The organism is Rathayibacter sp. AC182 (genome assembly GCF_979253875.1).
Map to the genome: position 1 here is coordinate 1 of NZ_CEEDEK010000003.1, position 57,671 is coordinate 57,671.

Sequence of the window (57,671 nt, forward strand, 5' to 3'; positions counted from 1 at the left end):
CTCGGCACCGCGATCCGGCAGGCGCTGGGCGACAAGAGCGGCATCTCCCGGTTCGGCGACGCCCTGGTCCCGCTCGACGAAGCCCTCGTCCAGGCGGTCGTGGACATCTCCGGCCGCCCCTACCTCGTGCACACGGGGAGGCCGAGGGCTTCGCCCTGTTCCCCATCGGCGGGCACTTCACCGGCTCGATGGTCCGCCACGTCTTCGAGGCCATCGCCTTCAACGCGGGCCTCACCGTGCACGTGACCGTGCTCGGCGTGCGCCGGGTCGCGATCCGCACCATCGCCGAAGCGGAGTTCAAGGCGTTCGCCCGCGCCTTCCGCCAGGCCAAGGCGTTCGACCCGCTCGTCGCGGGGGTCCTCCACGAAGGGCGCGCTGTGAGCGCCCGCCTGTCCGTCGTCGTCTACGACTACGGATCCGGCAACGTCCACTCCGCCGTCAAGGCGCTCGAGCTCGCCGGGGCCGATGTCGAGCCTACCTCCGACCGCAAGAAGGCGCTGGAGGCCGACGGGCTGCTCGTCCCGGAGTCGGCGCCTTCAGCGCGGTCATGGACGCTCACGAAGGCGCGGGCGAGATCATCGACAAGCGGCTCTCGGGGGCCGCCCGGTCCTGGGGATCTGCGTCGGCATGCAGGTGCTCTTCGAGCGCGGCGTCGAGCGCGGCGTCGAGAGCGAGGGACTGGGCGAGTGGCCCGGCACGGTCGACCTCCTCCCCGCCGAGGTGGTCCCGCACATGGGCTGGAACACCGTTCAGGCGCCCGCGGGCTCGGTCCTCTTCGACGGCATCGCCGACGAGCGCTTCTACTTCGTGCACTCGTACGGGGCCCGGGGAGTACGCCTGACGTCATCCCTCAATTCCCGGCTCCCGCGGTCACCTGGTCCGATCACGGCGGGCCCTTCATCGCGGCGGTCGAGAACGGTCCTCTCTCGGCGACCCAGTTCCACCCCGAGAAGTCGGGCGCGGCGGGCCTGCGGCTCCTCTCCAATTGGCTGGGCGGGCTCCGCACGAACTAGGATCGGCCGGTGGCCGGCGCCGCTCCCGGCGAGCGCCGCCTCTGCACCAGGGCTCCTGAGACTGAGGATGACGATGAGCGAGTTCACCGGGCCCCGGGCCTTGTCCTTCTCCCCGCGATCGACGTGGCCGGCGGCAAGGCCGTCCGCCTGACGCAGGGCGATATGACCGAGACCAACTACGGTGACCTGATCGACGCGGCCGGCGACTGGGCCGACCAGGGCGCGGAGTGGATCCAATTCGCCGACCTCGACGCCGCCTTCGGCCGGGGCGACAACCACGGGATCATGAAGAAGGTGATCCGCCAGGTGAAGGGCGTCAACGTCGAGCTCTCGGGCGGCATCCGCGACGACCGGTCCCGAGTCGGCGCTCAGCGCCGTGAGCGAAGCGCATCAACCTCGGCACCGCCGCTCTCGAGAAATCCCCGAGTGGGCTTCAGCGTCATCGCGCAGCAGGGCGACCAGATCGCCGTCGGGCGCGGCACCACGCTCGCCGCCCGAGGCTGGACGAAGGAGGGCGGCGACCTCTGGCATCGACCGCCTCGAGGAGGCCGGCTGGCCCGCTACGTCGTCACCGATGTGACCAAGGACGGGACGCTGAAGGCCGAACTCGAGCTGCTCGAGCAGGTCATGGCCCGGACCTGCCGTTCGGTCATTGCCTCCGGCGGCATCTCGAACCTCGACGACATCGCCGCCCTGCGCGATCTCGTCCCGCAGGGGCCCGAGGGAGCGATCGTCGGCAAGGCCCTGGCCGCCAGAGCGTTCACGCTCGCGGAGGCGCTGGATGTCGCGTCCGAGTGACGGACGCCCGCTCCCCTCGCATCTGACGGACTCCGCCGGGACCCCCGGGCCGGCCGGCACTTCGCGCCGAGCACGGGGAACGAGGACGACGGCCGTGCGCCGGAGCCCTGGCGCGCGCCTTCGCCGACTTCGGCGCCGGCTCGCGCGGTCCGGAGGCCGCGGTCGACGCCCTGCGCGAGTCCCGGCCGTGACTGTCGCGCACCTCGGAGAGGAGGGCGACGAGGTCGGCGGCCTGCGCACCGACAAGACGCAGAGCGGTCGATCGTCACCGTCGCGGGGCCGGGACGGCCGCAGCGTCCTCCCTGTCTTCAGCAGTGTCGACAATTTCATGCGGCGCTGGGGACGCCTCTGCGCGCCCGGGTTCCCGTCGACGGCCGTCGAGCGGGCGCTGGCCGCGGTGGCGGAGTCGACGGAGGTCCTGGTGCTCGACGCCGCCTCGGACCACGAGTTCGCGTCCGCCGTCCCGCCGTTCGGGCGATCGCCGAGGGCGCGCCGTGGCGTCCGAGCGCCGAGGATCGTGGAGGTGCTCGCCGCTCTCCGGCGGCGGCCCGGGACGAGGCGAGCGTCGTCTCGGTCGACGTCCGGCCCGGCGACCCGCGTCAGCGGCTCCAGGCTCTGAGATCGTCGTGGTGCTGGCTCTCGTCCCCGGCCTCGACCGCGAGGCGCTCGGCGCACTCGTGGCGCGGCTGGGGGAGAGGTGGCGCCGAGCCGACGAGGTCATCGCCTCGCGGGTCGACTCGCTCGGCGGTTTCGACTCCCGCCCGCTGACTCAGTTGACCGGGCCCGTCCACTTCTCGCCCGGGCCCTTGCCGATCGGATCGGGGAGGGGGGACGCCTCGCGGAACGCGAGCTGGAGGTGCAGCCCGTCGCGCAGGCTCCGGGCGTGCATGTCGCTGATGTCGAGCCCTGCGGTCACGAGCCCGGCCAGCGCGTTGATCAGCTTGCGCGCCTCGTCGAGGTCGACCTGGGTGCCCGGCTCGTCGGCGAGGCTGGACTTCGACCGCGGCGGCGCTCATCAGGTGCACGGCGGCGGTGGTGATGATCTCCACCGCGGGACCTCCGCGATGTCGCGGGCGGCCTCCACGTCGGAGGAGTCGTCGGCATCGCCGTGAAGCGGCGGACGTGGGTCGTCGTCGTACTGGGCCATGGGTCCTTCGTTCGGTGGATCGGGCCCGTGCCGGGGCCCGCGGAGGGCTCCGGGAGGCGAGCGCATCCGCTCTGTCGCTCCGGCCGGATTCTGCTAAGGTGGATGCGGGCTCCGAGGCATGTCCTCGGTTCGAAAGTGGAGATTCTCCACCCGCGCTTGACCGCTTCACTAGGTTATACCGGGTCTGAGCACTCCGCCCTCGGTGACGAGGGTGAGGACTGCGGCACCTGAGCGAAACCTCGGAGGCCGGGTCGCAGGAAAGCACGTGCACGAGCACGTCAGGAATCTCCTCTCTCGGGATGCGCCGGATCAGAATCCGGCAGCAGAGCAGCTACTCACCGAGATCAGAGGAGAAACGCAATCAGCGATCCCCGTACCAACGACCGAATCCGCGTCCCCGAGGTCCGCCTCGTGGGTCCCGCCGGAGAACAGGTCGGCGTCGTGGAAATCGAGGTCGCCCTGCGACTCGCGCAGGACGCAGACCTGGATCTGGTCGAGGTTGCTCCCAACTCCAAGCCTCCCGTCGCCAAGATCAGGACTACGGAAGTTCAAGTACGAGCAGGCCCAGAAGCTCAAGGAAGCCCAGCCGTATCCAGGCGAACACGATCCTCAAGGAGGTCCGTTTCCGCCTGAAGACCACAAGCACGACTACGAGACCAAGCGCAAGCGCGCCGAGGGCTTCCTCAAGGCCGGCGACAAGGTCAAGGCCATGATCCTGTTCCGCGGTCGCGAGCAGTTCCGCCCCGAGATGGGCGTCCGACTCCTGCAGCGCTTCGCGGAGGACGTGTCCGAGTTCGGCCAGGTCGAGTCCACCCCGACCATCGACGGTCGCAACATGGTGATGGTCATCGGCCCTGAAGAACAAGTCCGAGGCCAAGGCCGAGGCTAATGGTCCGCGCCGGCTCGCCGCGAGGCCAACACCCCTGAGGAATCGGCCGAGGCCGAATCCGTCTGATACCGCCGCCCCGGTCTCGGGGCCGGTGGACGCCCTGCTCGCGTGGGCACCGGTTTCGCCCAGCTGGACGCGGGTGCGACGACAAGGAGGAGAACATGCCCAAGATGAAGACCCACTCGGGCCAAGAAGCGCTTCAAGGTGACCGGCTCCGGCAAGGTCATGAAGCAGCAGGCCGGTATGCGCCACAACCTGGAGTCCAAGTCCAGCGTCCGCACCCGCCGTGCCTTGAACCAGGACCAGGTCCTCGCCCCGCAGGATGCCAAGGTCGCCAAGAAGCCGGTCTGGGGCTCATGCCGCCGCAGGCAGCTGCGCCGGTAACCTCCACCGCCGTCGCAGCCCGCTGCGCCGCGTGGTCATTACCCACCGACACGGATCGATAGGAAGAAAAAGAAATGGCAAGAGTCAAGAGGGCGGTCAACGCCCACAAGAAGCGTCGCGTCATCCTCGAGCGCGCGTCGGGCTACCGCGGCCAGCGTCTGCGCCTGTACCGCAAGGCCAAGGAGCAGGTCAACTTCGTCTACCCGTACCGCGACCGCCGCGCGAAGAAGGGCGAGTTCCGCCGCCTCTGGATCCAGCGCATCAACGCCGCCTCGCGTGCGAACGGCCTGACCTACAACCGCTTCGTCCAGGGCCTCGCCCTGGCCGGCGTCCAGGTCGACCGCATCCTCGCGGACCTCGCGATCACCGAGCCCGCGACCTTCGCCGCCCTCGGCGACCGCGAAGAACGCGCGCTGCCCGCCGACACGTCGGCCTTCAAGGCCGCCGCGTAGTCCGCATCGGGATGCTCCCGGAGGGGTCCCACCACTGGTCGGGGCCCCCTCCGTCGTTCCCGGCCGCGGTTTCCGGGGACGGCGACGTCGCCGGGGGCTGCCGTCGGCGCCGCCGATAGGCCTGCCGCATGCTCGACAACCCCCGTCTCCCCGCGTCCGCTCCGTGGCGAAGTCACCCGGCGCCCCGCGCGGCAGGAGACGGGGCTCTTCCTCCTCGAGGGTCCGCAGGCCATCGCGGAGGCGCGCTACCGCCCCGAGCTGCTCGTCGAGTCGTTCATGACTCCGACCGCTCTGGAGCGGCACCCCGAGATCGTCGCGGCCGCCGAGGAGGCGGACGTCGAGATCGAGTACGTGACCGAGGACGTGCTCGACGCCATGGCCGACACGGTCGCCAGTGCGGGGCTTCGTCTCCGTCTGCCGCCAGTTCCCCGTGTCGCTGAAGGACGTCGCCTCCGAGCCTCGACTGGTCGCGGTCCTTCGAGGAGGTGCGCGACCCCGGCAACCTCGGCACCATCGTCCGGGCCGCCGACGCCGCGGGTGCCGACGCCGTCGTCCTGACCGGCCGCTCCGTCGACCTGTACAACCCCAAGGTCGTCCGCTCGACGACCGGGTCCCTCTTCCACCTCCCCGGTCGCCGTCGACGCCGAGCTCGCGGACGCTGCGCGCCTGCGGGCCGTCGGTCTGCGCTCGGTCGCGGCGGACGTGAAGGGGAGGACCTGCTCGAGGTCCGGCCCGCGGCGATCTCGCCCAGCCGACCGTCTGGGTGTTCGGCAACGAGGCTCGCGGTCCGAGACGCCGCCTCCGAGCTCGTCGACGGTGTGGTCGCGGTGCCCATCTACGGCGCGGCGGAGCCTGCTCAACCTCGCGACGGCCGCGTCCGTCTGCCCGTACGAGAGCGCCTTTGCGCTCCGTTCCTGAGAGCGCGTCCACCTGCCGGGTCGGAGCGCGCGCACAGAGGGCTTGTTTAACCTCTGATTAAGAAAACGCTCATGATTTGACCCACCCATTCCCGTGTGATTCTCTGGCCGAATGGAAGCAGCTGTGCAGGACGATCGCTCGTCCGCTCCCGTCGGAGCACCCCTCGTCGTCCTGGACGGTGCGCAGAAGCACTACGGGGAGTTCCAGGCCCTGAAGGACATCGACCTCTCCGTGCACCGCGGTGAGGTCGTCGTGGTCCTCGGCCCGTCCGGTTCCGGCAAGTCGACCCTCTGCCGCACGATCAACAGGTCGAGACGATCTCGGGCGGGACGATCTCGATCGACGGCCAGAAGCTGCCGGAGGGCAAGGGCCTCGCGGCGCTCCGTGCCGACGTCGGCATGGTGTTCCAGTCCTTCAACCTCTTCGCGCACAAGACGATCCTCGAGAACGTGACGCTCGGACCGATCAAGGTCCGCAAGCTCTCGCGCAAGGGCCGCGAGGCGGAGGCGCAGGCGCTGCTCGACCGGGTCGGCGTCGGCCATCAGGCGGGAAAGACCTCGGCTCAGCTCTCGGGCGGGCAGCAGCAGCGCGTCGCCATCGCCCGAGCGCTGGCGATGAAGCCCAAGGTCATGCTCTTCGACGAGCCGACCTCGGCGCTCGACCCCGAGATGATCAACGAGGTGCTCGACGTGATGGTCGGCCTCGCCAAGGACGGCATGACCATGATCGTCGTCACCCACGAGATGTACCGCCTGAAGCGTCGCCGACCGGGTCGTCTTCATGGCCGACGGTGAGATCCTCGAGGACACCGATCCCGAGTCGTTCTTCACCGCGCCGCGCACCGACCGCGCCAAGGACTCTCTCGAAGCTCATCACCCACTGACTCCTCCTGCACCAGGAGGTGCAGGCGTGCGTCCGCACAGCACGCAGGACGCACGCCCCGCACAGCATCCATCCGACGGATCCGACCCCACCATCCCGGGGAGCGATCGGACATCGCCCGCTCCGGCGGCCACACCCCAGGAAGGACGACCATGCGCACCAAGCTCATGTTCATGACCGCCGGGATCGCAGTGCGACCTCGCTAGGCTCGCCGGCTGCTCCGGCGGCGACTCCGGAACGGCGACGCCGGAGCCGGCTCCGAGGGAAGCGGAGCGGCCTACGAGGTCGCGACCGACGTCACCCTCGAGGGCAGCCCCACCTTCGACGCCATGACCTCGGACGACACGGTCACCATCGGCGTCAAGGAGGACCAGCCCGGACTCGGCTACCTCGACGCAGCGACCGGCGAGCGCTTCGGCTTCGACATCGAGATCGTGCCAAGTGGATCGCCGCCTCGCTCGGCTTCTCCGAGGACCAGATCGAGTACACCGCGATCCTGCTGGCCAACCGCGAGGCGTCGATCGTGAACGGCGACATCGAGCTACTACGTCGGCACCTACTCGATCACCGACAAGCGCAAGGAGCAGGTCGGCTTCGCCGGACCCTACTTCGAGACGGGCCAGCAGCTGCTGGTCGCCGCGGACAACGACACGATCGAGGGTCCGGACGACCTCACCGCCGACACCACCGTGTGCTCGGCGACCGGGTCCACCTGATCCAGAACATCCGCACCAACTACCCCGGAGGTGAAGACCGAGGAGTTCGACACGTACTCGCAGTGGTCGACGCCCTGAACGACGGACAGGTCGACGCGGTCACCACCGACGGCGCGATCCTCATCGGCTATGCGGCGCAGAGCCCCGACGAGCTCGGCGTCGTCGGCGAGCCCTTCAGCACCGAGTACGGCGTCGGCCTGGCCAAGGACGACACCGCGCTGCGCGGCTTCATCACCATGTTCACCGAGGGCGGTGACACCCTGAGCGCGATCTACGACGAGACCCTCGGCGAGTCCGGCACCGAGGTCGAGCAGCCCGCGGTCGACGCGTACTGGCAGGCCCGGCGCGCCGCCCGGGATTCCCGCTCCTCCTCCCACCTCCCGATGAAGGGCTCGCCGCATGGATGTTCTCCTGAACAACCTCGACGTGTTCGTCCCGGCGTTCGGCAACACGCTGCTGCTCTTCGCCGTCTCGCTCGTCTTCGCCCTCCTCATCGGCACCGTGGTGGGCGCCATGTGCGTCTCGCCCGTCCTGATCGCCCGCGCGGTCGGCACCGTCTACGTGGTGAACACCGTCAGGAACACTCCGCTCACGCTCCTGATGTTCTTCTTCGCCTTCGGGTACCCGAAGCTCGACCTGCCGGATCTCGACTACACGACGCTCGCGATCTGCGCCCTGAGCCTCTACACGGCCACCTACGTCGCCGGCGTGCTGCGCTCGGGCATCACCACCGTGCCGATCGCCGTGCCGAGGCGGCCCGCGCGGTCGGGCTCGACTTCGGCCTGACCATGACGCAGGTCGTCCTCCCGCAGGCCTTCCGCTCGGTGATCCCGCCGCTGATGAGCGTCCTCATCGCACTGCTGAAGAACACGACCGTCGCCGCCGGCTTCGGTCGCCGAGGCCGGCACGATCGTCCGCGAGCTCAACGAGCGCGGCGAGAACAGCCTGATCGTCGTGCTGTGGGTCGCCCTCGGTGTTCGTCGTGCTTCGTCACCGGCCTCTCGCTCGTCCAACGTCAGCTCGAGGAAGAAGTGGAGGGTCGCCCGATGAGTTCCGTCCTCTTCGACAACTCCGGCCCGCTGCGCCAGGGCGCGCAACCGCGCGATCGGGGCCGTCGTGATCCTGCTGATCGCCGCCTTCCTCGCCTTCGTCCTCTGGCGCTTCGCCGAGTCCGGCCAGGCCTCGGCCGATGCAGGCCGGGCGCGCTTCTTCCAGTACCCGCTCGTCTGGCAGAGCATCGGAGCGGCGCTGGGCCAGACCCTCGCCGCCTTCGCGACCGCCGGAGTCGCGCGGAGCATCGTGCTCGGACTCGTCCCGCTGTCGGCCGACTCGACCGCCGGTGGATCAACGTCCCGGTCACGCTCTTCATCGAGCTGTTCCGCGCGATCCCGTGCTCATCCTGATGATGCTGATGTACTGGGCTCCCGTTCGCGGGTCAAGCCCAGCCCTACCTCGCCGTCGTCATCGCGCTGACGGCTTCCGCCAACGGCTCCGTCTTCTCCGAGATCTTCCTCGGCCGGCATTCGAGGCCTGCCTGCGGCCAGAAGGAGGGCCAAGGACGGCCTGCAAGGCGGGCGTCGGCCTGATCCGTCTCCGCAGGCCATCCGCCTGCAGATGTTCTCGGTCATCATCGCCCAGCCTGTCGACCTGAAGGACAACGCGCCTTCGGCCTGACGAATACCCCGCCAGCGAACTGCTGTACTACGCGGAAGTACCTCGGCAACCAGCTCGAGCCTGGACAGCCTGATCATCCCGGTACATCGTTATCGGCATCATCGGCATCTGCCCGCCCTCCGGCCCGCGAAGTGGGTCGAGATCCGCAACAGCGACAGCATCGCCGCGGCACGCAACTCCGCCGCCTGCGCCACCACCGACACCGCGCTGCTCGCGGCAGGACTGAGTCGATTGCCGCCCGCCCTCGGCGAGGTGGAGCCGCGCCGCGGCTTTCCGACGTGTTCCTGCAGCGGGGTGCGGGTTGGCGCGAACGCCTGTGCACGCGACGGTTCGCCTCGCCGTCGAGATCGAGCATGGTCGTCCGGCTTCCACCGCCTGCTGAGTGCGGTAGCCGCCCGGAGGCGACGTCCCGAGACACGGGTCCGCTCGCAGCCGACGTGACGCACCTGCTGGTCGAGCAGGTAGCCGCATGGGCGGCGTACCGAAGACCCGGATCCGCCGGCAGTCGTCGTGACGCCTCTGCTGCCCGAGTGGCCGCGAAGCGGCGTATCGAGGCCCGATCCGCCCGCAGTCGCCGTTGCGCGGTCTGCCGGGGTCGAGTTGACCGCACGCGGCGGGGGAGGGGCGGCGCGGGCCCTCGCCTACACTGGGGGATCGTGTCCGGACGGCAACCCGATCACCGACGAGGCCGGCTCCAGCGGTGCCGTCGCCGAGGCGCTCACCGCGATCAGCGCGGCCGGCGGCCTCCGGGCTGCGCTGAAAGCGGCCCGCTCCGCCCACCTCGGCGAAGGCTCCGCCCTCGCCCTGTCCCAACGCGCAGATGCGCCCGATGCCGCGCCGAGTTCAGGGCCGCACTCCGGCAAGCCTCGCCGGCTCGGCCCGCAAGCAGGTGGGCGACGCTGTTGCCGCGCGGGAGGGCGAGCCTCGTCGCCGCCGAGGACGCGGCCGCCCTCGACGCCGAGCGCGTGCAGGACGTCACCGCCGCGGCGCGAAGCTTCCGCCGCTGTCGGCGCCGCGCCACCCGCTCTCGCTCCATCCGGGGAGGCATCGCCGACGCCCTCGTCGGCATGGGCTGGGAGAGATCGCCGGAGGGACCCCGAGCCTCGGAGAACGAGTGGGTTCAACTTCGACGCCCTGAACTTCGACGAGGACCACCCGGCCCGGAAGGTGCGATGCAAGGACATGCACTTCTTCGTCGATCCGGTCGACTCCCACCTCGTCCTGCGCATCTCCACATCGTCGCCGGTGCAGATCCGCCTCGACGCTCGAGCGCGACCTGCGCCGTGTACGTCACCGCGCCCGGACGTGCACGCACCGACGAGCTCGACGCGGCCTGCACACCCGTCGTTCACCCAGTCTTCGAAGGACTCGCCGTCGACCGCGGTCTCGGTGGCGCGCCTGCAGCGCACCCTCGAGCACGGCCGCCCGGCTCCTCTTCGGCGACGAGGCGCGGATCCGCCTGCGTCCGAACCGCTGCCCCGTTACGGCACCGAGGCCCAGCGCCTGAAGCTCGACGGCCTGGCGCCTACGACCTTCGCCGGCGGCGCGCGATGGATCGAGGTGGGGCTGGCTGCGGGATGATCAGCCTGAACGTGCTCCGCGCGGCGGGCATCGACCCGGAGGAGTACCGGCATTCGCCTTCCAGGATGGGCATCGAGCGGACCGCTGATGTTCCGCAACGACGTGGAAGGACAAGGTGCGACGGCATGGTCGCAGGGCGACGTCCGCTTCAGCGAGCAAGTGCGCGGATGGTGATCTGATGCGCATCCTCGCCGAGCTGGCTGGGGGAGTACGTCGGCCTCGAGCAAGGGGACGAGCTACCCCGAGTCGGTGCACGCCGCCCTCGTCTCCGTGGGTCTCGAGGAGGAGGACGTCCGCCGCGGCGAGGTCTGCGACCCGTCCTGATCGTCGGCCAGGTCCTCGACCTGGTCCCGAGCCGCCTGGGCAAGGCAAGACGATCGGCTGGTGCACGTGCGCGTCGCCCTGGAGGGAAGACTGGCGGCGGGATCGAGCAGGGCGAGGACGTCCGCGGCATCATCACGCGGTGCCCAGGCCAACTTCACTGGCCGGGGACAAGGTGGTCGTGTCCCTCCCGGGCGCGGTCCTGCCCGGACCAGTTCCCCATCTCGGCGCGCAAGACCTACGCCGGACACGTGTCCGACGGCATGATCGCGAAGTCGAGCCGGCGAACTGGGCCTCGGCGACGACCACGACGGCATCCTCCGTCTCGGCGAGCCTCGGCATCGACCCCGAGGTGGGCACCGGACGCGATCGCGCTGCTCGGGGTCGACGACGCGGCCGTCGAGGTCGGCGTCACGCCCGACCGGGGCTTCGCGCTCGATCCGCGGCATCGCGCGCGAGTACGCCCACGGCAACAGGAGCCGCGTTCCGCGGCCCGGCGCTCTCCGTCGTCGACGCTACCGGACAGCCTGCAGGAGCGGCACCGGGTGTTCCCGGTCGAGATCGAGGACCGTGCTCCGATCCCGCGGCGGGCGAGGGCGCCTCCGGCGCCTTCGTCACCCTGCGTCGTGCGGGGCGCCGACACCGCCCGTCCCGCGCCTCGCCGTGGATGGTGGCGCGTCGCGGGCCTGGCGGGCGTCCGCTCGGTCTCGCTGGTCGTCGACATCACCAACTACGTCGCCATGCCCGAGCTCGGGCAGCCGCTGCATCGGCTACGACCTCGCCACCCTGGGCGAGGGCGGCATCCTCGTGCGCCGCGCGGAGCTCCGGAAACCCTCGAGACCCTCGACGGCCTGAACGAGGCGGCCCACCCCGAGGACCTGGTGATCGCCGACGACACGGCGGCGCCATCGGCCTCGCGGGCGTCATGGGCGGCGCTCGCACCGAGATCGGCGGATCCATCGGGCAGGACGTGCTGATCGAGGCGGCGAACTTCGATCCTGGGTCTCCATCGCGGGCGCACCGCTCGCCGGCGCAAGCTGCCTGAGCGAGGCCTCCCGCCGGTTCGAGCGCGGAGTCGGCCCGCTGGTCGCGCCGGTCGCCGCCGCCCGTGCGGTCCAGCTGCTCGCCGAGCCTCGCCGGCGGTACCGGCGGACGGCTGGGGCCGGTCGTCGCTGACCGCCTCCGCTTCGCGCGCACCAGTGATCGAGCTGCCCGACGGCCGGGACGCGGTCTCGCTGCTCATCGGAGTGGAGTACACGGCCCGAGGAGATCCGCGGCTCGCTCAGGTCGAGATCCGGTTGCGAGCGTCGAGGCCGGGCGGATCCGGGATCTCCTGGTCACTCCGCCGAGCTGGCGGCCGGAAACCTCACCGACAAGCGCGACGTGCTCGCCGAGGCAGGTCGCGCGCGATCACCGGGTACCGGTGACCGCATCCCGGCGATCCTGCCGGTCGCGCCGCCCGGACGCGGGCTTCACGTCCGGCCAGCGCCTGCGTCGCGTCATCGCGCAGACGCTCGCGGGCGGTCGGGGCTCGTCGAGGGCGTGCCTCCTACCCGTTCCTCCCGCGTGCTCTCAACGACCGGCTACGGCTCGCCCACCGGCGAGCCCGTGCAGCGGGTCACCCTGGCGGGACCCGCTCGACGCGACGGCCGCGCAGCTGCGCGTCACGGCTGCTCCGGGCCTCGTGCAGGTCGCCGCGCGCAACCGGTCGCGCGGTCTGACCGACCTTCGCGATCTACGAGACGGAGGCACGGTGTTCCTGCCCGACGCCTCGGCGCCGTTCGGCTCCGACGTGCTCCCCGCGAGGGCCGAGCGCCCGTCGGCCGAGGTCGAGCGCGCGCTGAACGCCCGGGCATCCCGCCCCAGCCGCTGCACGTCGCGGCTCTGCTCACGGGGGCCGCGGTCGAGCGCCAGCCCGAGGTCGCTCAGCGCGACGTCGACTGGCGCGACGCACTCGACGTCGTCCGGGCGGATCGGAGCCGCGGCCGGGGTCGACCTCGTCGTCCGCCAAGGCTCGCACGCCGCGCTGCACCTCGGGCCGCACCGCCGAGATCCTCACTGGGCGACTCCGTCGTCGGGTACGCGGGGCGAGCTGCTCCCCGCGCTGGCGGAGGAGCTCGACCTGCCCCGCCGGGTCGCCGTCGTCGAGCTCGGCCTCGATCCCGTCCTCGCCCGGGCCGGAGCCGCCGTCGTCGCGCGACCCGTCGGCGCCCTCCCCGCGCGACGCAGGACCTCTCGCTCGTCGTGCCCGTCGAGGTGGCGGCCGAGGACGTCCGGATCGGCCGTCGCCGACGGCGCCGGGATGTACCGCCGAGTCCTGATCCGCCTGGTCGACGACTACGCCGGCGCGGGCCTGGAGGAGGGGCTCTTCGCGCTCCGCCTGCGCGCCGCCGAATCGCACCCTCACCGCAGCCGAGGCGACCGCGTCGAAGGAGAGCGGAGTCGCGGTCGCGGCCGAGCGCTTCGGCGCGCGACTGCGCGACTGATCGCCGCGGTCGTCGGCCCGCGAGAGCCGGCGACCGCACCGATCGCGTCCTGCACGGACCAGGCTGTCGGGCATGACTTTTCCGTGGCGGTCGCCGGTGCGAGCGAGGGAAATACGCGGGCGGCGAGCCCCTGCGCCTGCTCGCCGAGCACCCCGGGTTCCGAGGTGCGCACCGTCGCGGCGCACGCCAACGCCGGGCAGCCACCTCATCGCCGTGCAGCCCCACCTCGGCGCGCTCGCTGCGCCACCTGACGCTCGTCGACACGACGACCGAAGAACCTGGCCGGCCACGACGTGGTCTTCCTCGCCCTCCCGCACGGCAGGCTATCCGGCGAGATCACGGCGACGCTCCCCGACGACGTCCTCGTCGCCGACCGCGGCGCCGACCACCGGCTGACCGACCGAGCAGGACTGGGCCAAGAGCTACTACGGCGGCGAGTTCGCCGGGGCGCGGCCCTACGGGCTCCCCGAGCTCCTCATCGGGGGCGGCCCGGACGCAAGCAGCGCGAGCGGCTCGAGGGCGTGCGGCGCATCGCCGTTCCGGGCTGCAACGTGACCGCGATCACGCTCCGGGCTCGCTCGGATACGCGGGGCCATCGCGGAAGCCGGGCGACCTCGTCTCGGTGCTGGCCGTCGGCCCTCCGGGGCGGGCAAGAGCCTGCGCACCGATCTGCTCGCGAGCGAGGCGAAGCTGCTCGGCTCCGCCCACCGCCTACGGGGCTGGGCGGCGCCCACCGGCACGACCCCGAGATCCGGCAGAACCTCGCGCTCGCGGGAGCGGGCCCTCGGTCTCGATCTCCTTCACGCCCGTCCTCGTGCCGATGTCGCGCGGCATCCTCGCCACGTCCACCGCGCGGCTCGCCCCCGGCGTGTCGGCGCACGACGCGCGCCGCCTGAAGGAGTCCGCGTACGGCGACGAGACCTTCGTGCAGCTGCTGCCCGAGGGCTCGTTCCCCCGGACGGCCGACGTGGTCGGGGCGAACACCGCCCTCGTGGGCGTCGGCGTCGACGAGCGCGCCCGCCGCGTCGTCGCGGTCACCGCGATCGACAACCTGGTCAAGGGCACCGCGGGCGCCGCGATCCAGTCCGCCAACATCGCCCTGGGCCTCGACGAGTCCCTCGGCCTGAGCGTGAACGGAGTCGCGCCGTGAGCATCACCGCAGCAACCCAGGATTCGAGGCGGCCGGCGTCGTCGCCGGCCTGAAGTCGACCGGCGCGCGCGACATCGCCCTGGTCAAGAATCTCGGCCCGCTGCAGAACGCCGCGGCCGTCTTCACCAGCAACCGCTGCAAGGCGAACCCGGTGCTCTGGAGCGAGCAGGTGATGCGCGACGGCGTCGTCTCGGCGATCGTCCTGAACTCCGGCGGAGCCAACCGCTACACCGGGGCGCAGGGGTTCCAGGTCACGCACCGCACGGCCGAGCTCGTCGGCGAGATGCTCGACGTCGCCGCCGGTGACGTGCTCGTGCGCTCCACGGGGCTGATCGGCGACCAGCTCGACCTCGCGAAGATCACGCGCGGAGTGACCGACGCGGCGGCCGCACTCCCCGGCGCCACCGGGACGGAGGCCGGCGAGGACGCCGCCCGGGCGATCATGACGACCGACACGGTCCCGAAGCAGGCGACGGTGCGCTCGGACGACGGCTGGAGCATCGGCGGCATGGCCAAGGGCGCGGGAATGCTCGCGCCGGGGCTGGCGACCATGCTCGTGGTGATCACGACCGATGCGGTCCTCGACTCCGCGGAGCTCGACACCGCGCTCCGGTCGGCGACCCGGGTGACCTTCGACCGACTCGACTCCGACGGCTGCATGTCGACGAACGACACCGTGGCGCTGCTCGCGAGCGGTGCGAGCGAGTGAGCCCCTCGGTCGACGCCTTCACCGCCGCGCTCACCGAGGTGTGCCGCGACCTCACCCTCCAGCTGCAGGCCGACGCCGAGGGGCGGCGCACGACGTCGCGATCCGCGTGCTGAACGCCGCGAGCGAGGACGAGGCCGTGGTCGTCGCCCGCGCCGTCTCGCGGAGCAACCTGTTCAAGGCCGCGATCTTCGGCAACGATCCCAACTGGGGCCGAGTCCTGGCCGCGGTCGGCACCACCGACGCCGAGTTCGACCCGTACGGCATCGACGTCGCCATCAACGGCGTGCAGGTCTGCCGCGCCGGCGAGCCGTTCGAGAGCCGGGACCTCGTCGACCTCGCGCCGAGGTCCGTCTCGGTCGACATCGACCTGCACGCGGGCCCCGCGACGGCGACCGTCTGGACGAACGACCTCACGCACGACTACGTGCACGAGAACTCGGCCTACTCGAGCTGAGGCGGACATGGACCACGACACCCACACCGAGGCCGAGGGCATCGCCCTGCGCGAGGAGGCCGGGCTCAAGGCGGGCACCCTGATCGAGGCGCTGCCCTGGCTCAAGCGCTTCCACGGGCGCACGATGGTGATCAAGTTCGGCGGCAACGCAATGGTGTCGGAGGAGCTGCAGCGCGCCTTCGCGCAGGACATCGTCTACCTGCGCTACGCCGGCATCCGGCCGGTCGTCGTGCACGGCGGCGGTCCGCAGATCTCCCGGATGCTCGACCGGCTCGGCATCACGAGCGAGTTCCGCGGCGGGTACCGCGTGACGAGTCCCGAGGCGATGGAGGTCGTCCGAATGGTGCTCACCGGGCAGATCAGCCGCGACATCGTCCGGCGCATCAACGAGCACGGACCGCTGGCCGCCGGCATCTCCGGGGAGGACGCCGGTCTGTTCCTCGGGCGTCGGCGCGGGGTCGTCCTCGACGGCGTCGAGCACGATCTGGGTCTCGTCGGCGACGTCGTCGCCGTCGACCCCGCTGCCGTCCTCGCGCAGCTCGAGGCCGGGCGCATCCCGGTGGTCTCCTCGATCGCCCCCGACTCCGACGATCCGACGCAGTCGCTCAACGTCAACGCCGATGCGGCCGCGGCTGCGCTCGCCGTCGCGCTCGGGGCCGAGAAGCTCGTCATCCTGACCGACGTCGCGGGCCTCTACTCCGACTGGCCGGATCGCGACTCGCTGGTCTCGCAGATCTCCTCCGACGAGCTCATCGACCTGCTCCCTCCCTCGAGTCCGGCATGATCCCGAAGATGACGGCGTGCCTCGACGCCGTGCAGGGCGGTGTGCCCAAGGCCGCGATCATCGACGGGCGGCTCGCGCACTCCGTCCTCCTCGAGGTGTTCACCAGCGAGGGCATCGGCACCGAGGTCGTCGCCTCGCCCCGACCGGACGACCGGGAGCGAACGTCGGGCCGCTGACCCTCAGCGGCCCCGGCCCGAGCGCGCGCCCTCCCGGGTCCGTGCACCGACGGCCGCCCCGGCCGGTCCGCTCGTTCAGAAAGGTCCGTCATGCCCTCCGACACCCCCGGCTCCACCGCGGTCGACTCCCGCGCGGACGAGGCGCAGCAGCGCTACGCGTCCGCGATGATGCGGACGTTCGCCCCTCCGCTCGCCGTCCTCGAGCGCGGAGAGGGCTGCCGCGTCTGGGACGTCGACGGTCGGGAGTACCTCGACTTCCTCGGCGGCATCGCCGTCAACTCGCTCGGGCACGCCCATCCGGTCTTCGTGGAGGCGGTCAGCCGTCAATCGGCGTCGCTCGCCCACGTGTCGAACTACTTCGCCACCGCGCCGCAGATCGCGCTCGCCGAGAAGCTCCGCGAGCTCACCGGCGCGGGGGAGGAGGGGCGCGTCTACTTCGCGAACTCCGGCACCGAGGCGAACGAGGCCGCGTTCAAGCTGGCGCGCCTGAACGTCGAGGGCGGGGCCCGCCCTCGGATCCTCGCACTCCGCAACGCCTTCCACGGGCGCACCATGGGCGCCCTGGCGCTGACGGGCAAGGCCGCGATGCGGGCGCCGTTCGAGCCGATGCCGGCAGGCGTGGAGCACATCGACGCGAGCATCGAGGCCCTCGAGTCCGCGCTCGACACCTCGGTCGCGGCTCTCGTCGTCGAGCCGATCCAGGGGGAGGCGGGGGTGATCCCGCTGCCCGACGGCTTCCTCGAGCGCGCACGGGAGCTGACCCGCGAGCACGGCGTCCTCCTGATCGTCGACGAGATCCAGACCGGCGTCGGCCGCACGGGCCACTGGTTCGCCTACCAGCGCGCCGGCATCGTCCCGGATGCGATCACGCTCGCCAAGGGTCTGGGCGGCGGGTTCCCCGTCGGCGCGCTCGTGACCTTCGGCCGGGCTTCGGAGCTGTTCCAGAAGGGGCACCACGGCAGCACGTTCGGCGGCAACCCGCTGGCGACCGCTGTCGCGGGAGCAGTCCTGGGCGAGATCGAACGGGCCGGACTGCTCGCCAACGCCCGCGAGCGCGGTGCGCAGATCGTCCGGGCCGTCGACGCCCTGTCCTCTCGCTCATCGGCGGCGTCCGCGGTGCGGGGCTGCTGCTGGGCATCGCCCTCACCGAGCCCGTCGCCGCGGAGCTCGCGGCGGCGGCCCTCGCGGAAGGACTCATCGTGAACGCCGCGAACGAGTCGAGCATCCGCCTCGCGCCGCCGCTGATCGTCTCGGCCGCCGACGTCGACGACTTCGCCGTCCGCTTCGCGCGGGCGCTCCCGACCCTCACCTCCGACCACTCCTCGACCGAAAGCGACCCGCTCCCGTGACCCGCCACTTCCTCCGCGACGACGACATCACCCTCGCCGAGCAGGCCGAGATCCTCGATCTCGCCCTCGAGCTCAAGCGCGACCGGTGGTCGAGGAAGCCGCTCGAGGGTCCGCAGACCGTCGCCGTGATCTTCGACAAGTCCTCGACCAGGACCCGGGTGTCCTTCGCCGTCGGCATCGCCGATCTCGGCGGTGCCCCGCTCATCATCTCGACCGCCAGCAGCCAGCTCGGCGGCAAGGAGACGGCGTCGGACACCGCCAGGGTGCTCGAGCGACAGGTGGCCGCGATCGTGTGGCGCACCTACGCGCAGTCGGGGCTGGAGATGGCCCGCGGCGACCCGCGTGCCCGTCGTCAACGCGCTGTCCGACGAGTTCCACCCGTGCCAGCTGCTGGCCGACCTGCTCACGATCCGCGAGCACCGCGGCCGCCTCGCCGGTCTCACGCTCACCTTCTTCGGCGACGGCGCGAGCAACATGGCGCACTCCTACCTGCTCGCCGGAGCGACGGCGGGCATGCACGTGCGGATCGTCTCGCCGGACACCTACGCGCCCGACCCCGAGGTGCTGGCCGACGCGCAGCGCATCGCCGCGACCACGGAGGATCGCGACGACGACGACCGACCCCGCCGCGGGGCGACCGGTTCCGACATCGTGATCACCGACACCTGGGTGTCGATGGGCAAGGAGGAGGAGAAAGCGCAGCGCTCGATACCTTCGGCGCCTACCGCGTCGACGCCGGGACGATGCGCCGCGGCTCCGGACGCCCTCTTCCTCCACTGCCTCCCCGCGGACCGCGGGTACGAGGTCACCGCCGACGTGATCGACGGCTCTCAGAGCGTGATCTGGGACGAGGCCGAGAACCGTCTCCACGCCCAGAAGGCCCTGCTCGTCTGGCTCTCGAGCGCGCGGGCGAGCCCGCCGCCGCTCAGTAGACTCGACAGCCGAACCGAGGAGAACCATGACGGAACGACCCTCCGCCCGCGCGGGCGAGGCCGGTGCGCTCTGGGGCGGCCGCTTCGCCGGCGGCCCTCGCCCGAGCTCGCGGCCCTCTCGAAGTCCACGCACTTCGACTGGCAGCTGGCCGAGTACGACCTCGCCGGATCCCGTGCGCACGCGCGGGCGCTCGCCGCAGCCGGGTACCTCGACGAGGTCGAGCTCCAGCAGATGCTCGACGCCCTCGAGCGCCTGCGCGCGGACGTCGTCGACGGCCGCTTCGTCGCCGAGGAGTCCGACGAGGACGTACACGGTGCCCGAGCGCGGCCTGATGATCGAGGCCGGCCCCGAGCTCGGCGGCAAGCTGCGGGCGGGCCGGTCGCGCAACGACCAGATCGCGACCTTCGTGCGGATGTACCTCCGCGACCACGCCGCCGTCGTCTCCGAGCAGGTCGTCCAGCTCATCGATGCGATCGCCGCGCAGGCCTCGGCTCACCTCCGCGATCATGCCGGGCCGCACGCACCTCCAGCACGCTCAGCCCGTGCTCCTGGCGCACCATCTGCTCGCCCACGCATGGGCGCTGCTGCGCGATCCGGAGCGCCTCCGCGACTGGGGCGTCCGGGCCGACGTCTCGCCCTATGGGTCGGGTGCCCTCGCCGGATCGACGCTCGGCCTCGACGCCGGCGCCGTCGCCGCCGAGCTCGGCTTCGCCGCCAGCGTCCCCAACTCGATCGACGGGACGGCGAGCCGGGACCTCGTCGCGGAGTTCGCGTTCGTCGCCGCGATGATCGGCGTCGACGTCTCGCGGATCGCCGAGGAGATCATCCTCTGGAACACCCGGGAGTTCCTTCGTCACCCTCGACGACGGCTACTCGACGGGGTCGTCGATCATGCCGCAGAAGAAGAACCCCGACATCGCCGAGCTCGCGCGCGGCAAGGCGGGTCGGCCCTCGGCAATCTGACCGGGCTCCTCGCGACGCTCAAGGCGCTGCCGCTGGCCTACAACCGCGATCTGCAGGAGGACAAGGAGCCGGTCTTCGACTCGGTCACCACCTTCGAGGTACTGCTGCCCGCGTTCAGCGGGATGATCGCGACCCTCACCTTCCACACCGATCGCATGGCGGAGCTCGCGCCCCAGGGGGTACTCGCTCGCCACCGATGTCGCCGAGTGGCTGGTCAAGAAGCACGTGCCGTTCCGGGACGCGCACGAGATCACCGGTGAGCTGGTGAAGGCCGCCGAGCAGCGCGGCCGGGGTCTGGAGGAGCTCGACGACGAGGAGCTCGCCGCGGTCTCGCCGCTCCTGACGCCGGACGTCCGCTCGGTGCTCTCGCTCGAGGGCTCGGTCGCCAGCCGCGACGGGATCGGCGGCACCGCTCCGGCGCGGGTCGCGGAGCAGCTGGCCCAGCTCACCGAACGGGTCCGCGTCGCGCGCTCGTCGCCCGGGGAGAGCGCTGATGACGCTCCGGAAGGACGACGACGACGACCGGCGCCCGCTGCGCCCGGTGCAGCAGCGGATCCTGGTGGCCGTCGCCGTGGTGATCATCGTCGCCGTCGTCGTGGTCACGCTCGTCTCGGGTCAGAGCTTCTTCTAGGCCGTGACCCGGCCGATCGGCCTCCGCCGCTCGGCGCTCGAGGTGGCGCCGGACCTGCTGGGCTGCGTCCTCGTGCATCGCAGCCCGAGTGTCCGGGTCGCCGTGCGACTCACCGAGGTCGAGGCCTACCTCGGGGTCGGCGAGGACCCGGGCTCGCACGCCTACCGGCGCCGGACCGACCGCACGGCGCCGATGTTCGGCGAGCCGGGCACGGTGTACGCCTACCACGTACGGCATGCACACGTGCGTGAACATCGTCTGCGCTCCCGCGGGAACGGCGTCGGCCGTGCTGCTGCGCGCCGGCGAGATCGTGGAGGGCCTGCCCCTCGCCCGGTCCCGGCGCCCAGCGGTGACGGATCGGGATCTCGCCCGCGGCCCCGCCCGGCTGACGCGCGCCTCGGCGTGCTGCTGTCGGAGTCGGGGGATCCCTCGAGGAGTCCTTCGAGCTGCGGCCGCGGCGGGAGGCGGTCGCGATCACCGCCACCCCTCGGACCGGAGTCGCCGGACCGGAGGAGGCGAGGAGTACCCGTGGCGGTTCGCGATCGCCGGCGAGCCCACGGTGTCGCCGTACCGCCGTGCCGTGCCGCGCCGGCGCGCGGGAGCTCAGCCCGCGAGGTAGAGCCGTGCGAGCGTCCGAGCGCGGCCGACCACGCGAGGCTGGCGAGGGTGCCGATGATGAAGCGCTCACGCGCCTCCGAGGAGGCGAGCTCGCTGAAGCGGCCGACGCCCTTCACCGCGACCACCACGGCCACGCCCTCGGGGATCCCGCTCATGAGGGCGCCGGCGGTCGCGATGCGCTCGAGGAGCCCGATGGTCGTGCCGCCGCGGAGCACCTCGATCGGCTGGCCGATGGCGCTGGGCGACGCGCTCGTGGCCGACGGGGAGCGCGGCGCCGCGATCATGATGCCGCCGTGGGCGCCCGCCCGAGCGTCGGCCGTGGCCAGATCCAGGGTGAGCAGCACCACGGGCCCGCCGCCGAGCACGGCGATCGCGAAGGCCGCCGTCGCGATGAGCAGAGCGACCGGCACCGGCGCGGAGGACCCGGCGAGCCCCGTGAGGAGGAACGCCGCCGCCACACCGCCGATCCCGATCCACGCCAGGACCGGCCGCCGCAGGCGCAGGGCGAGCACGGTGCCGACGAGAGCCGCGACGAGGACGAGGACGACTCCCGTCCAGGCGACGGACTGCACGGAGGCGGTCACGGCGTCGGGGAGTGCGGTGGGGAGCATCGTCATCGCTCGGTCCTCTCGTCGATGGGGTCGAGCGTACGGTCGACCACCGTCAGGAGCCGCGCGAGGGCCGCGGAGGCCGGGGCGTCCACGCGCGCACTGGCCGCGCGCACCCGCAGACTCACGGCCTGCGGGGTGACGGCGAGCCGTTCCGCGGCGTCCTTCGGCTGCGCCCGGCGGCGAGGAGGTCGACGATCTCCCATCCCGCGTCGGACCGGGAGTCGCGCAGGTGCAGCAGCGGGTCGATCAGCGCCTGCGCGTCGGCGGGAGAGGGGATGGCCGTCGACGTCATCGGGGTCCGTCGAAGCGGCTCGGCCGGGTCTTCGCCGCCTCGACCGCCCGACGCGCCGCGAAGTGCGCTGAGCCGGTGGCCGCACGAGTGGTCCGGGGAGGGGGCGCTCCACGGACCTCGATGCCCAGCCCGATGCTCCAGTGACCGGTGCGGTGCAGCGCCAGGACGAGGGCGACGACGACCTCGGCGCGGTCGAGGACGAACTGGAACTCGTCTCCCGCGGTCCGCTCGGGCGGAAGGACGAACCCGCTCGCATGCTCCTGCAGCAGCCGGGCGATGGCGTCGTCGACGCGGTCGCGATCGCGTCTGCTGTCGCGCTGATCCGCGGTGATGACGAACACGAGGGCCTCCCAGGACAAGTATCCAGGCTTGATCTCACAACATCAAGCCCGAGCGCTTGACCCCTGCCCGGAGGTCGGGCGCGCGAGCGATACCCTGGACGCGTGATCGATCAGTCTGTCCACGGCTCCTCCGCGCACCCCCTGCTGGACGCGGCCTTCGAGACCGTGTGGGACGAGATCGTCTGGCGCGGGTCCGTCCACGTCTCGACCGATCGCGACCTGCTCCGGGACCTCCTCGCCGGCGACCCGATCACCTACTACTGCGGATTCGACCCGACCGCGCCGAGCCTGCACCTGGGCAACCTCGTCCAGCTCATCCTGGATGCGCCGGCTCCAGCTGGCCGGCCATCGGCCGCTCGGTCTCGTCGGGGCTCGACGGGGCCTCATCGGCGACCCGCGGCCCACCGCCGAGCGGACGCTGAACTCGCGCGAGACCGTGACGGAGTGGGTCCAGCGCCTCCAGGGCCAGGTCCGGAGGTTCCTCTCCACGGAGGGGGAGAACGCGCTGCGCCTGGTGAACAACCTCGACTGGACGGCGCCCCTCTCGGCGATCGACTTCCTCCGGGAGATCGGCAAGCACTTCCGAGTGGGCACCATGCTCAAGAAGGACGCCGTGAGCGCGCGGCCGAACTCGGACGCCGGCATCAGCTACACGGAGTTCAGCTACCAGATCCTCCAGGGACTGGACTTCCTCGAGCTCTACCGCCAGTACGACCGCGTGCTCCAGACCGGGGGCAGCGACCAGTGGGGCAACCTCACGAGCGGGACCGACCTCATCCACCGCACGGAGGGCGTCTCGGTCCACGCGATCGGCACGCCCCTGGTGATGAACTCCGACGGCACCAAGTTCGGCAAGAGCGAGGGCAACGCCGTCTGGCTGGACCCGGAGCTCACCAGCCCGTACGCCTTCTACCAGTTCTGGCTCAACGTCGACGACGACGACGTCGTCGATCGACTGAAGGTCTTCACCTTCCTGCCCCGGGTCGAGATCGAGCGTCTCGCGGAGGCGACCGCTGCGGCGCCCTTCAAGCGCGAAGCGCAGCGCGCCCTCGCGTGGGAGGTCACGTCGCTGGTCCACGGAGAGACCGTGACGCGCCAGGTGATGGACGCCGCCTCCGCCCTCTTCGGGCGCGGAACGCTCGAGGGCATCGATCCCTCGATCCTCCGCGGTGCCCTCGAGTCGGTGCGGACCATCGGAGCCGAGCGCTCGATGCCCGTGATCCAGGCGATCGTCGACACCGGTCTCGCGGGGAGCCTGGGGGAGGCGCGTCGGGGGATCGCGCAGGGCGGGATCTCGGTGAACAACGTCGTCGTCGCGGACGACGCCGCGGTTCTCGGCGACCTCCCGCTGATCGACGGCATCGCCGTGCTGCGCCGAGGCAAGAAGAGCTGTGCCGGCGCGTTCGTCGCCGAGAGCAGCTGACGAACGCGACACGCCCGGGTTCCGAGCGACTTGCGGGCCCCCGAAACATCGACGCAATGTAAACCCCTCGTCACCCCAAAGGAGCGGCGAGCGAGAGTCGGACGCAGAGCGTCGAGACCCGGTCGTCGACCTCAAGCGGGGACCATCCCCTCGCTCCACGGACTGCCGGAGATTCGTCTCTTGAAGGCCTCGGATCGCGAGCGTAAGATGTAAAGCCTCCGCAGGACCTCCGTCCCGGCTTCACTGCGACACCGTCATCGGCAACGATCACGACGAGCGGATGGAGGTGTCGGAAGGCGATCGCGAGATCGTCTCGTTCGTGTGAACGAACTCCGCCGCTGACATCACGAAGACGCCGATTTGACACGGCGAGCGGACGTGCTAAGTTAGTCAAGTTGCCACGGGGGCGTCTTCGGAACTGCGGTTCTGATAAGCATAACCGGTTCTGGCAGCCATAATCAAATCGAGAGCCTCCGGGCCTCGATCGCAACATCTTCGATCACTCTCGTTGTGAAGCACCTTTTGTGGTGTGGAGGCGGGGTGTGTCCGATTCTTGAGAACTCAACAGCGTGCACTATGTTCAATGCCAATTTTATACCCCGGCCGGGTTTTTGATCTGGTTGGGATTCCTTTGGAAATTGATGTCAGTAATGATGTCTTATTTGCTAGAGGTCAAACTTGACTTCCTTCTCTTCGGGGTTTGGTTGTCGTAAATTTTTTTACGGAGAGTTTGATCCTGGCTCAGGACGAACGCTGGCGGCGTGCTTAACACATGCAAGTCGAACGATGAAGCCCAGCTTGCTGGGTGGATTAGTGGCGAACGGGTGAGTAACACGTGAGTAACCTGCCCTTGACTCTGGGATAAGCGCTGGAAACGGCGTCTAATACCGGATACGACCTGCTCCCGGCATCGGGTGCGGGTGGAAAGTTTTTCGGTCAAGGATGGACTCGCGGCCTATCAGCTTGTTGGTGAGGTAATGGCTCACCAAGGCGACGACGGGTAGCCGGCCTGAGAGGGTGACCGGCCACACTGGGACTGAGACACGGCCCAGACTCCTACGGGAGGCAGCAGTGGGGAATATTGCACAATGGGCGAAAGCCTGATGCAGCAACGCCGCGTGGGGGATGACGGCCTTCGGGTTGTAAACCTCTTTTAGTAGGGAAGAAGGACTTCGGTTTGACGGTACCTGCAGAAAAAGCACCGGCTAACTACGTGCCAGCAGCCGCGGTAATACGTAGGGTGCAAGCGTTGTCCGGAATTATTGGGCGTAAAGAGCTCGTAGGCGGTTTGTCGCGTTCGCTGTGAAAACCCGAGGCTCAACCTCGGGCCTGCAGTGGGTACGGGCAGACTAGAGTGCGGTAGGGGAGAATGGAATTCCTGGTGTAGCGGTGGAATGCGCAGATATCAGGAGGAACACCGATGGCGAAGGCAGTTCTCTGGGCCGTTACTGACGCTGAGGAGCGAAAGCGTGGGGAGCGAACAGGATTAGATACCCTGGTAGTCCACGCCGTAAACGTTGGGAACTAGATGTGGGGACCTTTCCACGGTCTCCGTGTCGCAGCTAACGCATTAAGTTCCCCGCCTGGGGAGTACGGCCGCAAGGCTAAAACTCAAAGGAATTGACGGGGGCCCGCACAAGCGGCGGAGCATGCGGATTAATTCGATGCAACGCGAAGAACCTTACCAAGGCTTGACATATACCGGAAACTTCCAGAAATGGTTGCCCCGCAAGGTCGGTATACAGGTGGTGCATGGTTGTCGTCAGCTCGTGTCGTGAGATGTTGGGTTAAGTCCCGCAACGAGCGCAACCCTCGTTCTATGTTGCCAGCACGTCATGGTGGGAACTCATAGGAGACTGCCGGGGTCAACTCGGAGGAAGGTGGGGATGACGTCAAATCATCATGCCCCTTATGTCTTGGGCTTCACGCATGCTACAATGGCCGGTACAAAGGGCTGCGATACCGTAAGGTGGAGCGAATCCCAAAAGCCGGTCTCAGTTCGGATTGAGGTCTGCAACTCGACCTCATGAAGTCGGAGTCGCTAGTAATCGCAGATCAGCAACGCTGCGGTGAATACGTTCCCGGGCCTTGTACACACCGCCCGTCAAGTCATGAAAGTCGGTAACACCCGAAGCCGGTGGCCTAACCCCTTGTGGGAGGGAGCCGTCGAAGGTGGGATCGGTGATTAGGACTAAGTCGTAACAAGGTAGCCGTACCGGAAGGTGCGGCTGGATCACCTCCTTTCTAAGGAGCATCTGGACACCGCGTTCCTTGTGAGCGTTGTGTGTTCCAGGCGCCAGATCGAAGCGAATGTCTTCGCTGGTAGCTCATGGGTGGAACATTGAACTGGGTGCAGGTCGAGTTCGTCTCGTGTCAGTACAGCCTTCGGGTTGGGAACGCACGGTACGGGTGAGAGCTGCACACGCACGCTGTTGGGTCCTGAGGGACCGGGCCGGCTGCCTTCGGGTGGTTCGGGTCGACCTTCTGGATCCTTTCTCCATGCCTGGGTGTGTGGGGGAGGGTACCGCCCGTATTTTGAGAACTACACAGTGGACGCGAGCATCTTTAGATTCAACACTTTCGGGTGTTGGGTCGATGGAGGCGCAGGGATGCTTTCGGGTGTTCCTGCAAATCATTGAAATCTGCAATCTTCGAATTGTAGTTCTTAACTCATGTGATTTTCAAGTTTTAAGAGCAAACGGTGGATGCCTTGGCATCTGGAGCCGAAGAAGGACGTCGTAATCTGCGATAAGCCTCGGGGAGCTGATAAACGAGCTGTGATCCGAGGATCTCCGAATGGGGAAACCCCGCCAGGCCCCTTGTGGTGACCTGGTGACTCCCGCCTGAATATATAGGGCGGGTAGAGGGAACGTGGGGAAGTGAAACATCTCAGTACCCACAGGAAGAGAAAACAACAGTGATTCCGTTAGTAGTGGCGAGCGAACGCGGAAGAGGCTAAACCGAGCCATGTGTGATACCCGGCAGGGGTTGCATGGTCGGGGTTGTGGGACTTTTCGTCGTGTCTCTGCCGAGCACGGAACGTTACAGCGCATCATAGACGAACAGGTTTGAATGCCTGGCCAGAGCGGGTGCGAGCCCCGTAGTCGAAATGGTGTTATGGCGTGAAGAGTATCCCAAGTAGCACGGGGCCCGAGAAATCCCGTGTGAATCTGTCAGGACCACCTGATAAGCCTAAATACTCCCAGATGACCGATAGCGGACAAGTACCGTGAGGGAAAGGTGAAAAGTACCCCGGGAGGGAGTGAAATAGTACCTGAAACCGTTTGCTTACAAACCGTCGGAGCCTCCTTGTTGGGGTGACGGCGTGCCTTTTGAAGAATGAGCCTGCGAGTTAGTGCTCTGTGGCGAGGGTTAACCCGTGTGGGGCAGCCGTAGCGAAAGCGAGTCCGAATAGGGCGATTTTAGTCGCAGGGTCTAGACCCGAAGCGAAGTGATCTATCCATGGCCAGGTTGAAGCGACGGTAAGACGTCGTGGAGGACCGAACCCACTTCAGTTGAAAATGGAGGGGATGAGCTGTGGATAGGGGTGAAAGGCCAATCAAACTTCGTGATAGCTGGTTCTCTCCGAAATGCATTTAGGTGCAGCGTTGCGTGTTTCTTGCCGGAGGTAGAGCTACTGGATGGCCGATGGGGCCCAAAAGCTTACTGACGTCAGCCAAACTCCGAATGCCGGTAAGTGAGAGCGCAGCAGTGAGACTGTGGGGGATAAGCTTCATAGTCGAGAGGGAAACAACCCAGACCACCAACTAAGGTCCCTAAGCGCGTGCTAAGTGGGAAAGGATGTGGAGTTGCACAGACAACCAGGAGGTTGGCTTAGAAGCAGCCACCCTTGAAAGAGTGCGTAACCAGCTCACTGGTCAAGTGATTCCGCGCCGACAATGTAACGGGGCTCAAGCACGCCACCGAAGTTGTGGCATTGACATTTTGTGGTAGGCCTTCGTGGTCCAGCCGTGTTGATGGGTAGGAGGAGCGTCGTGTGGCGAGTGAAGCGGCGGTGTGAACCAGCCGTGGACGCCACACGAGTGAGAATGCAGGCATGAGTAGCGAAAGACGGGTGAGAAACCCGTCCTCCGGAAGACCAAGGGTTCCAGGGTCAAGCTAATCTTCCCTGGGTAAGTCGGGACCTAAGGCGAGGCCGACAGGCGTAGTCGATGGACAACGGGTTGATATTCCCGTACCGGCGAAGAACCGCCCAAGACAATCCAGTAGTGCTAAGTATCTGAATCCCTCTGATGGATCCCTTCGGGGTGAAGCGTTGGGCCTAGCGTACGACCCCGTGCTGGTGCGTTTAGCGTATTAACAGGTGTGACGCAGGAAGGTAGCCGAGCCGGGCGATGGTTGTCCCGGTCTAAGGATGTAGGGCGAACGATAGGCAAATCCGTCGTTCACTAAGCCTGAGATCTGATGGGTAGACGCAAGTCGAAATCGGTGATCCTATGCTGCCAAGAAAAGCATCGACGCGAGGTTCTAGCTGCCCGTACCCCAAACCGACTCAGGTGGTCAGGTAGAGAATACCAAGGAGATCGAGAGAATCGTGGTTAAGGAACTCGGCAAAATGCCCCCGTAACTTCGGGAGAAGGGGGCCTGAGGCGTGAACGGACTTGCTCCGGGAGCGTTCGATGGCCGCAGAGACCAGTGGGAAGCGACTGTTTACTAAAAACACAGGTCCGTGCTAAGTCGCAAGACGATGTATACGGACTGACGCCTGCCCGGTGCTGGAAGGTTAAGAGGAACGGTTAGCCGCAAGGCGAAGCTGAGAATTTAAGCCCCAGTAAACGGCGGTGGTAACTATAACCATCCTAAGGTAGCGAAATTCCTTGTCGGGTAAGTTCCGACCTGCACGAATGGCGTAACGACTTCCCAGCTGTCTCAACCGCGAACTCGGCGAAATTGCATTACGAGTAAAGATGCTCGTTACGCGCAGCAGGACGGAAAGACCCCGTGACCTTTACTATAGTTTGGTATTGGTGTTCGGTGTGGCTTGTGTAGGATAGGTGGGAGACTGTGAAGCGGGCACGCTAGTGTTCGTGGAGTCATTGTTGAAATACCACTCTGGTCACTCTGGATATCTAACTTCGAACCCTAATCGGGTTCAGGGACAGTGCCTGATGGGTAGTCTTAATCTGGGGGCGGTTGCCTCCTAAAAGTAACGGAGGCGCCCAAAGGTTCCCTCAACCTGGTTGGCAATCAGGTGGCGAGTGTAAGTGCACAAGGGAGCTTGACTGTGAGACTGACAAGTCGAGCAGGGACGAAAGTCGGGACTAGTGATCCGGCAGTGGCTTGTGGAAGCGCTGTCGCTCAACGGATAAAAGGTACCTCGGGGATAACAGGCTGATCTTGCCCAAGAGTCCATATCGACGGCATGGTTTGGCACCTCGATGTCGGCTCGTCGCATCCTGGGGCTGGAGTAGGTCCCAAGGGTTGGGCTGTTCGCCCATTAAAGCGGTACGCGAGCTGGGTTTAGAACGTCGTGAGACAGTTCGGTCCCTATCCGCTGCGCGCGTAGGAAATTTGAGAAGATCTATCCCTAGTACGAGAGGACCGGGATGGACGAACCTCTGGTGTGTCAGTTGTTCCGCCAGGAGCACCGCTGATTAGCTACGTTCGGAACGGATAACCGCTGAAAGCATCTAAGCGGGAAGCCGGCTTCGAGATGAGATTTCCATCCCTTCGGGGGAGAGGCTCCCAGCCAGATTACTGGGTTGATAGGCCGGATGTGGAAGACAGGACTAAAGACTGTCGGAGCTGACCGGTACTAATAAGCCGATAACTTGACAATCACTACACTCATACCGTTGTAAAGGCTGGTAGGAGTGGTCAGAAGATTGCTCGCGTCCACTTTGTGGTTCCCAGAAGACGGGCACCGCACCACCCTGTGAGGGTGGTGCGACATAATTGAATACACGCAAGACGTGTAACCCCAAGATTTGACCCCCACCGGCACTAGCTGGCGGGTGTGTCGCAAGGGTTACGGCGGCTATAGCGAGAGGGAAACGCCCGGTCACATTCCGAACCCGGAAGCTAAGACTCTCAGCGCCGATGGTACTGCAGGGGGACCCTGTGGGAGAGTAGGACACCGCCGGACGCCATCACGATGGCCACCCAGACACCGGGTGGCCATCGCTGTTCTTCCCGCCGATCCGTCGGCCTCCGAGAAGACGCAGCGTGCTCGATGACGAGTGCGCGGGACGCTCGGAGTCGCCGGTTCTAGGGTGGAGGACATGACGGGAAGACCCGATGCAGGACGACGATCACAGCGGCGCCCTCTGGACGGTCTCGTCGACCGACTCGAGCTCATCGAGGATCAGGCCCTCGCCACGAGGGCGGCGTCTTACGGCGAACTGCAGGAGCGACTCGGATGTGGCTCGAGGGCGCGGACGAGCGGCGATGAGCGACTCCGCTTCCGAGGACGCACCCGGGGACAGCCGGCCTCGACGCGGCGCTGGCCGATCGTGGGATCGCGCGCTCGCGCACTCACGCGTCGAGGCTGGTCGCCGACGCGCTCGTCGGTGTCGACGGAGTGCCGGCGCTCAAGCCTCTCTTCGGGTACGACCGGATCAGGACATCACGGTGGCGGGGCTCGATCACTACGTGAGTCGGGCAGCGCACAAGCTCCTGGGGGCTCTCGACAGCTTCCCGACGGTGCGCGTCCGGGGTGCTCACGCTCTCGATGTCGGAGCATCGACCGGCGGCTTCTCGCAGGTGCTGCTCGAACGAGGAGCAGCATCCGTCATCGCTCTGGATGTGGGGCATGCGCAGCTCGCGCCGCGCTCTTCCGTTCGGACGAAAGGGTCCACGTCGTCGAGGGGTTCCAGCGCTCGCGACATGACGGCGGCGTCCCTCGCGGCTGCCGCACGGACGGCGGTGGTCCCCGACCTGGTCGTGTCGGACGTTTCGTTCATCTCGCTGACGATGGTGCTGCCGGCGGTGGCCGCGTCCGTGGATCCGCTGGCCGACTTCGTCGTGCTTGTGAAGCCGCAGTTCGAGGTCGGCCGGACGGGTGTGAAGGAGGCATCGTGCGGGATCCGGAGCTGCGGCGCGAAGCGCTCTCGGACGTGCTCTGGGCCGCCTGGGACCTGGGTCTCGGCGTCGTCGGCCTGGTGTCCTCCCCATTACCCGGAAGCGCTGGGAATCATGAGTATCTCGCGCACCTCCACCGCGACCGCGGAACGATTCCGACAGAATGGAGGGACGCGGTCACCGCGCTCACCATCGGGTGATGCGGGCGGTCGGCCGACGTCGACCTACCTGGAGGACACCCTCTCGATGCAGTCCCCTCCGCAGGAGCGCAACATCCTCGTCGTCGCCCACACGGGCCGGAAGGACTCCCTCGAAGCGGCGATCCTCGTGATCCACCGTCTGCGCGGCTCCGGTGCCCGGCCGGTGCTCTGCGGAGACGACAAGGGAGACATCGTCGCCGCGTCCCCGTCGCTGTCGGACGTCGCCGTCCTCGGCTCCGATGTCGCCCTGTCCGATGTCGAGCTCGTCTTCGTCCTCGGCGGGGACGGCACCATCCTCCGCGCCGCCGAGATCGCGCGCACCGGGACGGCTCCGCTGCTCGGCGTGAACCTCGGTCACGTGGGCTTCCTCGCCGAGAGCGAGCGCGACGACCTCGACGACGCGGTCGCGCGCGCGCTCGACGGCGACTACGGGGTGGAGGAGCGGATGACGCTCCGGGTCCGCGTGAAGATCGACGAGCGCGTCGTCTACGAGACGTGGGCGCTCAACGAGGCCACCGTCGAGAAGGGCAGCCGCGAGCGGATGCTCGAGGTCATGGTGGGCGTCGACGGGCGACCGCTCTCGAGCTTCGGCTGCGACGGCATCGTCGTCTCCACTCCGACCGGTTCGACCGCCTACGCGTTCTCCGGCGGCGGCCCCGTCGTGTGGCCGACCCTCGAGGCGATGCTCCTGGTGCCGCTCAGCGCCCACGCCCTGTTCGCGCGTCCGCTCGTGGTGGGGCCGGAGCCGAGCCTCGCCGTCGAGGTGAAGGAGCGCACCGACGGAGTCGGCGTGCTGTGGGCCGACGGCCGCAGGACCTACGAGCTGCCGCCGGGAGCGCGCGTCGTGTTCCGGCGCTCGCCCCTCCCGGTGCGACTCGCGCGGCTCCACGACGCCCCCTTCACCGACCGCCTGGTGCACAAGTTCGGTCTCCCCATCCGCGGATGGCGGGGGTCGACGGAGACGGAGTGATCACCACGATGCTCGAAGAGCTGCAGATCCGCGACCTCGGCGTCATCGCCGAGGCGACCCTCCCGCTCGGTCCCGGTTTCACCGCCGTGACCGGTGAGACCGGAGCGGGCAAGACGATGGTCGTGACCGCACTCGGGCTGGTGCTCGGTGCGCGCTCCGACGCGTCCGCCGTCCGTTCGGGGAGCAAGCAGGCCTGGGTGTCCGGGCGCTGGGTCGTCCAGGAGGACGGCGCTGTGGCTGATCGGGTCCGGGACGCCGGCGGGGACCTCGACGGTCCCGAGCTGCTCCTCGCGCGCTCGGTGTCGGCGGAGGGGCGCGGTCGCGCGGTCGTGGGCGGCCGCGGTGCGCCCGTCAGCGTGCTCTCGGAGCTGGCCGACCAGCTCGTCGTGGTGCACGGGCAGTCCGATCAGATCCGCCTCCGCTCGGCGGCCGCGCAGCGGGACGCGCTCGACCGGTTCGGTGGGGCGGAGCTCGCCGAGGCGCTCCGCGACTACGGCAGCGCGTTCGAGCGCTGGCGGGCGCAACGGGAAGAGCTGGACGAGCTGACCACGGCACGCGAGGCGCGCGCTCGCGAGGCCGAGCGCCTCCGCACCGCCCTCGCCGAGATCGAGGTCGTCGCTCCGCAGCGCGGAGAGGACGTCGAGCTCGCGGCCCAGTCCGAGCGGCTCGGGAGCATCGAGCAGCTGCGACTGGCGGCGGGCGAGGCGCGCGAGTCGATCCCGTCCGAGGAGCTCGACGGCCGGGACGCGCTGGGGCTGCTCGATCTCGCCCGCCGCGTGCTCGAGCGCGCGGCCGAGCACGACGCCGCCCTCCAGCCGACGGTGCAGACGCTGAGCGAGGCGTCCGTCCTGCTCGTCGACGTCGCCGGCAGCCTCTCGTCCTACCTCGCGGAGCTCGACCTCGACGGGGCGCACGACCTCGAGCTGATCGAGAACCGGCGCGCCGAGCTGTCGCGGCTCGCGCGCACCTACGGGCCGACGCTCGACGACGTGCTCGATCTCGTCGACTCCTCCGGACTGCGGCTGCTCGAGCTCGACGGCGATGACGAGCGGATCGCGGCACTCGAAGCGGACACCGCGGCCGACGCCGACCTGGTCGACCGGCTGGCGACGCGGCTCACCGAGCTGCGCACCGCCGCGGCGGAGGAGCTGGGCGAGCGGGTCAGCGACGAGCTGACCGCCCTCGCGATGGGCGACGCCCGGCTGCACGTCCGGGTCAGCACGGCGGGGGAGGCGACCGCGCACGGTCGTGACTCCGTCGAGATGCTCCTGGCGCCGCACGTCGGGGCGACTCCCCGTCCGCTGGCCAAGGGCGCGTCCGGAGGCGAGCTCTCGCGGGTCATGCTGGCGATCGAGGTCGTCGTCGCGGCCAACGACCCTGTGCCCACCTTCGTCTTCGACGAGGTCGACGCGGGAGTGGGAGGCGCCGCGGCGATCGAGATCGGCCGGCGACTCGCTCGGCTGGCCGAGACCTCGCAGGTGATCGTGGTGACCCACCTCGCGCAGGTGGCCGCCTTCGCGAACAACCACCTGCGGGTCGAGAAGGGCTCGGACGGCTCCGTCACCTCGAGCGCGGTCACGCAGCTGGACCCGGAGGCGCGCGTGTCGGAGATGGCGCGCCTGCTGTCCCGGTCTGACCGACTCGGAGAACGCCCTGGCCCACGCGCGCGAGCTGCTCGAGACCGGTCGTCGGAGCTGATCCGGCCCGACCGGAGTGGTCGGCGGCAACTGCTGTTAGGGTGGAAGCCCGTGGTGGACATTTCGAACTCGGGCTCTTCAGACTCCTCTAACGACTCCTCGACGGCCGGGCACTCCGCCCTCGAAGATCACGAAGCACATCTTCGTCACGGGTGGGGTCGTCTCCTCCTGGGCAAGGGCCTCACGGCCGCGAGCCTGGGCAACCTGCTGACCGCGCGCGGGCTCCGGGTCGTGATGCAGAAGCTCGACCCGTACCTCAACGTCGATCCGGGCACGATGAACCCGTTCCAGCACGGCGAGGTCTTCGTGACGGACGACGGCGCGGAGACCGACCTCGACATCGGTCACTACGAGCGCTTCCTCGACATCAACCTCAACCAGGCCGCGAACGTCACGACCGGCCAGATCTACTCGCGCGTGATCGCCCGGGAGCGAGCGGGAGTACCTCGGCGACACGGTGCAGGTCATCCCGCACATCACCGACGAGATCAAGCGCCGCATGCGCCTGCAGGCCGAGGACGACCCGCAGCCCGACGTGATCATCACCGAGATCGGCGGAACGGTCGGCGACATCGAGAGCCAGCCGTTCATCGAGTCGGCACGCCAGGTGCGCCACGAGCTCGGTCGGCGGAACGTCTTCTTCGTGCACGTCTCGCTGGTGCCGTTCATGGGCGCCTCGGAGAGCAGAAGACCAAGCCCACGCAGCACTCCGTCGCCGCGCTGCGCTCCATCGGCATCCAGCCGGACGCGCTCGTGCTGCGCAGCGACCGCCCGGTCTCGGAGTCGAACAAGCGCAAGATCGCGCTGATGTGCGACGTCGACGAGCAGGCCGTCGTGAACGCCAAGGACGTCGCGTCGATCTACGAGATCCCGGAGATGCTCAACGAGCAGGGCCTGGACTCCTACATCATCGACCAGCTCGGCCTCGAGGCCGGCGAGGTCGTCTGGGACGGCTGGTCCAAGCTCCTCGAGGCGGTCCACGAGCCCAAGCACGAGGTCACGATCGGCCTGGTGGGCAAGTACATCGACCTGCCCGACGCCTACCTCTCGGTGACCGAGGCCCTGCGCGCGGGCGGTTTCGCCCAGCAGGCGAAGGTCGCGATCCGCTGGATCGCCTCGGACGGACTCGAGGACCCGGAGGCGGCGTCCAAGGCGCTGTCCGAGCTCGACGGCATCTGCGTGCCCGGCGGTTTCGGCATCCGCGGTATCGAGGGCAAGCTCGGCGCGCTCCGCTTCGCCCGCGAGAACGGGATCCCGACGCTGGGACTGTGCCTCGGCCTGCAGTGCATGGTGATCGAGTACGCGCGCAACGAGGCGGGGCTCGAGGGGGCGTCCTCCTCGGAGTTCGACCCCGGCACCGAGTTCCCCGTCATCGCCACGATGGCCGAGCAGGTCGAGATCCTGGCCGCCGGCGACATGGGCGGGACGATGCGCCTCGGCCTCTACACCGCCGAGCTCGCCGAGGGCTCGATCGTGGCCGAGGTCTACGGCGCGCCCGAGGCCGCCGAGCGCCACCGCCACCGCTACGAGGTCAATAACGCGTACCGGGACCGCATCGCCGAGGCCGGGCTGTGGTTCTCGGGCACCTCGCCGGACGGCCGGCTGGTGGAGTACGTCGAGCTGCCGCGCGGGAAGCACCCCTTCTACGTCGGCACGCAGGCGCACCCCGAGCTGCGTTCGCGCCCGAACAACGCGCACCCGCTCTTCCGCGGGCTCGTGACGGCCGCGCTCGAGCGCCAGGAGGCCTCGCGCCTGTTCCCCGCGTCGGAGGCGGGCGACGATGCGTGACTCCGGCCTCTCGGACGAGCTCGTCGAGCCCGAGATCCTGACGAGCGAGAGCGTCTTCGACGGCATGGTCTGGGGCGTCCGCGCCGAGACCTTCCGCTACGGCGACGGCGAGCTGCGCCGCGAGTTCCTCGATCACACGGGCGCCGTCGCGGTGCTCGCTCTGGACGACCAGGACCGCGTCGCGCTGATCAAGCAGTACCGCCACCCGGTCCGCACCCGCGAGTGGGAGATCCCGGCGGGTCTCCTCGACATCGAGGGCGAGGACGCGCTCGATGCCGCTCAGCGCGAGCTCGCCGAGGAGACCGACCTGCAGGCCGGCCGGTGGGATCTGCTGTCGGAGTTCGCGACCTCGCCCGGTGGCAGCGACGAGGTCATCCGCATCTACCTCGCCCGCGACCTCTCGAGCACCGGCTCGGCCTTCGACCGGGAAGCGGAGGAGGCCGACATGGAGCTGCGCTGGGTCGCGCTCGACGACCTCGTCGAGGCGGTCCTCGCGCGGCGCGTGCAGAACCCGTCGCTCACGATCGCCGCACTCGCCGCGCACACCTTCCGCTCGCGCGGCTGGGCGGGCCTCGGCGACGCGTCGTCGCCGTGGACGCGCCACCCGCGGGTCCGCCACCCCCGGGGTGACCCCCCGGGCGAGCGTCGAGGCGTTCCTCCGGCAGGCGAGTGTCGAGCGGGGACTCTCGGCGCACACGATCGCGGCCTACCGTCGTGATCTGGAGCTCTACCTCGGCCGTCTCGAGGAGCTCGGGATCCAGGACCTCGCGGCTCTGCGGCGCTCGGACGTGGGGGACTTCGCCGCCTGGCTCGCCGCACGTCCCGGGCGCCCCCTGGCGGCGTCGTCCCGCGCGCGGATCCTGTCGAGCGTGCGGGGACTGCACCGCTTCGCCCTCGAGGAGGGCCCCCGGTCGAGGACGACGTGGCGCACGACGTCGTCCCACCGAAGCTCCCGATGACGCTGCCCAAGGCGATCACGGTCGAGCAGATGGGTGCCCTGCTCGAGGCGTCCCGCGGCGAGGAGCTCGCGCAGATGCGCGACCGCGCTCTGCTCGAGCTGCTCTACGCGACCGGCGCCCGCATCTCCGAGGCGGTCGACCTCACCGTCGACGACGTGCTCGACGCGGAGGTCGTGCGGCTGACGGGCAAGGGATCGAAGCGGCGGATGGTCCCGCTCGGGCGGTACGCGAGGAGGCGGTCGACGACTACCTGGTGCGCGCTCGGCCGGAGCTGTCGCGGCGCGGACGCGCGACTCCTGCGCTGTTCCTGGGGGTGCGGGGCGGCCGGCGTGTCCCGGCAGAGCGCCTGGCTCGTCATCCGCGCGGTCGCCGAGAAGGCGGGGCTCGACCAGGAGATCTCACCGCACACCTTCCGCCACTCCTTCGCCACGCACCTGCTCGCCGGAGGAGCGGACGTGCGCGTCGTGCAGGAGCTACTCGGACACGCCTCCGTCGCCACGACGCAGATCTACACGCTGGTGACGGCGGACACGCTGCGCGACGTGTACACGACGGCGCACCCTCGGGCGCGGCGCTGAGGGGGAGCGCGGTCGACCCCGCTTCGAGGCAGGAGGTCCCGAGACGCCCCTGCGGGGCTGCTCGACCAGCGGCAACGGGCCGGGGTGGTGGAGACCGCTCGGACGGGGCACGGGCGGCGGGGCGCGGCGCCGGGGGCGGAGGGGGTCGGTAGACTCGACGCAGGCCGCGCGGGAGCGCACGCCCCAGGAAGCGAGGACGACGCAGGTGACACGCCAGACGGACGACAGGACCGAGCTCACCGGTCTCGAAGCCCCGACGCTCGGCCCGACCGGCCGTCCCCTCCGCGACTTCGACCTCCCCGTCGAGCTGACGGGCCACGGTCCGGCCCGCATCATCTCGCTCTGCAACCAGAAGGGCGGCGTCGGCAAGACGACGACCACCATCAATCTGGGCGCGACCCTCGCCGAGTACGGCCGCCGCGTGCTGGCCATCGACTTCGATCCGCAGGGCGCGCTGTCCGCCGGTCTCGGTGTCGCGACGTACGACGCGGTCACCATCTACGACCTGCTCCTGGGCACCGTGAAGGACCCCGCCGAGGCGATCCGCTCGACCCGGGTGCCCGGGCTCGACGTGATCCCGGCCAACATCGACCTGTCCGCCGCCGAGGTGCACCTCGTCAACGAGGTCGCGCGCGAGCAGATCCTCGCCCGCGCAAGCTCCGCAAGGTGAGCGCCGACTACGACGTGATCCTGGATCGACTGCCAGCCGTCGCTGGGCCTGCTCACCGTGAACGCGCTGACCGCGAGCCACGGCGTGCTCATCCCGCTCGAGTGCGAGTTCTTCGCGCTGCGCGGCGTGGCGCTGCTGATCGAGACGATCGACAAGGTCCGCGACCGGCTGAACCCCGCGATCGAGCTCGACGGCATCCTGCCGACCATGTACGACTCGCGCACGCTGCACTCGCGCGAGGTGCTCGACCGCGTCGTCGACGCGTTCGGCGACAGCGTCCTCGAGACGGTGATCGGCCGCACCGTGAAGTTCCCCGACGCGAGCGTCTCGGGGGTGCCCATCACGCAGTTCGCGCCGGAGCACAAGGCCGCGGCGGCGTACCGCCAGCTCGCCAGGGAGCTGATCTCGCGTGGCGCGGTCGCCTGGAGGCCGTTCTCACTCCGGAGTCGGCCGCCGGGTCGTCAGGCGGCTTCCGGGTCGCGCTCACGAACTTCGAGGGCCCGTTCGACCTCCTCCTGAGCCTGATCGCGAAGCAGCAGGTCGACATCACCGAGATCGCGCTCAGCGCCGTCACGGACGAGTTCCTGTCGTACCTGCACGGCATCGACACGCTCGAGGGGCTCGACCGCGCGTCGGAGTTCCTGGTCGTCGCCGCGACGCTCCTCGACCTCAAGATCGCCGGCCTCCTCCCGCAGGGCGAGCTCGTCGACGCCGAGGACGCCGCTCTGCTGGAGGCCCGGGACCCTGCTGTTCGCGCGACTCCTGCAGTACCGCGCGTTCAAGCAGGTGTCGAGCTGGTTCGCGGAGCGGATCGGGATCGAGACGTCTCGGCACGTGCGCGACGTGCCCTCGAGGAGGAGTTCCGCGCGAAGAAGCCGGAGCTGGTCTGGACGCTCTCGGCCGAGGACTTCGCCGCGCTGGCGGCGTTCGCGCTCGCGCCGAAGGAGATCCCGACCGTCGGTCTCGACCACCTGCACGCGCCGCTCATCAGCATCCGCGAGCAGGCGGCGTACGTCGTGGGCGTGCTGCGCGCGCGGACGACGGCGACGTTCCGCGAGCTGATCGCCACCGCCGACGAGAAGGGCGTGATCGTGGCGCGCTTCATCGCCGTGCTCGAGCTGTACCGCCACGCCGCGATCACGTTCGAGCAGCCGGAGCCGCTGGGCGAGCTCACGCTGCAGTGGGTCGCCGAGTCGTGGTCGGATGCGAACCTCGCCCACCTGGGGGCCGACTATGACGGCTGAGACCGAGGAGGCGGCCCCCGGCACGGTCGCCTTCGAGATCGACCGCGCGATCGAGGCGATCCTGATGGTCGCGGACGAGCCGCAGTCGCTCGTGTCCCTCGCCACCGCGCTCTCGCGGCCGGTCGCGATCGTGCGCCGGTCGATCGAGCGCCTCGTCGCCGATTTCGACGGTGCCGATGGGGAGAGTGCGCCGCGGCTTCGAGCTGCGCGAGGTCGGCTCGGGCTGGCGGATCTACGTCCGCCGCGAGTACGACCCGGTCGTGTCGGACTTCGTGCTGACGCAGAACCCCACCAAGCTCTCGCAGGCGGCGCTGGAGACACTCGCCGTCATCGCTTACAAGCAGCCGATCTCGCGCGGACAGGTCGCGCAGATCCGCGCCGTCAACGTCGACTCGGTCGCCCGCACACTCCTGGGCCGCGGTCTGATCGCGGAGGTCGGCAACGACCCCGAGACCGGCGCGATCCTCTACGGCACGACGGAGCAGCTGCTCGTGCACCTCGGCCTCGCCTCGCTCGACGAGCTGCCGAAGATCTCACCACTTCTGAGCGACGGACGGGACGGATTCGATGAGCACGCCTGACAGCGGGCCCGAGGGCGAACGACTGCAGAAGGTCCTCGCCGCGGCGGGAGTGGCCTCCCGACGGGTGGTCGAGGAGATGATCGTCGCCCGGCGGATCCGGGTGAACGGGGAGGTGGCCGACGAGCTCGGGCGCCGGATCGATCCGGCGACGGACGCGATCGAGGTCGACGGAGTGGCGGTCCAGCTGGACACCACCCGCCGGTACGTGATGCTGAACAAGCCGGTCGGGGTCGTCAGCTCCCTCGCCGACGAGAACGGCCGTGCCGATCTCAGCACCTACACCCAGAACTTCGAGGAGCGGCTGTTCAACGTGGGCCGCCTCGACGCCGAGACGTCGGGACTGCTCGTGCTGACCAACGACGGAGAGCTCGCTCACGTGCTCGCGCACCCGTCGTTCGGCGTGACCAAGACCTACATCGCGAAGGTGCAGGGGCACGTGCTGCCCCAGACCATCGCCGCGCTGACCGCCGGTGTCGAGCTCGACGACGGACCGGTCTCGGCCGACAAGGCGCGACTGCTCGGCCGACCGGAGGGCAAGGCGAACGCTCTCTCGTCGAGATCACCCTCCACTCCGGACGCAACCGCGTGGTGCGGCGCATGCTCGCCGCCGTCGGCCACCCGGTGCGTCGAGCTCGTGCGGCGCCAGTTCGGGCCGCTCCACCTCGGAGCGCTCCGGTCGGGCGACCTGCGCGACCTCACCCGCGACGAGCTCGGCGCTCTGCTGACCATCTCGCGCCAGGGTCACGAGAAGGTGGCCGCGGAGAAGCCGGAGCCGACGCGGAAGGCGAGCGCGGGAGCGCGGCGTCCGCGTCCGCGAGTCGAGGAGCAGGGCCGGTCGGAGGAGCGCTCGCGGTCCGAGGAGCGGCCGCGGTGGCAGGATCGCCGGGAGGACGGCGCGCCCGCGCGGGAGCGGCGTGACAGCGCGGAGCGGCGATCCTCCGAGGAGCGTCGTCCTGCTCCCGAGCGGCGCGACTCCGGTGAGCGGCGTCCGTCGGCGGCGCGCGCGACCTCCGGCGAGCGTCGTCCTGCTCCCGAGCGTCGTGACTCGGGGAGCGGCGTCCGGCTCCGGAGCGTCGTGACTCGGGGGAGCGTCGTCCTGCTCCCGAGCGTCGTGACTCGGGGGAGCGTCGTCCTGCTCCCGATCGTCGTGATTCGGGTGAGCGGCGTTCTTCGGACGACCGACGCGATTCCACCGACCGGCGTCCTCCTGCCGACCGGCGCGACTCCAGTGAGCGTCGGTCCGCCGACGACCGGCGCTCCTCCCCGGCTGCGGATCGGCGCCCTGCAGCCGGACGCCGCAGCGGCCCGGACAAGCTGCGACGACCGGATCGGTAGGCTGTCGGGGTGAACGAGCTCCTGCACCCCGCCCCGCCCGCGATGCGGACGACCGGCACGGTGCGGGTGGTCGGCTCCGGCTCCTGGGCGCGAGCATCGGCCTCGGCCTCGCCTCGCGCGGGGTCGACGTCGTCCTCGACGACGCGTCCCCGGCCAGCCTCTCGCTCGCCATCGACTACGGGGCCGGCCGGGCCGCCTCCGCTGACGACCGCCCGGCGCTCGTCGTCGTCTGCGTGCCGCCCGACGTGGTCTCGAGCGTCATCGAGCGCGAACTCGCCGCCCACCCCGACGCCGTCGTGACCGATGTCGCGAGCGTCAAGACGCAGCCCCTGCGGGAGCTCCGCGAGCGCGGCATCGACCTCGCGCGCTACATCGGCTCGCACCCCATGGCCGGCCGCGAGCGGGGCGGGCCCGTGGCCGCCCGAGGCGACCTGTTCGTCGGGCGTCCCTGGGTGATCTGCCGCGACGGGGAGACGACCGCCGACGCCCTCGCCCTCGTCGAGGCGCTGGCGCTGGATCTCGGCGCGGCGATCGTCGAGATGGACCCGGAGGAGCACGACCTCGCCGTCGGCCTCGTCTCGCACGTCCCGCAGGTGGTCTCCTCGCTCCTCGGAGCGCGGCTGCTCGAGGCGCCGCACGCGTCGCTCCGACTCGCCGGCCAGGGCGTCCGCGACGTCACGCGGCTGGCCGCCTCGGCGCCGGAGCTCTGGGTGCAGATCCTCGCGGCGAACAGCGCCAACGTGGTCGAGGTCCTCGACGCGCTGCGCGAGGATCTGGCCGACTTCACGGACGCCCTGCGCGGACTCGACGCCGCCGGGGCGCGCCGCGTCCTGGCCGAGCACTTCGCCGCGGGCAACGCGGGCGTCGCCCGCCTGCCCGGCAAGCACGGCCAGGACCAGCGCTTCGCGACCCTGATCGTGCTGATCGACGACGTCCCCGGAACGCTGGGCCGACTCCTGGTCGAGATCGGCGAGGCCGGGGTCAACATGGAGGACGTGCGCCTCGAGCACGCGGAGGGGCGCCGCGTGGCCTCGCCGAGATCTCGGTGGTGCCCGAGGCGGTCGGCCCGCTGACAGAAGAACTGACCGCACGCGGCTGGAGGATCGCCGGATGAGCACCGAGCAGAACAGGCAGGAGGGCGGCCTGAACAGGATGACGCCCGCCCGCCGTGCCCAGCAGAGCATGCCGGAGGACGGCGGAGCCTCTCGTCGACGGACCGCGGCACCCGGACGGACGAGTCCGCCGACTTCGGTGACGCGATCGTCGTGGCCGTCGACGGGCCCGCGGGCAGCGGCAAGTCGAGCGTCTCGCGCGAGGCGGCCCGCCGCCTCGACTTCGAGTTCCTCGACACCGGCGCCGCCTACCGCGCCCTCGCCTGGCACGGGATCGACGTGGGCCTCGACTTCGAGGACGAGAACGCGATCGTCGACGCCCTCGACGGCTTCGACTACTCCATCGGCACCGACCCCGAGTCGTACTCGGTCTGGGTCGGACGCACCGAGGTGACGGCCGCCATCCGCGAGCCCCGCGTCACGGGTCGCGTCTCGGCCGTGGCGAAGGTCCCGGAGGTGCGCCGGCGCGTCACCCTGCTCTTCCGCCGCATCATCGGCGAGACCCGCAAGGCGGGCATCATCGTCGAGGGACGCGACATCACGACGGTCGTCGCACCGACCGCGGAGGTCCGGATCCTGCTCACGGCGAGCGAAGAGGCTAGAATGGCCAGGCGTTCGCGCGAGGTCACCACGGAATCCGCGGAAGCGACGGGTCAGGCACTGCGGTCGAGGGATCGTGCCGACTCCCAGGTCGTCGACTTCATGAACGCCGCAGAAGGAGTCACTCTTCTCGACTCCACTCATCTCGACTTCGAGCAGACCGTCGACGCGGTCATCGCCGAGGTCAATACCTCGAGAGCAAGGGCCGGTCATGGCACAGGACACGCACGTCGGTGACGACGAGCTGAACTTCGGAGACGACGACCTCGTCGAGCGCCTCGGCGATCTCGACGAGCAGCTCGTCTCCTCACGCGCGAACGCGCCCGCAGCGGACTCGAGGACTACGACCTCGACGACGAGGACCTCACCCTCCTGGAGTACTCAGGCGGCGACTCCGACGAGGTGCGCTACCTGCCGGCACTGCCGGTGGTCGCGATCGTCGGCCGTCCGAACGTCGGCAAGTCGGCGCTCGTGAACCGCATCCTCGGCCGCCGCGAGGCCGTCGTCGAGGACACCCCGGGCGTCACGCGCGACCGCGTCTCGTACAAGGCCGAGTGGATCGACCGCTCCTTCACGATCGTCGACACCGGCGGCTGGGAGCCCGACGCCCGCGGCATCGACGCCTCCGTCGCCGCTCAGGCCGAGATCGCGATCGACCTCGCCGACGCCGTGATCTTCGTGGTCGACGCGAACGTCGGGGCCACCGCGACCGACGAGCACGTCGTGAAGCTGCTCCGCAAGACGAAGAAGCCGGTGTTCCTCGCGGCCAACAAGGTCGACGACGCGCGCCAGGAGCCCAACGCCGCCTCGCTGTGGTCGCTCGGGCTCGGCGAGCCCTACCCGGTCTCGGCCGTCCACGGCCGCGGAGTCGCCGATCTGCTCGACACGGTCCTGAAGACCCTGCCCCTCGAGTCGGCCGTCGCCAAGCGCGAGGTCGGCGGGCCGCGCCGCGTCGCGATCCTCGGCCGCCCGAACGTCGGCAAGTCGAGCCTGCTCAACAAGGCCGCGGGGGAGGAGCGGGTCGTCGTCAACGAGCTGGCCGGCACCACCCGCGACCCGGTCGACGAGCAGGTCGAGATCGCCGGCAAGGTGTGGCGCTTCGTCGACACCGCCGGCATCCGCCGCCGCGTGCACCTGCAGCAGGGCGCCGACTTCTACGCGTCGCTCCGCACCTCGACCGCGCTCGAGAAGGCCGAGGTCGCGGTCGTCGTGATCGACGTCTCGGAGCCGATCTCGGAGCAGGACGTCCGCATCATCGACCTCGTCCTCGAGTCGGGTCGCGCACTGGTCCTCGCCTTCAACAAGTGGGACCTCCTGGACGACGAGCGCCGCCGCTACCTCGAGCGCGAGATCGAGACGGATCTCGCCCACGTCGCGTGGGCGCCCCGCGTCAACATCTCGGCCCGGACCGGCCGCCACCTCGAGAAGCTCGTCCCCGCCCTCGAGCTCGCACTCGAGTCGTGGGACACGCGCATCCCGACGGGCAAGTTCAACGCGTTCCTCGCCGAGCTCACCGCGGCGCACCCGCACCCGCTGCGCGGCGGCAAGCAGCCCCGCGTGCTGTTCGGCACGCAGGCGTCCTCGCGCCCGCCGACATTCGTGCTGTTCACCACCGGCTTCCTCGACCCCGGCTACCGGCGCTACATCCAGCGCCGCCTGCGTGAGATCTACGGCTTCCAGGGGTCGCCGGTCAACGTCAACATGCGCGTCCGCGAGAAGCGGGCCCGGCTAGAGCCGTCCCCTCACACGCCTCCGGCCCGCCGGGATCCTCGGATCCTGCGGGCCGGAGGCGCTCGTGCGTGCTCAGGCCCCAGTGACGGCGGAGGCGCTCGACGACAGCGGCCACCAGGGCGGCAGGACCTGCGCGAACGCGTCCAGGTAGAGATCCGGGTCTCGAGGATCCGGCAGGCGCAGCCACTCCTCCATCAGCGCGGCGGAACCGGCCGAGATGTAGGCGGCGGCACCACCGGGGAGGAAGCCCTCCTGGGGACCGTGACCGCACCGCTCGCGACCGCGTCGTTGACGGATCGGCGGAAGTGGCCGGCCAGCATGACGCGCAGGCCCGAGTCTCCTCCGGCGTCGTCGAAGGCGCCGAGGTAGAGAGAGCGGTGCCGCTCGAGGTGGTCCAGGATCCGCACCGTCGCCTCGCTGTTGGACGCATCCGCGGGATCGCCCTCGCCCAGGCGCGCCAGGTAGTCCACCCGGATCACGTCGAGCTCGATCGAGAGCGCCGCGGTGAGGAGCTCGGCGGCGGAGGCCGCGTGCGCGTAGAAGGTGGAGCGGTTCACTCCGGCGCGGTCGGTGATGTCCGAGACCGTGAGGCCCGAGACGGCGCGCTCGGTGGCGAGATCGATGATCGCCCTGTGCAGCGACTCCTGCGATCGTCTCTGCCGCGCGTCCATGCCGCCTCCCGTGCTGTCCGCCCCGCCACCGGTGATTCCGGGGCGCGGGCGCTCAGCGATTCTACGCAGGCGCGGACATGGCTCGTTTTCACTTCCGGGCCTGCGACCCGCTAAGATAGTCGAGTTGCACGGGCCACGAACCCGGACTGCCACGGGCTGTGGCGCAGCTTGGTAGCGCACTTGACTGGGGGTCAAGGGGTCGCAGGTTCAAATCCTGTCAGCCCGACAGAAAAACCCTGATGAGGAGCTCTTCTCATCAGGGTTTTGCTGTTTCCGGAGGCCACTTTTGGTCCCCCTCGACCTTTTGGCGGAGTTGGGCTGTGGACAACAGAAACCGCTGCCATGCCCTTCCTATGGATAAGGGGTTCAAAAGGGGACCAGAACTGCTCCCTGCCGATATGTGGGCATCTGATAAGGCATCAGAGGCCTCAGCATTGACGCTGCCTCGTGAGGCCTGGCGCTTTTGTCCGGAGGGGAGAGGAACGCTTCGGCCTGCTCCGCCGCGGAGGCAAGGTGCCGGTCATCGGGGTGCACGTACCCGCGGGGCGTTTCCATAGATGCGTGCCCAAGGTTCTCTTGAAGCACGTGCAGCGGCACGCCAGCGTCGGCCATCCATGTCGCCCGTGTGGCGGAGTCCGTGACGAGTTAGATCGGGCAAGCCAAGCCGCGCGACGATCGTGTCCCAATTGGTGGCATCCCGGGCAGTCGCCGTGGTGAGCACACCGCCCTCGGGCCCGACGAGGAGTTGGTCTTCGGGAGCTTTCCCCTCGGCCAAGTGCTCGAGTACGGGCCGGAGGGGTTCGAGAACAGGTAGGCGGCACATCACGCCGTGCGCACGTCTTCTCGGTGTCAAGATGGCTTTATGACACTTAGCGCGAACGACTCTCGTGTGGTCGCCGTTGCTCTCGGCTCTCTGTTCCCCGGTGACGGCGGGAAGCCAGTAGGCGACACCGATCGGAAGCAGTTCAAAGTGTCGTCGGACTGGCAGCTTCTTGCGGCTCGAGCACAGTTTGCCGAACCGCGAGGCGTTCTTGCCGGCATGCCCCACGGGTACATGGCGGAGATGCTGGGACGCGCTGCCGCCGCAGGGGAACAGCTCGGGCTGGCGCTCACAGCGGTCAGAGACGCGGAAGTCTGGCAGGACATCACGCCCGAGCCGAAGCAAGAGAACCGGAGGACCTTGGCGGGCCGAGCACTTGCAGAAGCCTCGGGTCTTTGGTCGATCAGCACCGGCCACGCGGCCGTGAACGTGGTTGCGCGCGTCGTGCGAGCGCACCACGACACGACATACTTGGACAAGGCGCTGCGGTGGAACGGTCCGCCCAAACCCTTCGTCGAGAGCCGGGATTCCAACCTCTCGCTCAACGCGGAAACCGTTAAAGCTCTTGCACGAGCAGCAAGGGAATCTGTTGAGCTGCCGCTTACCGCGCTCGTCGCTCCTTTGCGTGGCTGTAGTCGCAGACCCCGACTGGGGTGCACTAGCGGCACGCCGCGACGTGGGCTATCACCGTTGGCGACCCCAAAGCATCGAAGGCGGCGCGCTCACCTCAAACCCCTGGGTCGAGACAGGCGAACGCACAATGTCATTGAGTGTCGGGATCACGACCGGCCACGTGCCTCCGACCCTCGAAAGTCTCGTGCAAGAATCTCGAGCCGGATTTGACGCACTCTCCGCCGCAATGCGCGAGGTGTTCGACGCACTGCCTGCAGCAATGATCAGCGCGAACATCGGCATATGGAAAGTCGAGTAGTGTCTCGCCGCGACTGGTTTTAGGGGTTTCCGAGGTAGCGAGCATCCGTCCGGAAGACATCGGGCTCCGCATGGTGTAGCTGGTGCTGGACGACGACGGAGCGTTGATCCACCACAGCCCTTGTCCGGTTCCGAGGCCGGGGAGGAGCTTCTGTTCCGTGCCGGTGAGCCCGAGGGCCGCCGCGGTGGCGACCGAGCTGGTCGGCCTCTTGCCAGTAGATAGTCCGCGTTTTCGCATTCGCCAGCAGCGAGTTGGTGAGGGATCGCATGGCGGAGCCCTTGGTCGCCGCGACGTTGTCGAGGTCGGTGAGCTTGTGCGCAATCGCGTAATGCCGTGCCAGCCGCCACTGCGCATCCATGCGTTTCAGGAGCGCGGGGTAGGCTAGGAGTCGCCAGGCTTCGTCGTAGATCACCCACCGGTGCCCGCCGTTGAGGTCCATCAGCGCCACGTCCATCCACACGCTGGAACAGGTCATCAGCACCGAGATCAGCGTGGAGTTCTCCGCCACCCGCGTCAGGTCGAGACTGATCATCGGTAATGATGGGTCGAACCGCACTGTCGATGGCCCGTCGAACAGACCGGCGAGATTGCCGGCGACAAGGCGGCGCAGTGCGTGGCCGACGAGTCGTCCGTCTTCTGCGAGTCGCCCGTCGGTGTTGCTGGCCGGACCGGGGTCGAGGATGTGGTCGACGACCATGGCCAGGATCGGCACCTCCGATGACTGGACGCCATCTTGTAGGGCGAGGTCGATGGCGGTGCCGCTAGCTGAACGGCGCGGCCAGACGGCGAGTGGTGCGTCATGGGCGTGCGCCGCAGTCTCTCGTACCCGTAAAATGACGTTTGGGGGCATTGTCGTGGCGTGTCGCGACACCCAACAGTATCGGTCGTGTTCTCCTGGAGGTGAACGCTTAGGGTCGGCAAGGAGTCGTGACGCGTGGCAACGTACGCAGTGAAGCTGGAGCGTTCTGTCCCGCTAATCCTGCCCCGGCACCTCGACGCTCCTGAGGACGAAGATTTCGTCGAGTGGTGCGCCGCCGAGAAGATTTCAGGACGCCCTCGCGATAGACCTGTTCTCAGGAGCTGGAGGGCTTGGCGCTGGCGTCGAGGCAGCCGGGTGGACCGTAGTGGCGGCGGTTGACCATGACACAGCAGCTCTAGAGACGCACCGTGCCAACTTCCGCGGACGAGCGCTAGAAGTCGATATGTCCGACTCAATGCAGGTCGCCGTCCTTATCGAGGAGTTGCGTCCTCTCGGCATTGATCTCGTCGCAGGCGGGCCGCCGTGCCAGCCGTTCAGCAGGGCCGGTCGCGCGAAGATCCGTTCACTCGTCAACGAAGGAACGCGCGACGCGGTTGACGCGCGCAAGGAGCTTCTGGCGTTCGTTCATCGACGTGGTGCTCGCGCTTCGGCCTCGTGCCGTCCTCATGGAGAACGTGCCTGACATGGCTATCGGAGACGATCTCAAAGTCATTCGAGAAATTGCGGGCATCCTCGAAGACGAGGGCTATACCGTCGACTACAGACTCCTTGACGCGTGGAGACACGGCGTCCCCCAGCATCGCAAGCGATTCATCCTCCAAGCACGGAACGACGGAGCTCTGCCAGTATGGCCGAGCCTGAAGGACGATCCGCCGTCTGGTCCGCGACGCGATCGAGGATCCGCCCTCGCTGAATAACACCACCGGGGGCCGAGAACTGCCCTACCTGAGTGCACCCACACGGGCACTCGCGAAAGAGCTACGCGGTTCATCAAGCCCAGGCGTCATTTACGACCACATGACCCGTCCAGTGCGCGACGACGACCGCGAGGCATTTGAGCTGATGACCTCGTCGACCTCTACTCCGATCTCCCCGACCGTCTCAAGCGATACCGCTCCGATACCTTCAACGACAAATACAAACGGCTCGACTGGGACGACCTCAGCCGGACCATCACCGCGCACATCGCCAAGGACGGGTACTGGTACATCCACCCGGGAGAGCACCGCACCCTCACTGTCCGCGAGGCCGCGCGCATTCAGACGTTCCCCGACAGCTTCCGGTTCTTCGGAACTCGAAGCGACGCATTTCGCCAGATCGGAAACGCAGTCCCTCCGATTCTTGGCCGCGTCGTTGCTCAAGCGATCCTGCCACTCAGCGAGCCCGGACACGAGCCCGCGCCGCTGCCAGCGATGCGAGCTCACCTCACCCAATGGGCGCTCCGGCAGCGGCGGGCGACATGGTGGCTGTATCCCGGTCCAGATATGACCGCTGCCGCAGCCGCTATCGGCGCCTTGCTCGACGTGCATCGGCTGCCCTTTGCCTCAGCATTCGTCTCATGGAGCCGGTCCGGAGGGATTCAGGATCTGACGGCAAGATCCCTTCAACACATCGATATTCAGAATCTCAGCAAAACAAGGAAGCAATCCGTTCGAGACCTCCGCGAGATCTTGCGCAACGAGGAATCAGTCGACTCGACTCACTTCTGGCGACGCTGCTTGGTGCCGCCCAGCGCAAGGTCTTTGCACTCTTGCGTGGCGGTAACGAGCTGCTCGTAAACGAGCACATCGGCAAAGTTGTCACCCTCACTCATGGGCCTGCCGGAGGCGCAGACCGGACTGCACACCGACATTAAGGTTGCCTTGGCCCAATTGGTGTCCACCGGACCCGAAGCCGCACTGCGGATGAGCGCCATACGAGCGATCACAGTCTCCGAGGCGCGGGCGCACATCATGAGTCCTCTCGGTGCGGACCTTGAGAACTTGGGGATAGAGGAAGCGTCATGACCGATGAGATCGTAACCCGGCAACACGACCCAGCTACTCCGACCGGTTTTGGCGCGCTGAGACCACGAGCAACGTCTGCTGCGCACGCTGGGTAACGATCTCATCAGTAGTGACACAAGCTGCGCTCATCGAACTGGTCAAGAACTGCTACGACGCCGACGCAACTACTGCCATCATTCGCTTTCACGGACCTCTGGAAGAAGGCACCGGCAAGATCGAGGTTTGGGACGACGGGCACGGGATGGACGTTCCCCACTCTTCAGCGTTCGTGGCTCGACATCGCTACCGACACCAAAAAGCGCAAGCCCAAAAGTGACGGCGGACGACGCGTTCTCGGCGAGAAAGGCATCGGTCGGTTGGCCGCTGCAAGGCTCGGCAGCGAGCTGATGCTCGTGACCAGGATGGCGGACGCCATCGAGGTGAAGCTCCTCATCGACTGGACCCAGTTCGACCGCGACGACGCCTACCTTGATGAGATCGAAGTGGCGTGGGAGCTGGGCGACCCAGACCTCTTTTCTGAAAACGGCTCGGCCAACGAAGTCTTCTCCGACTCCGACAGCGAGACGCGGCAACGCGGACACGGAACCTTGCTGCAAATCGACAAGCTGACGCGCCGATGGACGGAGGAGGACTTCGTCGAACTTCGCACCGCGCTCACGCGATTGATCCGTCCCCGACCAGTCGCCAATACCGCGAACGAAGCGTCAATCACCGACGGTCCAGAACCCGCGACCCCTGAATTCCAGATCCTCATTGAACTTCTAGCGGTGCCAGAAGGACTGCAGGGTTCGCTGGTCCAGTAGACACCTCAGCAGATCTCCAGACACCCCATTATCGACTTAGCGGGTCCGTCGACAAGAACGGTTCAGCAAGCCTTCGTTACGTACAGCAGACCCCTCCGATCGACGAAGATCTCGGCACAAAACTGTTGTGGAACAACGACAAACGCGCGCCGAACGCCGGGCTCTTCGACTTCGAGATCAACGTATGGGATCGAGATAAAGACGCCATTCAGCGGACGCTTGAAGCGGCGAGTCCGAGTGGGCCAACGCCGACCTCAAAGGATTTGAAGGGGTTTCGCGAAACACTCGACGTTGTCGCGGGCGTCAGCATTTACAGGGACGGCTTCCGGGTACTGCCTTTCGGAGAGAGCGGTGACGACTGGCTAGGCCTAGACCTTCGACGCGTCCAAAGTCCTACCCGTAGGCTCTCCAACAATCAGATCATCGGCCACATCTTCATCGGAGCTGACAGCAATGAGGGTCTGAAAGACCAGTCGAACCGCGAGGGTTTTCTCGCAGGGCCGTCCTATTCAGACCTTCAGGCATTGGTCCGAGCTTCATTGAACGAGCTAGAGACCCGTCGATACACGGCACGACATCCCGATAAAGCGCCAACCGAGAAGAAGGGCGGGCTGTTCGAGAGGTTCGACCTTGGCGAGATACGCAGCGCACTCGCCGCGAGCTACCCTGGTGACACCCGACTCATCGGCCTGCTTGACGAGAAGAACCGCGACATCCAGCAAGGGGTAACCGAGGTTCAGCACGTCCTGTCGCGATACTCGCGTCTCGCCACGCTGGGATCACTGGTCGACCGTGTCCTTCACGACGGGCGAACAGTTGTTACGAGACTTAAGAACATTTCGCGTTTTGGGTCGCGCGATCTGGCGAAAGCATCTCTATCCGTGGATGAGAAAATCACGATCGCAGGGGATTCGATGGAGCAGACGGCTGTTCAAGCGCAGGTGCTCTCATCGCTCTTCAACCAAATTGAACCCTTCGGAGGACGCAAGCGCGAGTCGACCAAAGGAGATCCGCGTCAGCGATCTTATTCAGAAGGCAATCGCAATAATGCAGGTTGGGGCTGACGACAGTGGCGTGACCCTTGAAGCAGGTGAAACCGACGTCGTGACTCGTCTTGATGAAGCCGAGGTTCTAACGGTCCTGGTCAACCTCATTCAGAACGCGATCTATTGGGCCGCCACTCAGCCGAAGGACGCTTCGCGAAAAGTGCTTGTTGATGCGAGAAGCAACCCTGATGAGTCGTTGACGTTCGCAGTCAGCGACTCGGGACCGGGCGTTCCAGAGGGCATTCGGGGGCACGATCTTTGATCCATACTTCTCAAGCAAGCCCGAGGGAGTTGGCCTTGGTCTGAGCATTGTGGGCAACCTCGTTGAGGACATATACGAAGGCGAGCTCATCTTGGTAGACGAGGGACCGCTTGACGGTGCGACGTTTGAAGCGACTTTCAAGAGGCGGGCACAATGAGGGAGAAGGTTAGAGGTCCTCATCATTGAGGACAAGGCAGATCTCGCAGCAGATGCCAAGCGAGAAATTGAGGACGCCTTCGCCGAAAGCCCGGAGATCGAAGTGGAAGTTTCTGTCGAGACTGACTTCGATGATGGTTTTGCCAAGGTCAGCCGTGGCGAAAGGTGACGTGGTCGTCCTAGATGTCCGTCGCGATGCGTCCGATACCGTAACTGAGGATGAAACCGCCGGTCACGCTGTCTACCTTGAGATCAAAGAGGCCCGGTTCGCACCCGTCGTGTTCTGGACGGCGTTGCCCGGCAAGGTCGCCCACGAGGAAATGCTACCTCTGGTAACGGTGGTGGATAAAGAAGAGACCGAGAAGCTCCCTGCGGCGATCCGTGCGGCCGTTGAAAGCGGGGCCGTCATCACGATCAGCGGTATCGAGAAGCATGTTGCAACCGTCCTGCGGGCGCACATGTGGACGGAACTGGCCCCAAACTGGGCTGAGTATATTGAGGACGGTGACTCCTCAGATATTGCGCAAGTCCTCATAAGTCGCCTTGCGCGCGTACTCGTTGACGACCAAGAGCAGTCCTTCACCTCTCATCCCAGTCACCGCTACGTGTATCCACCGACTTCGGCCGTCCGCTCTCTGGAGACATTATGCGGGCGTCCGATCAGACATGGTGGGTGGCGCTGACTCCGGCATGTGATTTCGCTCAGCGCAAGGTCGGGTTTGTCCTCTTGGCGCAAGCGACCTTGCTTGAAAAACACTCCAAATACCTAGAGTGGAAGAACGAATTCACAGCCGAGAAGAATAAGGGCAAGGCAGAGCAAAACCGAGGTAAAGGCGAGTGGTCTAGTCTTCCGGCAGGACGTACTGGCGTCCACCCGAGGGCGATACCACTACTTGCCGAGGTTTCGAGATATCCCAGATCTTGTGATCGACCTTGAGGATGTACGTGCTGAAAAGCCTCGACGATCTCGCCTCCTACGAGCCGATCGCGTCCCTTGGTAGCCCCTTCGCAGAGTCGCTACTAATCCAGCACAGTCAGCATCGCGGACGTATTGGAGTTCCAGATTTTGATGTCGACGTCCTAAAGCGCGCCTTGCGGCAGAGGCATCGGGGTCTGCGAAGCCGTGACGGCGTGTACAAGACACTTGCGCTGGGGGACCAAAGGGGACCAGAAGCATGCAAACCATGCATCGCGCGACGTGTTCTGAATGATCTGATCTGCGGCACTAAGCGGTTTTTGGTGACTGTCGAGCCGTTTGGGCGACTGGGGGTCAAGGGGTCGCAGGTTCAAATCCTGTCAGCCCGACAGCAAGCCCCGGTGGAGAAGCCTCTTCCACCAGGGCTTCGTTGTTTCCAGGGGGTCTTCTTGCACGGGGTGCGGAGCGTAATCCGTTCTCGCCGGACGGCTACGCGTTCCGCGGCCATGCGAGACACGCAGAGCGACGGCCGGGAGCGGTGTGCGGGCGCTGACGGCGCTTCGCGGTGCTCCCGACCGACGTTCTGTGCGCGCTCTACTCGGCGGCGACGCGGATGAGGATCTTGCCGGTGGTGCCGGCCTCGACGGCGTCGTGGGCGGCGGCGGTCTCCTCGAGCGGGAACCACGTCAGGGGGAGTCCTGCGGCCTCTCCCACCGGGAGCGCTCCGTCGCGGAGGGCCGCGGTGATGTCCTCGGCGGCCGCCTGCAGGGGCTCCGGACCGACGGTGTAGAGCAGGAGGCCCTGCCAGCGGGCGTTCTTGGCGAAGCTGGGGACGATCGGGATCGTGAACTCGTCGCCGTTGTTGTTCGCGTAGTAGCCGATGCTGCCGTGGTTGGCGAGCACCTCCACGTCGAGCGCGGCGTTCTGCGCGGGAGCGACCTCGACGATGTGCTGCACGCCGTCGGGGAGCCAGCTCGCGGATGCGGTCGGCGAGGGCGTCGTCGGGGTACTGCAGCACGTGCTGCGCGCCGGCGGCGGAGGCGAGCTCGGCCTTCACGTCGCTGCTCACGGTGGCGATGACGGTGGCGCCGGCCCAGACCGCGAGCTGGATCGCGGCGTGGCCAACCGCTCCCGCCGCCGCCCTGGACGAGGACGGTGCGGCCGGCGAGAGCGCCGCGGAAGAGGCGGGTCGGGCCCTGCTCGTGGACGGTGAGGGCGCGGTGCGCGGTCATCGCCGGGACGCCGAGGCTGGCGGCGATGTCGAAGCCGATGCCCTCGGGCAGGCGGACGACGCGCTCGGCGGGGAGAACCGTGTACTCCTGCGCGCTGCCGGTGGGGCGCTGGTGGGCGGCGAGGAAGAACCAGACGCGGTCGCCTGCAGCGAGACCGCCCACCTCCGGAGCCGACGGCGTCGATGACGCCCGCGCCGTCCTGGTTCGGGACGACCTCGTCGAAGGCGAGATCGCCCTGGGCGCGGGCCTTCCAGTCGGTGGGATTCACTCCGGAGGCGACGACGCGAACGCGGACCTCGCCCTCCGCGGGCGCAACGGGCTCGCGGTCGACGAGGGACAGGACGGAGGAGGCGCCGGTGGCGCTGTAGACGATCGCTCTCATACCGAGTGCAAGGGCTCTGGGGAGCGCGGCATTCCCGCCGGTCGCGGGGCCTGTGCGATCGGGTCCTCCCGGGCTACCCTTCCGCCATGAGCAGGATCTTCCGCACCGCCGTCGCCGACGTCCATCCGCACTACGTGGCCAAGGTGGAGAAGAAGGGGCGCAGCGTCGAGGAGCTGCACGAGGTGATCCGCTGGCTGACCGGGTTCGAGGAGGCCGAGCTGCAGCGGCATCTGGCCGAGCGCACGACGTTCGAGGATTTCTTCGCGGCCGCACGCCTCCACCCGAACGCTCCGCTGATCACCGGGGTGATCTGCGGGATCCGGTGGAGGACGTCGAGGACCCGCTCATGCAGAGGATCCGCTACCTCGACAAGCTCGTGGACGAGCTGGCCAGGGGGAAGGCGATGGAGAAGGTGCTCCGACCGACCCCGGTGCCCGCGTCCTGGAGGACTACTTCGCGATCTTCGCGCGGCTGCGAGGTAGGCGAAGTAGATGGCGAAGCCGATCGCGAGCCAGACCAGGAAGCGCAGCCACGTCTCGATCGAGAGGTTGAGCATCAGGTAGGTGCAGATGAGCGCCGACAGGCCGGGCAGCCAGGGATTCAGCGGCACACGGAAGCCGCGCTTGGAGATCCGGCCGCGTGCGGCGCAGGACGATCACCCCGACCGAGACGAGGACGAACGCCGACAGCGTGCCGATGTTCACCATCTCCTCGAGGACGCCGATCGGCGTCAGCCCGGCGAGCAGGGCGACGACGACGGTGACGACGAGCGAGGTGACCCAGGGGGTGCGCAGGCGCGGGTGCACCGTCGCGAGGCGCTGGGGCAGCAGGCCGTCGCGGGACATCGCGAAGATGATCCGCGTCGCGCCGATCAGCAGGGTGAGCACGACGGTGGTGAGCCCCGCGACGGCACCGGCCGAGATGACCGTCGCCATCCAGGTCTGGCCGTGGTACGCGAAGGCGTTCGCGAGAGCGGCGGAGGGGTCGAGCTCGCGGTAGGGGACCATGCCGGTCACGACGAGGGCGACCGCGCAGTAGAGGACGGTGCAGATCGCGAGCGAGGCGATGATGCCGATGGGCATGTCGCGCTGCGGGTTCTTCGTCTCCTCGGCGGTCGTCGCGACGACGTCGAAGCCGATGTAGGCGAAGAAGACGAGGGAGGCGCCGGCGATGATGCCGCCGACTCCGAACGTGGCGGGCTCGATGCCGGAGAGGAACTGCAGCAGGGGCTGCGTGAGACCGGAGGCGGACTCCGTCGGGGCGGCCGGCGGGATGAAGGGGGAGTAGTTGGCCGTGTTGATGAACTGGATGCCCGCGATGATGACGAACAGGACGATGAAGAGCTTCACCGCGACGAGCACCATGTTGACGCGGAGGGACTCCTTGATGCCGAACGTCATGAGCCCGCCCAGCACGAGCACCAGGAGGATCGCGGGCACGTCGACGACTCCGCCGTACGAGATCGCCGGGGGCAGGACGATGCCGAGCTGTGCGAGGAAGGAGCCGAGGTAGGCGCTCCAGCCCTGGGCGACCACGCTCGCCCCGAGGAACAGCTCGAGGATCAGGTCCCAGCCGATGATCCAGGCGAAGAGCTCGCCGAGGGACGCGTACGCGAGAACGTGTAGGCGGAGCCCGACACCGGCACAGTGGAGGCGAACTCGGCGTAGCACATGGCGGCGAGGGCGCAGGCGAAGGCGGCGACGACGAAACTCAGCACGATCGCCGGGCCCGCGATGTCGTGCGCGGCGCGGCCGGTGAGGGTGAAGATGCCGGCGCCGATCACGACGCCGACGCCGAAGACGGTGAGGTCGAGGGCCGACAGCGACTTCCTTGAGGCGGAACTCGGGCTCGTCGGTGTCGGAGATCGACTGCTCGACGGATTTGGTGCGGAGGAGGCTCACGGTGGTTCTCTCTGGTGGGGCGGGAGGCGCGGAGGCCACCCTGGAGGATAGTCCCGCGTCTCGCCCCGCCGCAGCCGAGCGGCCGGGAGGCGAGGACGACCGCGGTGCACCCTCCGCGACTCGCACGCCCTGGTCAGCGCCGAGCTCGTCCGGCGCTCCTGGTCGTGGCGTCGCCCTCCGGCGCCGGATCACCAGGACCACCGCTGCGACGAGCGCGGCGACGACGAGCCAGGGCAGCAGGAATCCGATCCCGATGAGTGCGGCGTTGCCGGCCGCGACGAGCCCGCTCCAGCCCGTCGGCGAGGCCGTCGAGGAAGCCTGCAGGATTCGCGGACGTGACGGCCTCCTCGGGGAGGACGGTGACGGTCAGGGAGGCGAGCGCCAGCCCGGCTCTCGAGAGCGGTGAGCTGCTGCTGGATCGACTCGAGCTCGCCCTGCCGCTCGGTGAGGCGCGGATTCGGCGGCCAGCAGATCGGCGAGGCTGCCCGCCTGCGCGATGAGCTGGGTGAGGCGGTCGACCGAGGCGCTCGCCGCCTCCGAGCGGGCGCGGAGATCGACGGCCTCGAGCGTGACGTCCTGCTGGTCGAGGGTCGATGCCGTGACGGCGCCCAGCGAGTCGAGGAGTCGCGCGCCTCGGCGAGGCGATCGGAGGGGATGCGGATCGTGATCGAGCCGGCGCCGTCGGGCAGCGGCGTCGGGTAGGCGAGGCCGCCGGATCCGTCGTCCCCCGCGACGCCCTCCGCCTCGGTCGCCCCCAGGTCGACCCGGTCGGACGTGCTCGAGCGTTCGACGTACCCTCCGAGCGCCGAGGCGCTCGCGGAGAGCGTGCGGATCGCCTCGTCGACGGAACCCGCTCGCAGAGTGGCCGCGGCGGTCGACACGATCTCGCGTGAGGTCGCCTCCGCCGCACCGTCCGCGGGAGGGCCGTCCGCCGCGCCCGGGACGAAGGGTGCCGACTGCTCGCTCCCTCCTGCGCCGGAGTCGCCGTTCGCGCCGCCCGAGCCGTCCCCGGCGGGTTGCGGAGCGATCGCGGCGGAGTCGGACGCGCCGCTGGTGATGCCGTTCACGCTGACGAGGGGCCGACCACCACGGCGAGCGCCAGGATGCCCGCGGCGACTCCTGTGAGGGCGACAGCCCTGCGTCGGCGGAGTGCACGGGCCTGCCGCTGCGCGGCGAGGGCGCGGAACAGGCGGGTCTCGATCGCGGAGACGCGCTCGTCGTCGAGGGTCGGGAGGAGGACGGGGACTCGGTCATGGCTGCTCTGCTCCTCGGAAATCGTCGACCACGAGGCGGAGCCTGCGGCGGACCCTCGACAGGCGGTTGCGGACGGTGGCGTGGGTGACGCCCAGTTCACGGGCCGCCTCCTCGTAGCCGCGGCCCTCGGTGGCGCACAGGCGGAAGACAGCGCGATCGAGCTCGGAGAGCCCCTCCGTCTCACGGAGGACCGCCTCGGTCAGGGCGGCGATGACGATCTGCTGCTCGAGGATCGTGCGGGGAGGCGACCTCCTCATCGGTCTGGACCGTGCGCTCGCGCTCGCGCCGGACGGCCCTCATCCGGTTCGCCGCCTGGTACCGGCAGATGGT

General features: G+C 68.4%; 33 protein-coding genes, 1 tRNA gene, 3 rRNA genes and 30 pseudogenes (1 of these 67 running past the window's edge). 54 read left to right on the forward strand and 13 right to left on the reverse strand.

Features of this window, described 5'->3' with window-relative positions; all coding sequences use genetic code 11:
- The 4 genes and pseudogenes from AC0CII_RS02710 to AC0CII_RS02725 form a co-directional block, all read left to right on the forward strand.
- Positions 1-381 (forward strand): annotated as a pseudogene (locus AC0CII_RS02710) (imidazoleglycerol-phosphate dehydratase); the annotation flags it as partial.
- Positions 378-1,013: pseudogene (gene hisH, locus AC0CII_RS02715) on the forward strand (imidazole glycerol phosphate synthase subunit HisH). The pseudogenes AC0CII_RS02710 and hisH, both read left to right, overlap by 4 nt.
- A 123-nt stretch (positions 1,014-1,136) precedes the next feature.
- Positions 1,137-1,811, forward strand: a complete 675-nt coding sequence (locus AC0CII_RS02720) for a HisA/HisF-related TIM barrel protein (protein WP_465228624.1) — start codon at positions 1,137-1,139, stop codon at positions 1,809-1,811.
- A 187-nt stretch (positions 1,812-1,998) separates the two neighbouring features.
- Positions 1,999-2,430: an SseB family protein gene (locus AC0CII_RS02725; protein ID WP_465228625.1), complete on the forward strand. Its 432-nt coding sequence runs from the start codon at positions 1,999-2,001 to the stop codon at positions 2,428-2,430.
- Positions 2,431-2,580: 150 nt separating this feature from the next.
- Here AC0CII_RS02725 and AC0CII_RS02730 read toward each other — a convergent pair.
- Positions 2,581-2,958, reverse strand: a pseudogene (locus tag AC0CII_RS02730) (DUF1844 domain-containing protein).
- Positions 2,959-3,369: 411 nt separating this feature from the next.
- Here AC0CII_RS02730 and AC0CII_RS02735 point away from each other — a divergent pair.
- The 22 genes and pseudogenes from AC0CII_RS02735 to AC0CII_RS02840 form a co-directional block, all read left to right on the forward strand.
- Positions 3,370-3,432: pseudogene (locus tag AC0CII_RS02735) on the forward strand (translation initiation factor IF-3); the annotation flags it as partial.
- Between the two features lie 25 nt (positions 3,433-3,457).
- Positions 3,458-3,847, forward strand: coding sequence for a translation initiation factor IF-3 (gene infC / locus AC0CII_RS02740; protein ID WP_465228626.1), 390 nt, complete (start codon positions 3,458-3,460; stop codon positions 3,845-3,847).
- Between the two features lie 161 nt (positions 3,848-4,008).
- Positions 4,009-4,231, forward strand: a pseudogene (gene rpmI, locus AC0CII_RS02745) (50S ribosomal protein L35).
- A gap of 74 nt (positions 4,232-4,305) precedes the next feature.
- Entirely contained in the window at positions 4,306-4,683 is a 378-nt protein-coding gene (gene rplT / locus AC0CII_RS02750; RefSeq protein ID WP_465228627.1) for a 50S ribosomal protein L20, read from the forward strand.
- Between the two features lie 258 nt (positions 4,684-4,941).
- Complete coding sequence (locus AC0CII_RS02755) at positions 4,942-5,241, forward strand: hypothetical protein (protein ID WP_465229017.1); 300 nt, start codon at positions 4,942-4,944, stop codon at positions 5,239-5,241.
- Positions 5,169-5,651, forward strand: coding sequence for a TrmH family RNA methyltransferase (locus AC0CII_RS02760; protein ID WP_465228628.1), 483 nt, complete (start codon positions 5,169-5,171; stop codon positions 5,649-5,651). Before AC0CII_RS02755 ends, AC0CII_RS02760 begins: the two co-directional genes overlap by 73 nt.
- Before the next feature lie 61 nt (positions 5,652-5,712).
- Positions 5,713-6,484, forward strand: a pseudogene (locus AC0CII_RS02765) (amino acid ABC transporter ATP-binding protein).
- A gap of 328 nt (positions 6,485-6,812) precedes the next feature.
- Positions 6,813-7,010 (forward strand): hypothetical protein, encoded by a 198-nt coding sequence (locus AC0CII_RS02770; RefSeq protein WP_465228629.1) that lies wholly within the window; start codon positions 6,813-6,815, stop codon positions 7,008-7,010.
- Entirely contained in the window at positions 7,007-8,602 is a 1,596-nt protein-coding gene (locus AC0CII_RS02775) for a type 2 periplasmic-binding domain-containing protein (protein ID WP_465228630.1), read from the forward strand. Before AC0CII_RS02770 ends, AC0CII_RS02775 begins: the two co-directional genes overlap by 4 nt.
- Entirely contained in the window at positions 8,590-8,850 is a 261-nt protein-coding gene (locus AC0CII_RS02780) for a hypothetical protein (protein WP_465228631.1), read from the forward strand. The genes AC0CII_RS02775 and AC0CII_RS02780 overlap by 13 nt, the downstream gene beginning before the upstream one ends.
- 698 nt (positions 8,851-9,548) lie before the next feature.
- A pseudogene (locus AC0CII_RS02785) lies at positions 9,549-10,628 on the forward strand (tRNA ligase subunit PheS family protein).
- Between the two features lie 398 nt (positions 10,629-11,026).
- Positions 11,027-11,752: a phenylalanine--tRNA ligase beta subunit-related protein gene (locus tag AC0CII_RS02790; protein WP_465228632.1), complete on the forward strand. Its 726-nt coding sequence runs from the start codon at positions 11,027-11,029 to the stop codon at positions 11,750-11,752.
- A gap of 222 nt (positions 11,753-11,974) precedes the next feature.
- Positions 11,975-12,202 (forward strand): hypothetical protein, encoded by a 228-nt coding sequence (locus AC0CII_RS02795; protein ID WP_465228633.1) that lies wholly within the window; start codon positions 11,975-11,977, stop codon positions 12,200-12,202.
- A gap of 257 nt (positions 12,203-12,459) precedes the next feature.
- Positions 12,460-12,870 (forward strand): annotated as a pseudogene (locus tag AC0CII_RS02800) (hypothetical protein); the annotation flags it as partial.
- Between the two features lie 432 nt (positions 12,871-13,302).
- Positions 13,303-14,411: pseudogene (gene argC, locus AC0CII_RS02805) on the forward strand (N-acetyl-gamma-glutamyl-phosphate reductase).
- A pseudogene (gene argJ, locus AC0CII_RS02810) lies at positions 14,408-15,574 on the forward strand (bifunctional glutamate N-acetyltransferase/amino-acid acetyltransferase ArgJ). Before argC ends, argJ begins: the two co-directional pseudogenes overlap by 4 nt.
- Positions 15,575-15,581: 7 nt before the next feature.
- Positions 15,582-16,534 (forward strand): annotated as a pseudogene (gene argB, locus AC0CII_RS02815) (acetylglutamate kinase).
- A gap of 165 nt (positions 16,535-16,699) precedes the next feature.
- Positions 16,700-17,883: pseudogene (locus AC0CII_RS02820) on the forward strand (acetylornithine transaminase).
- Positions 17,880-18,780 (forward strand): annotated as a pseudogene (argF, locus tag AC0CII_RS02825) (ornithine carbamoyltransferase); the annotation flags it as partial. The pseudogenes AC0CII_RS02820 and argF, both read left to right, overlap by 4 nt.
- A gap of 61 nt (positions 18,781-18,841) precedes the next feature.
- Positions 18,842-20,247, forward strand: a pseudogene (gene argH / locus AC0CII_RS02830) (argininosuccinate lyase); the annotation flags it as partial.
- A gap of 25 nt (positions 20,248-20,272) precedes the next feature.
- On the forward strand, positions 20,273-20,410 hold the full coding sequence (locus AC0CII_RS02835; RefSeq protein ID WP_207405871.1) for a hypothetical protein: 138 nt from the start codon (positions 20,273-20,275) through the stop codon (positions 20,408-20,410).
- A 72-nt stretch (positions 20,411-20,482) separates the two neighbouring features.
- Positions 20,483-21,029 (forward strand): annotated as a pseudogene (locus AC0CII_RS02840) (DNA-3-methyladenine glycosylase).
- 65 nt (positions 21,030-21,094) lie between these two features.
- Here the strand turns inward: AC0CII_RS02840 and AC0CII_RS02845 are convergent.
- From AC0CII_RS02845 to AC0CII_RS02855, 3 genes are all read right to left on the reverse strand, one after another.
- Positions 21,095-21,505 carry a hypothetical protein gene (locus AC0CII_RS02845; RefSeq protein ID WP_465228634.1) on the reverse strand — a complete coding sequence of 137 codons (411 nt, stop codon included), beginning with the start codon at positions 21,503-21,505 and terminating at the stop codon, positions 21,095-21,097.
- A 255-nt stretch (positions 21,506-21,760) separates the two neighbouring features.
- The gene (locus AC0CII_RS02850; RefSeq protein ID WP_465228635.1) at positions 21,761-21,931 is read right to left on the reverse strand and encodes a hypothetical protein; all 171 of its coding nucleotides are present in this window, start codon (positions 21,929-21,931) and stop codon (positions 21,761-21,763) included.
- Positions 21,928-22,290: a hypothetical protein gene (locus AC0CII_RS02855; RefSeq protein ID WP_465228636.1), complete on the reverse strand. Its 363-nt coding sequence runs from the start codon at positions 22,288-22,290 to the stop codon at positions 21,928-21,930. Before AC0CII_RS02855 ends, AC0CII_RS02850 begins: the two co-directional genes overlap by 4 nt.
- 87 nt (positions 22,291-22,377) lie before the next feature.
- Between AC0CII_RS02855 and tyrS the strand changes: the two are divergent.
- The 18 genes and pseudogenes from tyrS to der all read left to right on the forward strand — a co-directional run.
- Positions 22,378-23,695: pseudogene (tyrS, locus tag AC0CII_RS02860) on the forward strand (tyrosine--tRNA ligase).
- Positions 23,696-24,413: 718 nt separating this feature from the next.
- A 16S ribosomal RNA gene (locus AC0CII_RS02865) occupies positions 24,414-25,939 on the forward strand.
- Between the two features lie 434 nt (positions 25,940-26,373).
- A 23S ribosomal RNA gene (locus tag AC0CII_RS02870) occupies positions 26,374-29,496 on the forward strand.
- 189 nt (positions 29,497-29,685) lie between these two features.
- A 5S ribosomal RNA gene (rrf, locus tag AC0CII_RS02875) occupies positions 29,686-29,801 on the forward strand.
- Together the 16S, 23S and 5S rRNA genes form the textbook arrangement of a ribosomal RNA operon.
- 302 nt (positions 29,802-30,103) lie before the next feature.
- Positions 30,104-30,667: pseudogene (locus tag AC0CII_RS02880) on the forward strand (SAM-dependent methyltransferase); the annotation flags it as partial.
- Positions 30,668-30,982: 315 nt separating this feature from the next.
- The gene (locus tag AC0CII_RS02885; protein ID WP_465229018.1) at positions 30,983-31,906 is read left to right on the forward strand and encodes an NAD kinase; all 924 of its coding nucleotides are present in this window, start codon (positions 30,983-30,985) and stop codon (positions 31,904-31,906) included.
- A gap of 8 nt (positions 31,907-31,914) precedes the next feature.
- A pseudogene (gene recN / locus AC0CII_RS02890) lies at positions 31,915-33,477 on the forward strand (DNA repair protein RecN); the annotation flags it as partial.
- 253 nt (positions 33,478-33,730) lie between these two features.
- A pseudogene (locus AC0CII_RS02895) lies at positions 33,731-35,391 on the forward strand (CTP synthase).
- A complete protein-coding gene (locus AC0CII_RS02900; protein WP_465228637.1) occupies positions 35,384-36,109 on the forward strand; it encodes an NUDIX domain-containing protein in 726 nt (241 codons plus the stop codon). Before AC0CII_RS02895 ends, AC0CII_RS02900 begins: the two are co-directional and overlap by 8 nt.
- Positions 36,018-36,350 carry a site-specific integrase gene (locus tag AC0CII_RS02905; protein WP_465228638.1) on the forward strand — a complete coding sequence of 111 codons (333 nt, stop codon included), beginning with the start codon at positions 36,018-36,020 and terminating at the stop codon, positions 36,348-36,350. The genes AC0CII_RS02900 and AC0CII_RS02905 overlap by 92 nt, the downstream gene beginning before the upstream one ends.
- On the forward strand, positions 36,314-36,928 hold the full coding sequence (locus AC0CII_RS02910; protein WP_465228639.1) for a tyrosine-type recombinase/integrase: 615 nt from the start codon (positions 36,314-36,316) through the stop codon (positions 36,926-36,928). The genes AC0CII_RS02905 and AC0CII_RS02910 overlap by 37 nt, the downstream gene beginning before the upstream one ends.
- Positions 36,929-37,133: 205 nt before the next feature.
- Positions 37,134-38,117 (forward strand): annotated as a pseudogene (locus tag AC0CII_RS02915) (ParA family protein).
- 5 nt (positions 38,118-38,122) lie between these two features.
- A complete protein-coding gene (locus AC0CII_RS02920; RefSeq protein ID WP_465229019.1) occupies positions 38,123-38,842 on the forward strand; it encodes a segregation and condensation protein A in 720 nt (239 codons plus the stop codon).
- Positions 38,832-39,423: pseudogene (gene scpB / locus AC0CII_RS02925) on the forward strand (SMC-Scp complex subunit ScpB). Before AC0CII_RS02920 ends, scpB begins: the two are co-directional and overlap by 11 nt.
- A pseudogene (locus AC0CII_RS02930) lies at positions 39,410-40,162 on the forward strand (pseudouridine synthase); the annotation flags it as partial. The pseudogenes scpB and AC0CII_RS02930, both read left to right, overlap by 14 nt.
- Before the next feature lie 638 nt (positions 40,163-40,800).
- Positions 40,801-41,872, forward strand: a pseudogene (locus AC0CII_RS02935) (prephenate dehydrogenase).
- A 145-nt stretch (positions 41,873-42,017) separates the two neighbouring features.
- A complete protein-coding gene (cmk, locus tag AC0CII_RS02940) occupies positions 42,018-42,707 on the forward strand; it encodes a (d)CMP kinase (protein WP_465229020.1) in 690 nt (229 codons plus the stop codon).
- A pseudogene (gene der / locus AC0CII_RS02945) lies at positions 42,682-44,198 on the forward strand (ribosome biogenesis GTPase Der); the annotation flags it as partial. The gene cmk and the pseudogene der, both read left to right, overlap by 26 nt.
- Positions 44,199-44,395: 197 nt before the next feature.
- Here the strand turns inward: der and AC0CII_RS02950 are convergent.
- On the reverse strand, positions 44,396-44,872 hold the full coding sequence (locus tag AC0CII_RS02950) for a TetR/AcrR family transcriptional regulator (RefSeq protein WP_465228640.1): 477 nt from the start codon (positions 44,870-44,872) through the stop codon (positions 44,396-44,398).
- A 152-nt stretch (positions 44,873-45,024) separates the two neighbouring features.
- Between AC0CII_RS02950 and AC0CII_RS02955 the strand changes: the two genes are divergently transcribed.
- Positions 45,025-45,098 (forward strand) — tRNA-Pro (locus AC0CII_RS02955).
- A gap of 140 nt (positions 45,099-45,238) precedes the next feature.
- Here AC0CII_RS02955 and AC0CII_RS02960 read toward each other — a convergent pair.
- Positions 45,239-45,484: a hypothetical protein gene (locus tag AC0CII_RS02960; protein WP_465228641.1), complete on the reverse strand. Its 246-nt coding sequence runs from the start codon at positions 45,482-45,484 to the stop codon at positions 45,239-45,241.
- A 1,158-nt stretch (positions 45,485-46,642) separates the two neighbouring features.
- Positions 46,643-47,380 (reverse strand): annotated as a pseudogene (locus AC0CII_RS02965) (ATP-binding protein); the annotation flags it as partial.
- A gap of 310 nt (positions 47,381-47,690) precedes the next feature.
- Here AC0CII_RS02965 and AC0CII_RS02970 point away from each other — a divergent pair.
- The 3 genes and pseudogenes from AC0CII_RS02970 to AC0CII_RS02980 form a co-directional block, all read left to right on the forward strand.
- Positions 47,691-47,918 (forward strand): annotated as a pseudogene (locus tag AC0CII_RS02970) (DNA cytosine methyltransferase); the annotation flags it as partial.
- Entirely contained in the window at positions 47,881-48,300 is a 420-nt protein-coding gene (locus AC0CII_RS02975; protein ID WP_465228642.1) for a DNA cytosine methyltransferase, read from the forward strand. The pseudogene AC0CII_RS02970 and the gene AC0CII_RS02975, both read left to right, overlap by 38 nt.
- Positions 48,301-48,522: 222 nt before the next feature.
- Positions 48,523-49,161 (forward strand): annotated as a pseudogene (locus AC0CII_RS02980) (DNA cytosine methyltransferase); the annotation flags it as partial.
- Here the strand turns inward: AC0CII_RS02980 and AC0CII_RS02985 are convergent.
- Positions 49,083-49,337: a hypothetical protein gene (locus AC0CII_RS02985; RefSeq protein WP_465228643.1), complete on the reverse strand. Its 255-nt coding sequence runs from the start codon at positions 49,335-49,337 to the stop codon at positions 49,083-49,085. The pseudogene AC0CII_RS02980 and the gene AC0CII_RS02985 overlap by 79 nt on opposite strands.
- Before the next feature lie 161 nt (positions 49,338-49,498).
- Between AC0CII_RS02985 and AC0CII_RS02990 the strand changes: the two genes are divergently transcribed.
- The 5 genes from AC0CII_RS02990 (at position 49,499) to AC0CII_RS03010 (ending at position 52,339) form a co-directional block, all read left to right on the forward strand.
- Positions 49,499-49,705 carry an ATP-binding protein gene (locus AC0CII_RS02990; RefSeq protein WP_465228644.1) on the forward strand — a complete coding sequence of 69 codons (207 nt, stop codon included), beginning with the start codon at positions 49,499-49,501 and terminating at the stop codon, positions 49,703-49,705.
- An 85-nt stretch (positions 49,706-49,790) separates the two neighbouring features.
- The gene (locus tag AC0CII_RS02995; protein ID WP_465228645.1) at positions 49,791-50,192 is read left to right on the forward strand and encodes a hypothetical protein; all 402 of its coding nucleotides are present in this window, start codon (positions 49,791-49,793) and stop codon (positions 50,190-50,192) included.
- 125 nt (positions 50,193-50,317) lie between these two features.
- Positions 50,318-51,256 (forward strand): hypothetical protein, encoded by a 939-nt coding sequence (locus tag AC0CII_RS03000; RefSeq protein WP_465228646.1) that lies wholly within the window; start codon positions 50,318-50,320, stop codon positions 51,254-51,256.
- A gap of 10 nt (positions 51,257-51,266) precedes the next feature.
- Entirely contained in the window at positions 51,267-51,500 is a 234-nt protein-coding gene (locus AC0CII_RS03005; RefSeq protein WP_465228647.1) for a hypothetical protein, read from the forward strand.
- Positions 51,501-51,811: 311 nt separating this feature from the next.
- On the forward strand, positions 51,812-52,339 hold the full coding sequence (locus AC0CII_RS03010) for a hypothetical protein (RefSeq protein ID WP_465228648.1): 528 nt from the start codon (positions 51,812-51,814) through the stop codon (positions 52,337-52,339).
- Positions 52,340-53,166: 827 nt separating this feature from the next.
- Here AC0CII_RS03010 and AC0CII_RS03015 read toward each other — a convergent pair.
- Positions 53,167-54,186: pseudogene (locus tag AC0CII_RS03015) on the reverse strand (NADPH:quinone reductase).
- An 86-nt stretch (positions 54,187-54,272) separates the two neighbouring features.
- Between AC0CII_RS03015 and AC0CII_RS03020 the strand changes: the two are divergent.
- Positions 54,273-54,607 (forward strand): annotated as a pseudogene (locus AC0CII_RS03020) (DUF2200 domain-containing protein); the annotation flags it as partial.
- A gap of 18 nt (positions 54,608-54,625) precedes the next feature.
- On the opposite strand, the pseudogene AC0CII_RS03025 reads toward AC0CII_RS03020, so the two are convergent.
- From AC0CII_RS03025 to AC0CII_RS03040, 4 genes and pseudogenes are all read right to left on the reverse strand, one after another.
- A pseudogene (locus AC0CII_RS03025) lies at positions 54,626-56,087 on the reverse strand (amino acid permease); the annotation flags it as partial.
- 366 nt (positions 56,088-56,453) lie between these two features.
- Positions 56,454-57,341, reverse strand: coding sequence for a DUF4349 domain-containing protein (locus tag AC0CII_RS03030; RefSeq protein WP_465228649.1), 888 nt, complete (start codon positions 57,339-57,341; stop codon positions 56,454-56,456).
- Positions 57,338-57,598 (reverse strand): sigma factor-like helix-turn-helix DNA-binding protein, encoded by a 261-nt coding sequence (locus tag AC0CII_RS03035; protein WP_465228650.1) that lies wholly within the window; start codon positions 57,596-57,598, stop codon positions 57,338-57,340. The genes AC0CII_RS03030 and AC0CII_RS03035 overlap by 4 nt, the downstream gene beginning before the upstream one ends.
- A protein-coding gene (locus tag AC0CII_RS03040) for an RNA polymerase sigma factor (RefSeq protein ID WP_465228651.1) crosses the window boundary here: on the reverse strand, positions 57,595-57,671 show its 3' end. Its footprint extends 235 nt past the window's final position; 77 of the gene's 312 nt are visible here — the last part of the coding sequence; the start codon falls outside the window, past its right edge; the stop codon is at positions 57,595-57,597. The genes AC0CII_RS03035 and AC0CII_RS03040 overlap by 4 nt, the downstream gene beginning before the upstream one ends.

Excerpts from the sequence above, each read along its gene's own strand:
- rplT (WP_465228627.1), top strand. The coding sequence starts at position 4,306 with ATGGCAAGAGTCAAGAGGGCGGTCAACGCCCACAAGAAGCGTCGCGTC.
- AC0CII_RS02770 (WP_465228629.1), top strand. The coding sequence starts at position 6,813 with ATGACCTCGGACGACACGGTCACCATCGGCGTCAAGGAGGACCAGCCC.
- AC0CII_RS02835 (WP_207405871.1), top strand. The coding sequence starts at position 20,273 with ATGACGCTCCGGAAGGACGACGACGACGACCGGCGCCCGCTGCGCCCG.
- AC0CII_RS02850 (WP_465228635.1), bottom strand. The coding sequence starts at position 21,931 with ATGACGTCGACGGCCATCCCCTCTCCCGCCGACGCGCAGGCGCTGATC.
- AC0CII_RS02885 (WP_465229018.1), top strand. The coding sequence starts at position 30,983 with ATGCAGTCCCCTCCGCAGGAGCGCAACATCCTCGTCGTCGCCCACACG.
- AC0CII_RS02900 (WP_465228637.1), top strand. The coding sequence starts at position 35,384 with ATGCGTGACTCCGGCCTCTCGGACGAGCTCGTCGAGCCCGAGATCCTG.
- AC0CII_RS02950 (WP_465228640.1), bottom strand. The coding sequence starts at position 44,872 with ATGGACGCGCGGCAGAGACGATCGCAGGAGTCGCTGCACAGGGCGATC.
- AC0CII_RS02960 (WP_465228641.1), bottom strand. The coding sequence starts at position 45,484 with ATGGCCGACGCTGGCGTGCCGCTGCACGTGCTTCAAGAGAACCTTGGG.
- AC0CII_RS02985 (WP_465228643.1), bottom strand. The coding sequence starts at position 49,337 with ATGATGTGCGCCCGCGCCTCGGAGACTGTGATCGCTCGTATGGCGCTC.
- AC0CII_RS02995 (WP_465228645.1), top strand. The coding sequence starts at position 49,791 with ATGGCGGACGCCATCGAGGTGAAGCTCCTCATCGACTGGACCCAGTTC.
- AC0CII_RS03030 (WP_465228649.1), bottom strand. The coding sequence starts at position 57,341 with ATGACCGAGTCCCCGTCCTCCTCCCGACCCTCGACGACGAGCGCGTCT.
- AC0CII_RS03035 (WP_465228650.1), bottom strand. The coding sequence starts at position 57,598 with ATGAGGAGGTCGCCTCCCCGCACGATCCTCGAGCAGCAGATCGTCATC.